We start from the raw sequence: 44,499 nt of genomic DNA, 5'->3' as shown, positions 1-44,499 counted from the left end.
CTTCTGCACGCAAGGCCGGGTCGGTCAGCGCATCGGCCAGCACGACCTCCGCCGCCCGCAGCCGGTTCAGGCCGCGCACGGTGATCAGGTCGGCCGAGCCGGGTCCGGCGCCGATGAAGACGACGCGGACCTCTGCGGTGTCCATGCGCTGCGCCACCGGTTCAGGCGCCGACCAGCAGCGCACCGCTGGTGCGGTTGGTGGTCGGATCGACGACGATCAGCGCGCCGCCGACGCGGTTGTCCGCATAGGCTTCGACTGGCAGGGCTTGCTGCGTCTGGATCTGCACGCGGCCGATCTCGTTGACCGCCAGCTCGTGCGCGTCCACCTTGTCGAGCGTGTTGATGTCGAGCCGGTGGTCGATCGCGGTGATGCGCGCCTGCACCCAGCGGTTGCCGTGGCGCACCCAGTATTTGCGGCCGAGCACGGCGGGTTCGGTGTCGAGCCAGGCCAGCGTGCCGCTGAAGGTCTGCTGCGTCGGGGCGCTGCCGGGCGTGAACACCCAGTCGCCGCGGGACACATCGACCTGACGATCGAGCACGATGCCGGCGGATTGTCCTGCGGTGCAGACATCCACCACGCTGCCGGCGTGGCGCACCGACGCGACGATGGCGGTCTCGCCACTCGGGAAGATCTGCACGGTGTCGCCGGCCTTCACCGAGCCGTGGGCGATGCGGCCCCACATGACGCGGTGCTGGTGGCCGGTGCCGTGGCCTTCGTCGCGGGCGACGTACTGGACCGGCACGAGCAGGTTGCCGTCGTGCGCCTCGTCGGCGACGGGCAGCGTTTCGAGCAGTTGCAGCAGCGTCGGGCCGGTGTACCAGTCCCAGTTCGCCGACGGCGTGGCCACGTTGTCGCCGCGCAGGGCGGACACCGGCACGATGCCGCGCACGGTGATGCCGGCTTCCTCGGCGAACTTGGTCAGCGCCTTCGACACGGCGTCATAGGCGGCTTGCGTGCCGACCTCGATCGCGTCGAGCTTGTTGATCGCGAACACGATGCTCGGCACGCGCAGCAGGCGGGCCAGCAGGCTGTGGCGGCGGGTCTGCGGCAGCAGCACCACGTCGTCCACCGCCGTGTCGAGCTTGGTGATGTCCACCAGCACGACTGCGGCGTCGGAACCAGCGGCGGCCGTCACCATGTTGCGGGTGTACTGCTCGTGGCCGGGGGCATCGGCGATGATGAACTTGCGCGTCTTGGTGGTGAAGTATTGGTACGCCACGTCGATCGTGATGCCCTGTTCGCGCTCGGCCTCCAGGCCGTCGGTCAGCAGCGACAGGTCGATCGGCGCACCGGCAGCGCGCTTTTCCAGCGCGTCGAGCTTGTCGGCCAGGATGCCGCGGCTGTCGAACAGCAGGCGCCCGATCAGCGTGCTCTTGCCGTCGTCCACGCTGCCGGCGGTCAGGAAACGCAGGGCCTTGTGCGCCAGTTCTTCCCCGGCGTCGATGTGTTCCACGGTGCTCATCAGAAATACCCTTCCTTCTTGCGGCGTTCCATCGACGCCTCGGAGGTGCGGTCGTCCATGCGGGTCGCGCCACGCTCGGAGACCGTCACCTGCAGCGTCTCGGCCACGATGTCGGCGTTGGTGGCGGCGTCGCTCTCCACCGGGCAGGTGCAGGTCATGTCGCCCACGGTGCGGAAGCGCACGTCCACCGTCTCGATCGTGTCGCTCGCGTCCGGCGGCGTCACGTCCGTCACCGGCACCAGCAGGCCCTTGCGGCGGTAGATCTCGCGCTTGTGGGTGTAGTAGATGTGCGGCAACGGGATCTTCTCGCGCTCGATGTAGAGCCAGACGTCGAGTTCGGTCCAGTTGCTGATCGGGAAGGCGCGGAAGTGCTCGCCCGGCTTGATGCGGGTGTTGAACAGGTTCCAGAGTTCCGGGCGCTGCTCCTTGGGCTGCCACTGGCCGAAGCTGTCGCGGTGCGAAAAGATGCGTTCCTTGGCGCGCGCCTTCTCCTCGTCACGCCGGGCGCCGCCGATCATGCAGTCGAAGCGGTGCTCCTCGATCGTCTCCAGCAGCGTCACCGTCTGGTGGCCGTTGCGCGACTCCAGCGGGTGGGCCAGCCGGATCGTGCCGCGCTTCATCGAGTCTTCGAGGTGCCCGACGATCAGCCGCTCGCCCATTTCCTGGATGCGGGCGTCACGGAACTCGATGACCTCGGGGAAGTTGTGGCCGGTATCGACATGCACCAGCGGGAAGGGCAGCTTGCCGGCGAACACCGGGCGCTCGCCGGGCTTCGACAGCTTCTGCTTGAAGGCTTTTTCGGCGAGGTGCAGCACCACGCAGGAGTCCTTGCCGCTGGAGAACAGCAGGCCGGGCCGCTCGAAGGCGCCGGCCACTTCGCGCAGGATGAAGATCGCTTCTTCTTCCAGCGCGTCGAGGTGGCGGTGGTCCACGTCGGGGAGCAGTTGGGTCATGGTGGTCGGGGCGTTCATTCGGGTCGGGTCGGCAGGGGGTTCACACGGTGGACGACTTGACGTGCAGGCCACATTCCTTGGCCGATTCGTCTTCCCACCACCAGCGGCCAGCGCGGAACTCCTGCCCGACCGCGATGGCGCGGGTGCAAGGGGCGCAGCCGATGCTGGGCATGAACTGGTCGTGCAGCGGGTTGTACGGCACATCGTTGGTCGCGATGAAATGCCACACGTCGTTCCAGCTCCAATCGACCAAAGGGTTGATTTTCGCACGCCCCTGGTCATCGGCCTCGACCGCCAGAACTTCACCGCGCGCATTCGACTGCTCGCGGCGCAGCCCCGTCACCCATGCGGTGCGCCCGGCGAGCATCCGGCCGAGCGGTTCCATCTTGCGGATGCCGCAGCACGCCTTGCGCAGCGCGAGGCTCTCGTACATCGCCTTCTCGCCGTTGGTGCGCACGAACTGCACCACCGATTCCTCCACCGGCCGGTACACCTCGACCGCCAGACCATAGCGTTCGGTGATGCGCGGGATCAGGGCGACGGTTTCGGGGTGCAGCGCGCCGGTTTCCAGCGTCGCAAGCTGGATCGGCAGGCCGAGCTTGGCGATCAGGTCGGTGACGACCATGTCCTCGGCGCCGAGGCTGGTGGACTGGAGGACCGTGCCGGGGTGGTTGGCGGCGGCGTCCTTCAGGATCTGGACCGTCGCGGCCAGCCGCTCGTCGAAGCCGGCGGTCTTGCGGCCGTACAGGGCGATGGCGCTCATATCGCGGCTCCGGCGTTCAGGTATTCGCGCTGACCGGCCTCGTCGGCAGGGCGGGCGAAGACGGGGCGGCGCTCGTTCACATCACCCTGGTAGTGGCCGGGGAAGAAGGTCAGCGCCCGGTCGGCCGCGTCGAGCGACTGGTCGCGGCGCAGCACCACGGCGTTGAAGCCGGTGCGCTGCAGCAGCGACATCATGTCCACCAGCACATCGCCCGTGGCGCGGATCTCGCCGGCAAAGCGGTAGCGCGAACGCAGCAGCCGTGCCTGCGTGTAGGCCCGGCCATCGACCCACTTGGGGAAGTGCAGCACGACCAGCGACAGGCGCGGCAGGTCGGTCTCCAGCGTCTCGATGTCCACGTTGTTGGGCACGATCACGCCAGTCAGCAGCCCGGCCGGCCACGTTTCGCGCACGGCGTGCCACTGCGCCAGGGTCAGCAACTGGTGGTCGCGGGCGACGGGGTGCGGCGAGGGGCCGTCTTCACCGCCGACGGTGTGCCAAGCGTCGTGAGGGGTGTCGATGAATTTCATGGTGAATCTCTTCCGTCTCAGGCTCAGGCGGGGGTGTGGTCGCGGGCGGTGGCGATGCGCTGGGCGTTGGCGGCGGCCTTGAACGGGTCGAGTCCCAGGCGGTGCAGTGCGTCGATGAACTTCTCGCCGGCCTCGCGGTGGCTGCGGTAGGTCTCCAGGATGGCTTCCACGGCGTCGGTGATCTCGCTGGCCGCGAACGACGGGCCGATCACCTTGCCGGGCACGGCCAGCGGCGCGTGGGCCGAGCCGTCCGAGCCGCCGAGGGTGACCTGGTACCACTCGCTGCCGTCCTTGTCCACGCCGAGGATGCCGATGTGGCCGCTGTGGTGGTGGCCGCAGGAGTTGATGCAGCCGCTGATGTGCAGGTCGATCTCGCCGAGGTCGAACACGTCGTCGAGGTCGGCGAACCGCTCGGTCAGCTCCGCCGCGACCGGGATGGAGCGGGCGTTGGCGAGATCGCAGAAATCGCCGCCGGGGCAGGCAATCATGTCGGTGACGAGGCCGATGTTCGGCGTGGCGTAACCGGCGGCCTTGGCGGCGGCGTAGACCTCCGGCAGGTCGCTCGCCTTGACCCATGGCAGCAACAGGTTCTGGTCATGCGTCACGCGCAGCTCGCCGTGGCTGTAGCGGTCGGCGAGGTCGGCGGCCTGGTCCATCTGCACGTCGGTCACGTCGCCCGGTGCCTGACCCGCCCGCTTGACCGACAGCGTGACACCGCGCCAGCCCGGCACGAGGTGCGCATGCACATTGCGCTGAATCCAGCGTTGGTACGCCAGCGGCAGATCGGCCGGCAGCCCGACTTCTGGCAGCGGCGCCACCTCGGCCGGCCGCGTGAAGCTGGCGGCGACACGGTCGAACTCGGCCTGCGTGATCAGGTGGGCGCTGCCGTCGAGGTCGCGGCTCAGGATGTTGGCGAACTCGGCGTTCACGGCGTCGAAGAACTTCTGGCCTTCCGCCTTGACCAGGATCTTGATGCGCGCCTTGTAGGCGTTGTCGCGGCGGCCGTAGCGGTTGTAGACCCGCACGATGGCCTCGATGTAGACGAGGATCTGCTGCCACGGCACGAACTCGCTGATGACCGAACCGATGATCGGCGTGCGGCCCATGCCCCCGCCGACCTGGACCCGGAAACCGATCTCGCCCGCGGCGTTCTTCTTCAGTTGCAGGCCCACGTCATGCCAGCCGATCGCGGCCCGGTCTTCCACGGCGCCCGAGACGGCGATCTTGAACTTGCGCGGCAGGAAGGCGAACTCGGGGTGCAGCGTGGTCCACTGGCGCAGGATCTCGCAGTAGGGCCGCGGATCGACGATCTGGTCATGGGCGACACCGGCCAGCCCGTCGGTGGTCGTGTTGCGGATGCAGTTGCCGCTGGTCTGGATGCCGTGCATGTCCACCGCTGCCAGCTTGTCCATCACGTCGGCCGCCTGCGTCAGCGGAATCCAGTTGTACTGGACGTTCTGGCGGGTCGTGAAGTGGGTGTAGCCGCGGTCGTGGACGCGGGCGATCTCGGCCAGCGCCCGGATCTGGCGGCTGCTGATCGAGCCGTAGGGCACGGCGACGCGCAGCATCGGGGCGTGGCGCTGGATGTACCAGCCGTTCTGCAGGCGCAGGGCCTTGAAGTCGTCGCCGTCGAGCTGGCCGGCGAAGTGGCGGTCGAGCTGGTCGCGGAACTGGGCCGCGCGGGCGTGGACGAACTGGCGGTCGAAGTCGGTGTATTGGTACATGGCGGGCAGTCTGTCAGTCAGGCGTTCAGGCAGTCAGCAGGATTTTCTTGGCGGCGAACAGCAGCGACGCGCACAGCGCGAGGCGGGTGTACTTGTCGGGCAGCATCTTGGTCAGGTGGGCGCCGAGCCAGATGGCGGGCAGCGAACCCATCAGCAGCTCGATCAGCAATATCCAGTGGACATTGCCCAGCGTGGCGTGGCCGATGCCCGCCACCAGCGTCAGCGGCACGGCGTGGGCGATGTCGGTGCCCACCAGCCGGCGCATCTCCATGCGCGGGTACATCAGCAGGATCAGCGTGGCGCCCACCGCGCCCGCGCCGATCGAACTCAGCGACACCAGCACGCCCAGCACCAGACCGCACAGCACCGTGAGCCAGGGCTGGCGGGCCGGCGTGATCCAGCGTTCGAGCCACAGCCCGACGCGGAACCACACGGGGCGCATCATCACCGTGATGGCCGTCAGCACCAGCGCCAGGCCAAGCGCGAAGGTCAGCGCGCTGTCGGCCTTCTTGGTCAGGCCGACCATGTGCATGTAGGCGACGGTGGCGATGGAGGCAGGGATGCTGCCGGCCAGCAGCAGGCCGGTGATCTTGTAGTCCACATGGCCGTGGCGGTGGTGCGCAACCGAACCCGATACCTTGGTCAGGCAGGCGAACCACAGGTCGGTGCCGATGGCAATGGCCTTTTCCAGATTGAACACCGAGATCAGCAGCGGCGTCATCAGCGAGCCGCCACCGACACCGGTCAACCCGACGATCAGCCCGATGCCGAAGCCTGCAGCGACGGCCAGCCAGTCGATCGTGAAACCCAGGGTGTCGAGCATGAATAGGTACCTTGCAGTGCAGCAAAATCAGGATGTGCGACTCTAGTGGCTGCAGTCATGCCGACAAACAACATTTTCAGATGATGCTTATATGAATCCAGACATTAAAACAGGGCGCCGTCGCCTGTTGACCGTGCTCGGGACCGTGGCCGTGCTGGCGCTGGCCGGTTGTGGCACGACCGGACCGGTGCAGACCGGCGCACCCGCCGCGCCCGAACCAGCGACCGCCCCACGCCCGGCGCCGCGTCTGCCGCGCATTGGCCTGGCGCTCGGCGGTGGCGCGGCGCGTGGCTTCGCGCACATCGGCGTGATCCAGGTGCTGGAAGAAAACGGCATCCGGCCGGATCTGGTCGTCGGCACGTCGGCGGGCAGCGTCGTGGCTGCGCTCTACGCCGCGGGCAACACCGGCGCACAACTGGCGACACTGGCCGACGGCATGGATGAATCGTCCATCACCGACTGGGCCTTCCCGCTGCGGGGTGCGATCCGTGGCGAGGCGCTGGCGGCCTACATCCGCAAGAACACGGGCGGCAAGCCCATCGAGCAGATGAAGATCCCGCTGGGCGTCGTCGCCACTGATTTGGCCGACGGGCAGCCCATCCTGTTCCAGCGCGGCGACACGGGCACGGCGGTGCGGGCGTCCAGTTCGGTGCCGGCCGTGTTCCAGCCGGTGAAGATCGGCGAGCGCGAGTACGTGGACGGCGGGCTGGTGGCGCCGGTGCCGGTGCGCTACGCCAAGCAGATGGGCGCCGAGTTCGTCATCGCGGTCGATATCTCGTCGCCGCCGGACGGTGCGGCCACGGGCGATGCGATGCGCATGCTGCTGCAGACGTTTTCCATCATGGGCCGCAGCATCAACAACTTCGAGCTGAAGGAGGCGGACATCGTGCTGCGGCCCAAGCTCACCGGCATCTCCAGCGCAGATTTTGCAGCGCGCAAACGCTCGATCGCGGCGGGGCGGGAGATGGCGCTGGCGATGCTGGCGGAGCTGAAGATGAAAATAGCCGCAAAAACGCATTGATATTTCAGTTGACTTTTTCTTGAGAATCAATTTCTTGACTGAAAAAGGAGGGTTGGTCGGGGTGTTTTTTCACCCTTGAGGTGCAAAGGGGGCCTGTCAGCATGAGGACATATTCCCTGATGGCCTCCCATGAACCACGCCAACCGCTCCCAGCCGCCAACCCCCGCTTCCCCGCAGGCGGGCCGCACTGACCGCGTGCGCAACCACCTGCTCGCGCTGGAGGCGCGGATGATGTTCGACGGCGCCGCGCTGGCCGCGGCGGTCGATGCACTCGATTTGACGCACGATGGCACGCCACACGGCGACCATTTCGCAGAGGAGACCCAGGCCGTGATCGATCTGGCCGAGGCCATGTCGGGGCTGGCAGTCGCCGGGCGTACCTTGCTGGCGCCGATCTCGCGCGAGATCGCGTTTGTCGATGGTGGCTTGCGTGAAGCTTCGCGGTTGATTGCGGAGCTGGACCACTCGGTGGAGGTGGTGCTGCTCGATGCTGGCCGCGACGGCGTGGACCAGATTGCCCGCACGCTCGCTGCACGCCACGGTCTCGATGCCGTTCATATCCTTTCGCATGGCGGTGCTGGTGCGCTGTACCTGGGGACGGCCGTGCTGAACCAGGCCACGCTGCAGGGGCGGTATGCCGCGGACTTCCGGGTGATCCAGGCTGCGCTGTCCGAACAGTGTGACGTACTCCTGCATGGCTGTGACGTGGGGGCCGGGCCGACCGGTGCAGCATTCCTGGAGGCCCTGTCCCTGTCCACCGGCGCCGGCGCCTCGGCCTCGCTCCGGTTGCCCTTCCGCCAAGGGCCGGTGCAGGAATCCTTCCGGTTCGAGACCGAAGTCCTGCACGAAACATTGCATCTGTCGGTCCGGCCAAGGCAAGGGCGTGCCACCTCGATGGACGGCCGGGTGGCCGAGTACCAATTCCTCACCGCCGAGGGGCGGCCATTGCCTGCACAGATGCGGGCAGATTCGCATGGTCACGTCACCATCAACCGTGTGCCGGGCCTGGAGCGGGTCGGCTTGATGGTGCGTGCATTGCATGCCAACGGTGCCATGACCGAAGCACGGCTGGAACTCGACGTCTCTTCTGGCGCGGTGCGCCTGCTGACCGCGCCTGATCCCGTGGTGCAGGCGCCGACCTCTCGCCAGTCCAGTGCCGCATGGAAGTTGAGCAAGGAGCTGGAGCACCGCACCACCGCGCGCAGTGCCGAACGCCAGGCGCCCGCCATGGCCGCGAACTGAGTTCAGCCTACATCCGATCCAAACCATGACCGCAAGTGTCACCCCCACCATGACCATCCCCCTGTTTCCCCGCCTGCACCGGACGGCACTGGCCGCCTCTCTCGCCTTCCTGGGCGGCTGCGCGTCCGTGACGCCAGTGCCGCTGGCCGATGCCGAGCTGCAAACCGCCGTGAAAAGCTCGGTCGATCGTGTGGCGTCCAAACAGGAACCGATCACCGCGTCCATCAGCTTGTACGAGGCGATGGCGCGCGCGCTCAAGTACAACCTCGATTACCGCGTCGAGCTGATGTCGCAGGCGCTGCGGCTCAGCGAGTTCGAGCTGACACGCTACGACATGCTGCCCCAGCTCGTGGCCAACGCCGGCTACAACAGCCGCAACAAGGAAGCCGGCTCCAGCAGCCGCTCCCTGATCAGCGGCCGGGAGTCGCTGGAGCCTTCGACCTCGACCGAAAAGAGCATCTTCAACTCCGACCTGACGCTGTCGTGGGACATCCTCGATTTCGGCCTGTCGTATGTGCGCGCCCAGCAGAAAGCCGACGAGGCGCTCGGGGCCATGGAGCAACGGCGCAAGATCGCCAACCGCATCGTCGAAGACGTGCGGACGGCGTATTGGCGTGCGGTCAGCGCCGAGCGGCTGCTGGGCAAGATGCAGGAGCTGGAGACGACCGTACAGGTGGCGCTGGAAGAATCGCGTCAACTGGAGCGGCGCGGCACGACCTCGCCGCTGGCGGCGCTGACCTTCCAGCGCGAGCTGATCCAGATCCGCGCCGAGCTGCAGCGCCTGCAGCGCGATCTGGTGGTGTCCAAGCGGCAGCTCGGTGCGCTGATGAACGTTCCGCCGGACCAGGAGTTCTCGCTGGTGCTGCCGGCCCGACAGTCCACGGCACAGAGCCTCGACATGGAGCCGGGCGACATGCTCACCAGCGCGCTCTACTATCGACCCGAGCTGCGCGAGGTGCGCTACCGCGCCCGCATCAATCGGCGTGAACTGGACGCTGCGTTGCTCAAGGCGATGCCCAATCTGCGGCTGTTCGCCGGGCTGAACTACGACTCGAATGCCTACCTGTACAAGCAGGACTGGGTCGGTGTGGGCACCCGCGCCAGTTGGAACCTGATCAGTGCCTTCCGCTACCCATTGGCCAAAAAGGCGGTCGAGAACCAGCAGGCGCTGCTCGACCAGCGCGAGCTGGCGCTGACCATGGCCGTGATGACCGAGGTGTATGTGAGCCGCACACGCTTCAACCACCTTGGCGCCGAGCTGCAGACTGCGGGTGAGCGTCTGGATGTCCAGTCCCGCATCCTGGAGAAGATTCGCGCTGGCAGCCAAGCCGGTTCGGTCAGCAAGCAGACGCTGATCCGCGAGGAGATGAATACGCTGGCCGAGGAGGTCCGCCACGACATCGTGTTCGCCGATTTGCAGAACGCCCGCGCCAACACCTATGCCGCCATGGGCATGGACACCTTCGGGCCGGATGTGACGGGTGCGGAGAGCGTTTCGGCACTGGCCTCCTCGCTGGAACAGTTGTGGACACGCCGCGACCAGCCCCGCAGCGATGCGACAGGGAGCGCCCGGTGAGCGCCCGGCGCGTAGGCTCCGGCGCCGCTCTGGCAGGGCTGCTGTTGTCGCTGGTGGCTTTGCCGGGTCAGGCAGACGCACCGGTGCGGGGGGTGGTGCGGGCGCGGCAGGTGGCGGTGCTGTCGTCACGGCTGTCGGCCCAGATCACCCAGATGCCCTTCCGCGAGGGGCAGAGTTTCCGCAAGGGCGAGCTGCTGGTGGCGTTCGACTGCGAGCGCCAGCGTGCCCAGTCCAAGGCCGCCGCCGCCGCCCTCCGGGCGCACCAGAAAACCTTCGAGGTCCAGCGCGAGCTGCTCCAGAGCAGCGCCATCGGGAAGATGGAGGTGGATGTCACCCAGGCCCAGATGGAGAAGGCCGCCGCCGAGGTGCAGGCGCTGGAGGTGGAGCTGCGCGAGTGCCAGGTGTTCGCACCGTATGCCGGCCGCGTGGTCGAGGCCGTGGCGCAGGCCCACGAAACCGCGGGGCAAGGTCAGCCGCTGCTGCGCATCCAGGGCGCCGATGACCTGGAGCTGCAACTCATCGTGCCCTCGGCGTGGATGTCGTGGCTGCGCAGCGGCACCCAGTTCACGTTCCGCATCGACGAGACGGGCGAGTCGGTGACGGCGGCGGTGCTGCGGGTGGGGGCGTCGGTGGACCCGGTCAGCCAGACGGTCAAGATCGTGGCCAAGCTGCCGACCGGGCGTGCCAGCGTGCTGCCGGGCATGAGCGGAACGGCTGAATTCAAGCGTTCCTGAGTCAGAAAGGACTGTTTTCCATGACTGCTGCCGCTGCTGATGCGTCGATTGAACAACAGGGCCAGCCAGTGCCGGCGCCGGTGCCAGTGCCCTCGGGGGCGCTGGCGCTGCTGCAATTCGAGTCGGAGATCCGCCGTCAGGCCACGCTGGTGGAACTGCGGTTTCACCTGGCCAACGAGATGCGGCGGGTGCTGGCGTTCCGTCAGGCCTTTGTGCTGGATGTGCCACCCGCCACAAGCGGCGGGGCGCCGCAGGTGCGGGCGGTGTCGAGTCTGGCGACGGTGGAGTCCGAATCCCCCCTGGTCGGCTGGGCACAGGCTACCGCGGCCGGGTTGCGTGCCGATGCGGGGTTGGCTCAGATCGTCCGGCTGGATGCAAGGGCCTACGCTGCACTGGACGATTACCCCTTCGAACACGGGCTGTGGCTGCCGCTGGCCGATCGGGCGGGCGCGGTGTTCGCCGGCGCGCTGCTGATGGCGTCGCATCCCTGGCGGCAGGCCGACGAGGTGATCGCGCAGCGGCTCGGCGCCACGTATGCCCATGCCTGGCTGGCGCTGCAACCGCGGGCGGCACGGGGGTGGTTGCCGCAGGGGCGCTTGCGGTGGTGGTGGTGTACGGGGGGGGTGGCGGTGGGCCTCGGGGTGCTGGCGCTGCCGGTACGGCTGAGTGCGCTGGCACCGGTGGAGGTGGTGCCGCTGCGCCCGGCGGTGCTGGCCGCGCCGATCCAGGGCGTGATCGAGCGTGTTCACCCGGCGCCCAGCACGGCGGTGAAGACGGGTGACCCGGTCATCAGCTTCGACGACACCCGGTTGCGCAACGAGCTGGCGCTGGCCGGACAGCGGCTGGAGGTGGCGCGCGCGCGCAGCCTGCGCTCCAGCCAGGCGGCGTTTGGTTCGGCCGAGGCCAGCCACGATGTGTCGATCAACAAGTCCGAGCTGGACCTGGCGCAGGCCGAGGTCGAGTACGCCACCGATGCGCTGGCCCGTACCCGGATGAAGGCACCGATGGACGGCGTGGTGGTCTACAGCGACCGGCGTGACCTCGAAGGCCATCCGGTCGAGATCGGCCAGCAGCTCGTGCAGATCGCCGACCCCGGCAAGGTCGAGTTCCGCATCGAGCTGCCGGTGCGCGACAACCTTGTCATCCGCGAGGGTGCCGAGGTGACGGTCTACCTCGACAGCGCGCCGCTGCACCCCATCACCGCCCGGCTGGTGCGCGCGGGCTACCAGGCCCGGCCAACCGCCGAGAAGGTGCTCGCGTTCACGCTGGTGGCGCAGCCACTGGAGGCAGTCGGCCTGCGCATCGGCTCCCGTGGCACGGCGCAGGTCTACGGCGAATCGGTGCCGCTGGTCTACAAGATCTTGCGGCGGCCGCTGGCGGTGCTGCGGCAGTGGACGGGGGTGTGATGGCGAAGACTGCTCCCACGGCCGCGACCCCGCTGCCGCGTCTGCGCGACGACCTGCGCATCGAACCCGCCGCGCCGCTGCTCGACGGCGCACCGTGCTGGACGCTGACCGATCCGCTGGCGCAGCGTTACTTCCAGCTCGGTGCCCGCGAGGTGCAACTCCTGTCGCACTGGAAGCGCGGCACCCAGGAGTCGCTGGCTGGCGCGCTGCAGCGGCGTGGCGTGGCGCTGACCGAGGGGGAGCTGGAGCGTTTGCTGACGTTCCTGCTGGACAACGGGCTGGTGGAAATCGACTCCGCCCGCACCGCCGAGCGCCTGGCCGCCCGCCGAGAAGCCAGCCGCGCCACCGGGCTGACCTGGCTGCTCCACCACTACCTGTTCTTCAAGTTCCCGCTGCTGCGGCCGGAGGCGTTCCTGCAGCGCACGCTGCCGCTGGTGCGCCGGCTGTGGTCGCGGCCCGCGCGGGTGGGGCTGGCCCTGGTCGGGTTGGCCGGTGTCTACCTCGTCAGCCGGCAGTGGGACGCCTACCTGTCCACCTTCGCCGAATTCCTGTCCTGGCAGGGCGTGCTGGCCTACCTGACCTGCGCGGTGCTGGTGAAGACGGCCCACGAGTTCGGCCATGCCTACGCCGCCACCCACTTCGGCTGCCGCGTGCCGACCATGGGCGTGGCGGTGATGATGGGCTTGCCGATGCTGTACTCCGACACCAGCGCGTCCTGGCGGCTGACACAGCGCGGACCCCGCCTGTGGATCGACGCGGCGGGGATGCTGGCCGAGCTGGGGGTGGCGGTGCTGGCGACCTTTCTGTGGGCGTTTCTACCCGATGGCGGGGTGCGGGGTGCGGTGTTCGTGCTGGCCACGTCGAGCTGGTTGATGTCGCTGGCGGTCAACCTCAACCCGTTCATGCGCTTCGATGGCTACTACCTGCTGTCGGACGCGGTGGGCCTGCCCAACCTGCAGCCGCGCGCGTTTGCCCTGGCGCGCTGGGCCCTGCGGGAAAGCCTGCTGCGGCTGGGCGAGGCGCCGCCCGAGCCGCTGTCGGCGCGGGTGCAGCGTGGCATGGTGGTCTATGCCTGGGCGGTGTGGATCTACCGGCTGGGGCTGTACACCGGCATCGCGCTGGCGGTCTACCACTGGTTCTTCAAGACCATGGGCGTGGCGATGTTCCTGGTCGAAGCCGGCTGGTTCATCGTGCGGCCGGTGGTGGCGGAGCTGCGACAGTGGTGGGCGCGGCGGCAGGTGCTGCGCCATTCGCCGCGGGCCTGGGTGTCGTTGGCGGCACTCGGCGGGGTGCTGCTGCTGGGGGTGCTGCCGCTGGACCGGGGGGTGCGCCTGCCGGCCTGGCTGGCGCCGACGCTGGATGTGCCGCTGTACGCCGACGTGGCGGCCCGCATCGACGAGGTGCTGGTACACGAGGGACAGGCCGTGCGCAGCGGACAACTGCTGTTGCGGCTGTCGGCGCCGACCCTGGCGCAGGAGCGCGCGCAAGCCCAGACCCGGCTGGCCGCGGCCCGCGCACGCCTGGACCGCATGGCCGGCACGCCGCGGGATCTGGCGCAATCGATGGTGCTGGTGCGCGAGTGGCAGGTGCAGCAGCGCACGCTCCAGTCGCTCGACGAGCAGCAGGCGCGGCTGGAGGTGCGCGCACCCTTCGATGGCCGTGTCGTCGAGGTGGACGCCGACCTGCAGCCAGGGCGCTGGGTCGATCGGCACCTGGCGCTGGGCCGGGTGGTGTCGGGCGACCGCTACGACGTGCGTGCCTACGTGCCGGAAACCGAGGTGTGGCGCTTGCGGGCGGGACAGGTCGGGCAGTTCATCCCCGACGACGCCCGGCGCGAGCGGGTGTCGGCGCGGCTGAGCGAGATCGGGCAGCAGGCGGTGGATGCCATCGAGATGGTGGCGCTGAGCGCGGCCTACGACGGGCCGATCGCCACACGCGACGACTCCACGCACGGGCTGCGTCCGGTGCAGGCGCAGTACCACGTCCGCTTGCAGCCCGAGGCGGGTGGGACCGGGTTGCCGCGGGCGGACCATCCGGAGCAGATCAAGGGCGAGATCCGCCTGAGCGCCCAGCCGCAGAGTCTGCTGTCGATGGCGGCGGCGCAGGTGCTGCGGGTGCTGGCGCGCGAGGCCGATCTGTGACGTGGCGCCGTGTCAGGCCGGGCGCGGCTGCCGCTGCCGCATCCACCACAGGAGGGCTGCTGCCGTCAGTGCCACGGGCACCAGCGAGCCGAGGTTCAGCAGCGTCCACCCCTGCGTCGTCACCAGCAGCCCCGACGCGAACGACGTCACCGCTAGCGTGGCGAACACGCAGAAGTTCAACGCCCCCTGCGCCCGGTCCTTCTCCTCGGGCGCATACGCCTGCAGCGACAGCGTGGTCGCCCCCGTGAACAGGAAGTTCCAGCCCACGCCCAGCAGGAACAGGGCGACCAGGAACCGGTGCAGGTCCACGCCGGTCAGCGCCACCGCGATGCACAGCGCGTTCAGCGCCACGCCGACCGCCATGATCTGCAACACACCGAACCGCTTGATGAGCTGCCCGGTGAAAAAGCCCGGCGCGAACATGCCGATGACGTGCCACTCCAGCACCAGCGCGGTGTCCGAGAACGGCAGCCCACACTGGTCCATCGCGATCGGCGTGGACGCCATCAACAGGTTCATCACGCCGTAGCCCAGCGAGCTGCACAGCGCCGCGACGACGAACACCGGCTGCCGCACGATCTCGGCCAGCGAGCGACCCCCGGCCACCGCCTTCTTCGCGGGCGGCGGCGGAAAGTCGATTGCCGCCAGCACCAGCATCGAGAGCAGCGCCACCCCGGCCAGCGCGAGGTAGGCGCCGACGAAGGGGACGGCGGTCAGCGCACGGGTCTGCGCCGCGAGGTTCGGCCCGGCGATGGCACCGATCAACCCGCCCGCCATGACCATCGACACCGCCTTCTCCGGCCCGGTGCTGCCCGCCAGTTCGGCGGCGGCGAAGCGGTAGAGCTGCGCATTGGCGTTGAAGTAGCCGGCCACCACCGTGGCCAGGCACAGCAGCTCGAAATGCCGCCCCACCGCCGCCCACGCGCACAGCAGCGCCGAGCCGAACGCCACCGCCGCGCCCATCTGGAACGAGGTCTTGCGGCCGAAGCGGGCCTGCGTGCGGGCCACGAGGGACGTGGACATCGCCCCACCCAGCACGTAGCCCATCACCGGCAGCGTCGCCATCCAGCCCAGCGGCGCGAGCGCCAGCCCGACCAGCCCGTTGATCGCGATGAAGGCGACGTTGTTGGTGAGGAACAGCCCTTGCGCGGCGGCGAGTAGCCAGAGGTTGCGGTTCATGGCGGGCGGCGCTTCAGCGGGCCGGCTTGAACAAGGCGCCACCGAGCACGCTGTCCGCCTTCAGCCCGCGCTTGTCGAACCACCCCTTGTTCATCTCCAGCACGAACCGCACCGGCTTCTTCGAGCAGTGCGAGTCGTCCGTCTGCGGCTTCATGTCCTCGATGTTGACGATGGTGCCGGTGTCGTCGATGAAGGCGGCCGACAGCGGAATCAGCGTGTTGTGCATCCAGAAGCACTGAACACCGGGTTGCTGGAACACGAAGACCATCCCGTCGTTGGCGGCCATGCTCGGGCGGTGCATGAGGCCGATCTCGCGCTCTCGGTCGTCGTCGGCGACCTCGGCGCGGATCAGGTGCAGGCCGGCGGTGAGCTGCGTGGTGGGCAGTTTCTGCGGGCGGTCCTGGGCGTGGCTGCCGAGCGACAGGACGAGCAGGGTCGCCACGGGCATGAACCGGGTGGCGGCGCGGAGGCGGTTGAACTTGATGTGGATCATGTTGGGTGCAGCGTTGAACTTCAAGAATAGCGCAAGCCATGCCCACCCCGTCCGCTCTCGCACCCGCCCTCAGTCCGACCCAGGCCGCCGCCGTCAATGACCCCCAGCAGCAGACTGCCTTCACCCGGTGGATCGACGATGGCCAGGGTGGCGAACTCGGCCAGTCGCGGCTGCTGCTCAGCGGCTTGCACTGCGCGGCCTGCGCCGGCCTGATCGAGGACGCGCTGTGCCGGGTCGAGGGCGTGCAGCGGGCGGAGGTGAGCGGCGCGGCCCAGCGGGCGGTCGTCACCTGGAACCCGCAGCGCACGCAGGTCTCGGCGCTGATCGAGGCGGTGCGCGCGGCGGGCTATGGCGCTTTTCCCGACACGGGTGCGCAGGCGGTGGCACTGGCGACCCGCGAGACGCGCCAGTCGATCTGGCGGCTGTTCGTGGCTGCGTTCTGCATGATGCAGGTGATGATGTACGCCACTCCCGCCTACGTGGCCGCGGCCGGCGACATCACGCCCGACATGGTGCAACTGCTGCGCTGGGCGAGCTGGGTGCTGACGCTGCCGGTGATGGTGTTCGCGGCGGGGCCGTTCTTCAGCGGCGCGTGGCGCGGGCTGCGGCAGGGGCGCATCAGCATGGACCTGCCCGTGGCGCTGGGCGTGGGCGTGACCTTCATCGCCAGCTCGGCGGCCACCTTCGACACCCGCGGCCCCTTCGGCCCGGAGGTGTATTTCGACTCGCTGACCATGTTCGTCAGCTTCCTGTTCGCCGCCCGCTGGCTGGAGGCGCGTGCCCGGCAGCGGGCGGCGCAGTCGCTCGACAGCGTGGTGCGCCGGCTGCCCGATGCGGTGGAACGGCTGGATGCGCAGGGGCAGGGCACCTTGGTGGCCGCGTCCGCGCTGGTGGTGGGCGACAGGGTGCGGGTGCATGCCGGACAGGCGTTTGCCGCCGATGGCCGCGTGGTCGAAGGGGCCACGCAGGTCGATGAGGCGATGCTGTCGGGCGAGTCGCGGCCGGTGGAACGGACGCTGGGGGACGAGGTGTCCGCGGGCTGCCTCAACCTGGGGGCGCCGGTGGTGGTCGAGGTGCTCCAGCTCGGCGCGCACACGCGTTACCAGCGCATCGTCGCCCTGGTGGAGCGGGCCTTGACCGAGCGGCCGGATTTCCTGCTCGCCACCGACCGCATCGCCGCGCCGTTCCTCTGGGGCGTGCTGGCGCTGGCCGCGGGGGCGTGGGGCGCGTGGCAGTTCATCGACCCGAGCCGGGCGCTGTGGGTGGCCGTGTCGGTGCTGATCGTGACCTGTCCGTGTGCGCTGTCGCTGGGGGCGCCGGTGGCCTTGCTGGCGTCGGCCGGCGAGCTGGCACGGCGTGGCATCCTGGTGCAGCGGCTGGACGCGCTGGAGATCCTGACCCGCGTGCAGGATGTCGTGTTCGACAAGACCGGCACCGTGACCGAGGACCGCCTGACCCTGGTGGAGTCCCGCGTGCTCCACCGCACGCCGGACATCGCGGGCGAGCACCTGCACACCCTCATGGCGCTGCTGACCCGGCGCTCGCAGCATCCCCTGGCGCGCGCGATGGCGCAGTCCTATGCGCCGCTGGCGGGGCCTGCGGGAGGGACGTTGGTGCTCGACGACGTGGCCGAACACGCCGGACTCGGCCTGGAGGCGACCGCGCGCTTCGCGGGGCGGGCGCTGCGGGTGCGGATGGGGGCGCCGGGCTGGTGCGGGCTGCCCGAGGGGGTGGAATTGCCGCCGCGACCGACGGTCTGGCTGGGCATGGAACTCGACGGGTGGCTGCAGCCGGTGGCGTGCTTCGAGTTCGACGAGGTGCTGCGCGCCGACGCCGTATCGGGCGTTGCCGGCCTGGCCCAGGCCGGCTTGGCGCTGCACCTGTTCTCCGGCGACCAGACCGCCAGCGTCGAGGCCATGGCCCGCCGCCTGGGCATCGCCGACGCCCGCGCCCGCTGCACCCCGCAAGACAAGCTCGCCGCGGTCGAGGCGCTGCAGGCTGCGGGCCGCGTCGTGGCGATGGTCGGCGACGGCATCAACGACGCCCCCGTGCTGGCGCGGGCCGACGTGTCGGTTGCACTCGGCACGGCCGCGGCGCTGGCGCAGGCGCGGGCGGATGTGATCGTGCTGTCCGACCGCCTCGACGACCTGCCCGCCCTGTTCGCCACGGCGCGCCGCACGCTGGCCGTCGTGCGGCAGAACCTGGGCTGGGCGCTGTTCTACAACGTGGCCTCGGTGCCGCTGGCGCTGGCAGGCTGGCTGCCGCCGTGGCTGGCGGGGCTGGGCATGGCGCTCAGCTCGCTGGTGGTCGTGCTCAACGCGCTGCGATTGGCTTGAACCATGGACATCCTGTTCCTGCTGATTCCGCTGTCGGTGGTCCTCGTCTTCCTGGTTCTCGCGGTCTTCGCCTGGGCCTTGAAGAGCGGCCAGTTCGACGACCTCGACCGCGAAGGCGAGCGCATCTTGCGGCTGGACCGCAACGGGCTTGATGTCGATCAATCCAGTGCGGTTCCTGCTACCGAAGAATCCGGGCCAAGGATCGAAAGCGTCGAGTTTCCAGGAGCAAGCAACCATGGCCACATTGGCAATCAGCACACCGCCGGCTAACCCCGTCTACACCGACACCGTCGTGCGGCAGTTCGCCCTCGCCGCGGTGGTCTGGGGCATCGTGGGGATGCTGGTCGGGGTCGTGATCGCGGCCCAACTGGCATTCCCCGAACTGACCGACGGCATCGCCTGGCTCAGCTACGGCCGCCTGCGCCCGCTGCACACCAATGCGGTCATCTTCGCGTTCGGCGGCTGCGCGCTGTTCGCCACCAGCTACCACGTCGTGCAGCGCACCTGCCAGACCCGCCTGTTCGCGCCCGCGCTGGCCCAGTTCACGTTCTGGGGTTGGCAGGTGGTCATCCTGGCCGCGGCGATCACGCTGCCGCTGGGCATGACGCAGGGCAAGGAATACGCCGAACTGGAGTGGCCGATCGACCTGCTGATCGCCGTCGTGTGGGTCAGCTACGCGGTCGTGTTCTTCGGCACGGTCGGCATCCGCAAGGTCAGCCACATCTACGTCGCCAACTGGTTCTTCGGCGCCTTCATCCTGGCGGTGGCGCTGCTGCACATCGTCAACAGCGCGGCGGTGCCGGTGTCGGTCTGGCCGATGAAGTCCTACTCGGCCTACGCGGGCGTGCAGGACGCGATGGTGCAGTGGTGGTACGGCCACAACGCGGTGGGTTTCTTCCTGACCGCGGGCTTCCTGGGGATGATGTATTACTACATCCCGAAGCAGGCCGGCCGGCCGGTCTACTCGTACCGGCTGTCGATCGTCCACTTCTGGGCGCTGATCTTCACCTACATGTGGGCGGGTCCGCACCACCTGCACTACACCGCGCTGCCGGACTGGACGCAGTCGGTGGGCATGGTGTTCTCGCTGGTGCTGCTGGCGCCGAGCTGGGGCGGCATGATCAACGGCATCATGACCCTGTCGGGCGCGTGGCACAAACTGCGCGATGACCCGATCCTGAAGTTCCTGATCGTCTCGCTGTCGTTCTACGGCATGAGCACGTTCGAGGGTCCGATGATGTCCATCAAGACCGTCAACGCGCTGTCGCACTACACCGACTGGACCATCGGCCACGTCCACTCCGGCGCCCTCGGCTGGGTCGGCATGGTGACGATCGGCTCGCTGTACCACCTGATCCCGCGCATGTTCGGCCGCACGCAGATGTTCAGCGTCCGGGCGATGGAGCTGCATTTCTGGGTCGCCACCATCGGCATCGTGCTGTACATCGCCGCGATGTGGATTGCCGGCGTGATGCAGGGCCTGATGTGGCGCGCCGTGAACCCGGACGGCACGCTGGTCTACAGCTTCGTCGAGAGCGTCAAGGCGACCTACCCGTTCTACGTCATCCGCCTCGGCGGTGGCGTGATGTACCTGTCGGGCATGTTCATCATGGCCTGGAACGTGGTCAAGACGGTGCAGGCCGGCCAGGTCGAACCCCTCGCCATCCCGGCTGTCGTCGCCCACGCCTGAACCGGAGCACCCCACACCATGGCCCAAGCCAACGCCAACCGCCCCGTGTCCGGTCACGAGAAGATCGAGACCAGCAACTTCCTGATGATCGTCCTGACCCTGGTCACCATCCTGTTCGGTGGTCTGGTCGAGATCGTCCCCCTGTTCTTCCAGACCTCCACGACCCAGCCGGTCGCGGGACTGCTGCCGTACACGCCGCTGCAGCTCGCCGGGCGCGATGTCTACCTGCGCGAGGGTTGCTACAACTGCCACTCGCAGATGATCCGCCCCTTCCGCTCCGAGACGCTGCGCTACGGCGATGCGTCCAAGGCCGGCGAGTTCGTCTATGACCACCCTTTCCAGTGGGGGTCCAAGCGCACCGGTCCGGACCTGCACCGCGTCGGCGGCAAGTACAGCGACCAGTGGCACCGCATCCACCTGAACAACCCGCGCGACGTGGTGCCCGAGTCCAACATGCCGTCGTATGCGTGGCTCGACAAGGCGCCCGCCAACGCCGGCATCGGCGCCAACATGGCTGCGCTGCGCAAGGTCGGCGTTCCTTACACCGACGACGAGATCGCCAAGGCCGCCGACGGTGTCAAGGACAAGACCGAACTCGACGCCGTCATCGCCTACCTGCAGGTGCTCGGTACGGCGGGCAAGGGTCCGGCCGCCGCAGCCGCGACAGTCAAGTGAGCGGGAGGCGACATGGACATCGTCAATGACCTGCGCAGTTTCGCGACTGTGGGTTTCTTCCTCCTGTTCCTGGGCATCGTCGCCTGGGCCTATGCCAGCCGCAACCGCTCCGGGTTCGAGGAAGCCGCTGCGCTTCCGTTCCTGGACGACGACCAACACAAGGCATCCAACGCATCCAACGCATCCAACGGAGGCACCCATGAGTGACTTCACATCCAGCTTCTGGTCGTGGTACGTGATCGCGATCACCGTGGGCGGACTCGCGTTCTGCCTGTTCATCCTGCTGGTGGCGAGCAAGCGCACCGCCATGGCCGACGACAACTCCACCGGCCACACCTGGGACGTGGACCTGCGCGAGATGAACAACCCGCTGCCGCGCTGGTGGGTGGGCCTGTTCGTGCTGACCGTCGTGTTCGCGGCGGTCTACCTGGCGCTGTATCCCGGACTCGGCACCGCCAAGGGCACGCTGAACTGGTCCTCCGCCGGTCAGTTGGCGTCCGAGCACGCCAAGGCCCGCCAGACCATGGCGCCGCTGTACGCCCGCTTCGCCACGATGGCTCCGGAGGCACTGGCCCAGGACCAGCAGGCCATGGGCATCGGCGAGCGGCTGTTCCTCAACCACTGTGCCGGCTGCCACGGCTCGGACGCCAAGGGCAGCAAGGGCTTTCCCAACCTGACCGATGACGACTGGCTGGGCGGCACGGGCGTGGACTACATCGCCAGGACCATCGCGGAAGGGCGCCAGGGCATGATGCCGCCGATGGCCGCGGCGGTCGGCTCGGCCGAGGATGTCAAGAACGTCGCGCAGTACGTGCTGAGCCTGTCGGGCAGCCCGCACAACTCGATCGCCGCCCAGTTGGGCAAGACCAGGTTCGGTGTGTGCGCAGCCTGCCACGGCGCGGACGGCAAGGGCACGCAAGCCCTGGGCGCGCCCAACCTGACCGACAAGGTCTGGCTGCATGGCTGGGGTGAGGCGGCGATCACCGCGATGGTCAACGGTGGCAAGACCAACGCCATGCCGGCGCATGCGGCGCGGCTCTCGCCCGAGCAGATCCAGGTGCTGGCGGCCTATGTCTGGAGCCTGTCGCACAAGGGTGCGCAGCCATGACGACCCCGGCCGCCGGCGAGCCGGTGGTGAAGACCATCTCGCTGTACCAGAAGACGCAGAAAATCTACCCGCGGTCGGTGCAGGGGGTCTTTGCCCGCTGGCGCTGGGCGATGGTCTGGACCACGCAGATCGTCTTCTACGGCACGCCCTGGCTGTTGTGGAACGACCGGCAGGCGCTGCTGTTCGACCTGCTCGCGCGGCGGTTCTACATTGGCGGCCTGGTGCTCTACCCGCAGGACTTCATCTACCTGACGGGGTTGCTGATCGTCTCGGCCTATGCGCTGTTCCTGTTCACGGCGGTGGCCGGGCGGCTGTGGTGCGGCTATGCCTGCCCGCAGACGGTCTACACCGAGATTTTCCTGTGGATCGAGCACCACTTCGAGGGCGACCGCGCCCAGCGCATGCGCCTCGACGCCGGGCCGTGGACAACGGACAAGGTCTTGCGCAAGGGCGGCAAACAGGGCGTGTGGTTCCTGTTCTCGCTGTGGACGGGCTTCACCTTCGTCGGCTACTTCACGCCGATCCGCACGCTCGCGGGTCTGGTGCTCGGGCTGGGGCTGGGTCCATGGGAAGCCTTCTGGGTGCTGTTCTACGCCCTGGCCACCTACGGCAACGCCGGTTTCCTGCGCGAGCAGGTGTGCAAGTACATGTGCCCCTACGCGCGTTTCCAGAGCGCCATGTTCGACAAGGACACGCTCATCATCAGCTACGACGCCGAGCGCGGTGATCCGCGTGGGGCGCGCAGCAAGCAGGTCGATGCCAAATCGAAGGGGCTGGGCGACTGCGTGGACTGCGGCCTGTGCGTGCAGGTCTGCCCGACCGGCATCGACATCCGCAAGGGCCTGCAGTACGAGTGCATCGGCTGCTCGGCCTGCATCGACGCCTGCGACCACATCATGGACAAGATGGACTACGCGCCCGGCCTGATCCGCTACGCCACCCAGAACAGCCTGCAGCAGCACCTCACGCGCGGGCAGATGTGGCGCCGGGCGCTGCGCCCGCGGGTGCTGGGCTACACGGCGGTGCTGGTGCTGATCGTCGGGGCGGTGGGGGCGAGCCTGTGGCTGCGTGTGCCGTTCCGGGTCGATGTCGTGCGGGACCGGGCGACGCTGGCCCGCCAGGCCGAGGACGGGCGCATCGAAAACCTCTACCGCCTGCAGATCATGAACGCCACCGAGCAGCCGCAGCGTTTCCGCCTCGCCGCCACCGGTCTGCCGGGCCTGGTGGTGACGCCGGGCGAGGCGGTCGCGGTCGGGCCGGCCGAGGCGCGCTGGGTGACGGTGGCGGTCCAGGCGGGGTTCGAGACCGCCAGCCAGGCCGGCCCCGGCCCGCACGCCATCCAGTTCGAGGTCGAGCGCGCCGAGGTCGGACATGCGCCGGCCGTGGTGCGCGAAAAGTCCACCTTCATCGTGCCGCGCTGAGCGCACAGGAGTCTCCATGACGATACGCATACGCCATCCCGCTTCGACTGCGATCCCGACCCCCGCCACGGGCGCCGAGACCCCGCCCTGGTGGCGTTACAAGATGGTCTGGCTGGTGATCAGCGGGCCGCTGGTGGTGGTGGTGGCGAGCTTCGTCACGCTGGGGCTGGCGATCCGGCACCCCGACCCCGTGCTGGACACCACGACCACCGCCACCGACGCCGCCCACCTGCCAGCGATGCAGGGCCGCAACCACGCCGCCACCGGGGGCGTGAAGTGACGGTGCTGCGGCTCAGCAGTTGGCAGCGTTCACGACCTGCTGCAGCGCGCCCTGGTCGAGGATGCGGATGTCGCGCTGCTTGACGTCGAGGAGTCCGTCGTCCTGGAATTTGGAGAAGGTGCGGCTGACCGTTTCCAGCTTCAGGCCCAGGTAGCTGCCGATCTCCTCGCGGGTCATGCGCAGCACCAGCGCCGAGTGCGAGAAGCCGCGCGCCTGCAGCCGCTGTGTCAGGTTGAGCAGGAAGGCCGCCAGCCGCTCCTCCGCCCGCATCGACCCCAGCAGCAGCATCACCCCGTGGTCCCGCACGATCTCGCGGCTCATGATCTTGTGGAACTGGTGCTGCAGCAGCGTGAACTCGCGCGAGAGCGTCTCCAGTTGGCCGTAGGGGATCATGCAGACCTGCGAGTCCTCCAGCGCGGTGGCGTCGCAGGCGTGGTGGTCGGTGCTGATGCCGTCGAGTCCGAGCAGCTCGCCGGCCATCTGGAATCCCGTCACCTGCTCGCGCCCGTCCTCGGCGGCCACGGTGGTCTTGAAGAATCCGGTGCGCACGGCGTAGAGCGCGGTGAACGCCTCGCCCGCATGGAACAGCCGCTCGCCCCGGCGCACCGCCCGGCGCGCGCCGATCATGTGGTCCAGCGACACCAGCTCCTCGTCCGACAGCCCCACGGGCAGGCACAGCTCACGCAGGTTGCAGGCCGAGCAGGCCACCTTCAGGGGTTCGAGGCGGGGTGGGGTCGTGGTGTCGTGCATGGTGGAAACCCTGATGGTCAAGAAAGGGCGATTCTTGTGCCGGCGCCGTACAGCAGACTTGCGCTGCGTCAAGGTCGGCGGCCGACCGGGTCGGCACAGTCCCTGCCATGGAACATACGACACTTTCCCGTGACACGCCATGGACCGAGGCGCTGCTGGCCCGCATGGACATGCCCGGGCCGCGCTACACCTCCTACCCGACGGCCGACCGGTTTGTCGAAGCCTTCACCGCCGGGCACCTGGCGCAGGCCCTGTCCCAGCGCGGCGAGCTGGGCGGTGTGGGCGGGGCGGGGGCGCCGATGTCGGTGTACGTGCATGTGCCGTTCTGCGCATCGGTCTGCTACTACTGCGCCTGCAACAAGATCGTCACCCGCGACCACAGCCATGTGGCCCGCTACCTGAAGGCGCTGGAGCACGAGCTGGACCTCGTCTGCCAGGCGCTGGGCGAGGCGCCGCCAGTGTCGCAGTTGCACCTCGGCGGCGGCACCCCCACCTACCTCGGCGACGACGAGCTGCGCGCCCTGGTGGCGATGATCGCGGCGCGGGTGCGGCTGCTGCCCCAGGGCGAGCACTCCATCGAGATCGATCCACGCACCGTGACGCGGGAGCGGCTGGTGGTGCTGAAGTCGCTCGGCTTCAACCGCCTCTCCTTTGGCGTGCAGGACTTCGATCCCGCCGTGCAGCAGGCGGTCCACCGCACCCAGCCCCATGCGCAGGTCGAGGCGCTGGTGCATGGCGCCCGTGACCTCGGGTTCGATTCGGTCAACGTGGACTTGATCTACGGCCTGCCGCGCCAGACGCCCGAGAGCTTCGCGCGCACCGTCGCCCAAGTGGCCCGCCTGCGCCCCGACCGCATCGCCGTCTACGGCTACGCCCACCTGCCGGCGCGCTTCAAGCCGCAGCGGCGCATCGTCCCGGCCGAGTTGCCCAGTGCGGCGGATCGGCTGGGGATGCTGGGACAGGCGCTGGCGGGCTTCGTCGGCCACGGCTACCAGTACATCGGCATGGACCACTTCGCCTTGCCCGAGGACAGCCTCGCCCAGGCCAAGCGCCAGGGCCGCCTGCACCGCAACTTCCAGGGCTACAGCACCCAGCCGGACTGCGACCTGATCGGGCTGGGCGTGTCTGCCATTTCGCGGATTGGCGCCATCTACAGCCAGAACGCCAAGACGCTGGACGAGTACCACGACCTGCTGCGGGGGAACACGCTGCCGGTGGTGCGCGGGCTGGCGCTGACACGGGATGATCTCGTGCGCCGGGCGGTGATCCTGTCGATCATGTGCCACGGGCGGCTGAGCCACGAGTCGGTGGCGCTGGCGCACCTGATCGACGTGCGGCAGTACTTCACGCAGGAGCTTGCGTCGCTGCAGGCACTGGCGCGCGATGGTCTTGTCACGCTCCACGATGACGGGCTGGAGGTCACGCCGCTGGGCTGGTATTTCGTGCGCTCGGTGGCGATGGTGTTCGACCGGTATCTGCGTGCAGACCGCAGCCGGGAGCGGTTTTCCCAGGTGATCTGATGACGGGTGCCTTGCTCTTGACGGCGGCGTTGATGGGTCTGGCGGGTACGCCGCACTGTGCGGCGATGTGCGGCACGGGCTGTGCGGCGGTGGCGCGGCGCTGCAAGCCGGATCGACCGGGTGGCGCGGTGGCGGGGGTGTTGAGCGGGCGGCTGCTGGCGTATGCGGCGGCGGGTGCGCTGGCGGCGGCGCTGGTGGGCGGGGTGCGCTGGCTGGCGGTGTCGGCGGCGTGGCTGCGGCCGGTGTGGAGCGGCTTGCAGGCGGTGCTGTTCCTGCTGGGCGTGTGGATGCTGCTCAAGGGGGCGTTGCCGGCCAGCCTGTCGGCGTGGCTGGAGCGGACGCAGCGCGGGTCGCCCGCCATGCCCGATGGTGTGGCCCGCATCCGGCTGCCGGGCGAGGTCCGGGCGGCGGCGTGGGGCTTGTTGTGGCCGGCCTTGCCGTGCGGGCTGCTGCACGCGGCGCTGCTGCTGGCGGCGGTGGCTTCGACGCCGGCCGAAGGGGCGGCGGTGATGGCGGTGTTCGCGCTGACCAGCTCGCTCGGGTTGCTGGCCGGGCCGCTGCTGTGGCTGCGCTGGGTGCCGGCGGCCGGGACGGCGCTGTCGCTGCGGATGGCGGGGGCGGTGCTGGTGGCGCTGGGGGGGTGGGCATTCGGCCATGCGCTCTGGACGAATACCTGGGCGGCGTGGTGCGCCTGAGGTGGTGAAGCCCGCTTGCGCGGGCTTTGGGGTTTCAGGGTTCAGCGTCCACGGTGAAGGACGCCGTGCTGTCGTGCAGTGGTGGGCCTCAGGTGTTGGGGTTGTCGGCTTGTGCCAGGGGCGCCGTCCGTGGTGAAGAGGGCTGCTGCAGCGCGCAGATGTTCTGTGCCAGCTTGCCCTTGGGTCCGTCGATCAGGTCGTAGCTCACCTGCGAACCTTGCTTGAGGGTGCGAAATCCCTCCATCTGGATCGCGGAGAAATGTGCGAACACATCCTCGCCGCCACCTTCGGGTTCGATGAAGCCGAAACCCTTCACATCGTTGAACCATTTGACCATTCCAATAGCCATCGTTTTGTTCTCCAGTTTCCCAACGAAAATCCCAATAATTTTGTCAAGATTTTGAGGATCGTTAGAAATGCTGTCAAGAATCTGAAGATGGTGCCAAGGGCATGGCCGTGACGCTGTTGGGGCTGCACGCGCCGGTGTGGAACCCTCTCGACCCACACCGGCTTGTCCAAGGCCCGCGCGCGGAATCCGGACGGCCGATAGAATGCATCCATGGCCAGCCACCCGCCGGAAATACCGAAATCCCCCAACCCGCCTGCCGATGGGCAGGGTGCTGTCGTCGAAGAGCGACAGCAACAACGGGTTGAACCCCCACGCGCCTATCAAGTCGTGATGCTCAACGACGATTACACACCGATGGAGTTCGTGGTGATGGTGCTGCAGGAGCACTTCCACCACGGCATCGATGCTGCGACCCAGATCATGTTGAAGATCCACCATGAGGGCAGGGCAGTCTGCGGGGTCTACACCCGGGATGTCGCAGCGACAAAGGTCGAATTGGTTCTGGCAGCGGCACGGCGAGCGGCGCACCCGCTGCAGTGCACTATGGAGGTCGCATGATTGCGCAAGAGTTGGAAGTCAGTCTGCACATGGCGTTTGTCGAGGCGCGCCAGCAGCGCCACGAGTTCATCACGGTCGAGCACCTGCTGCTGGCCCTGCTGGACAACCCGTCGGCATCCGAAGTCCTGCGTGCCTGCGCAGCCAATCTGGACGATCTGCGCAAGAGTCTCACGCAGTTCATCAAGGAAAACACGCCCACGGTCGGCGGCGCGGACGAGGTGGACACCCAGCCCACGCTCGGTTTCCAGCGCGTGATCCAGCGGGCGATCATGCATGTGCAGTCCACGGGCAGCGGCAAGAAGGAAGTCACCGGCGCCAACGTGCTGGTGGCGATCTTCGGCGAGAAGGATTCGCACGCCGTCTACTACCTGCACCAGCAGGGGGTGACGCGGCTGGACGTGGTGAACTTCATCGCCCACGGCATCCGCAAGTCCGATCCGCCCGAGCCGACCAAGGCGCCGGGCGAGTCCGCGTCGGCGTCGTCGGAAGGCGAGAAGGACGACGGCGACAGCGGCAAGGGTTCGCCCCTCGACCAGTACACCCAGAACCTCAACCAGGCCGCCCGTGATGGCCGCATCGATCCGCTGATCGGCCGCGAGCACGAGGTCGAGCGCGTGGTCCAGATCCTGTGCCGCCGGCGCAAGAACAACCCGCTGCTGGTCGGCGAGGCCGGCGTGGGCAAGACGGCGATCGCCGAGGGGCTGGCCTGGCGCATCACGCAGGGCGAAGTGCCGGACGTGCTCGCCGAATCGACGGTCTACTCGCTCGACATGGGCGCGCTGCTGGCGGGCACCAAGTACCGCGGTGACTTCGAGCAGCGCCTGAAGGGCGTGCTCAAGCAGTTGAAGGACCAGCCGCATGCGGTGCTGTTCATCGACGAGATCCACACGCTGATCGGTGCGGGTGCGGCGTCCGGCGGCACGCTCGACGCCAGCAACCTCCTCAAGCCGGCGCTGAGTTCCGGCCAGATCAAGTGCATCGGTGCGACCACGTTCACCGAGTACCGCGGCATCTTCGAGAAGGACGCCGCGCTGTCCCGCCGCTTCCAGAAGGTCGATGTGGCCGAGCCGACGGTCGAGCAGACGGTGGAGATCCTCAAGGGGCTGAAGTCGCGGTTTGAAGAGCACCATGGCGTCAAGTACGACCTGGGTGCCCTGCAGGCAGCAGCCGAACTCTCTGCCAAGTACATCAACGATCGCCACCTGCCCGACAAGGCCATCGACGTGATCGATGAAGTGGGTGCGGCGCAGCGCGTGTTGCCGAAGGGCAAGGCGAAAAAACGCATCACCCGCACCGAAGTCGAGGACATCGTCGCCAAGATCGCGCGCATCCCGCCCGCCAGCGTCACCACCGACGACCGCAGCAAGCTCAAGACGCTCGACCGCGACCTCAAGAGCGTCGTGTTCGGTCAGGACGCTGCGATCGACGCGCTGGCCGGCGCGATCAAGATGGCGCGTTCGGGTCTGGGCAAGCCGGACAAGCCGATCGGTGCCTTCCTGTTCAGCGGCCCGACCGGCGTGGGCAAGACCGAAGTGGCCAAGCAGATGGCCTACATCCTCGGCATCGACCTGCTGCGCTTCGACATGTCCGAGTACATGGAGCGCCACGCCGTCAGCCGCCTGATCGGCGCACCTCCGGGCTACGTTGGCTTCGACCAGGGCGGTCTGCTGACCGAGGCGGTCACGAAGAAGCCGCACTGCGTGCTGCTGCTGGACGAGATCGAGAAGGCGCACCCGGATGTCTTCAACGTGCTGCTGCAGGTCATGGACCACGGCACGCTGACCGACAACAACGGGCGCAAGGCCGACTTCCGCAATGTCATCATCATCATGACGACCAACGCGGGCGCCGAGAACCTGCAGAAGTCCACCATCGGCTTCACGAACTCGCGCGAGGTCGGCGACGAGATGGGCGACCTCAAGCGCATGTTCACGCCCGAGTTCCGCAACCGGCTGGACGCGATCGTCAGCTTCCGCTCGCTCGACGAGGACATCATCCTGCGCGTGGTGGACAAGTTCCTGCTGCAGCTCGAAGGCCAGCTCAGCGAGAAGAAGGTCGAAGTCACCTTCACCGATGCGCTGCGCCAGCACCTGGGCAAGAAGGGCTTCGATCCGCTGATGGGCGCCCGCCCGATGCAGCGCCTGATCCAGGACACGATCCGCCGCGCACTGGCCGACGAGTTGCTGTTCGGCAGCCTGACGGACGGTGGGCGTCTGACGGTGGACGTGAACGAGGCGGGTGAAGTGCAGCTCGACATCGAGCCGCGCGACAAGAGCGACAAGCCGAAGGCGGAGCCGGCGACGGCTTGATGCCCGATCGGATGTTGTCTCCCGAAGGGCCGCAAGGCCCTTTTTTCATGCGCTCATGCCTTGAAGCGCACCGGATCCTGGCCGAAGTACGCGCTCAGCAGCGTGTAGACCTCCGGAAACTCGGCCCGCAAACCGTCTGGCGCGACGAAGAATGCTTCTGCAGTGACGGGAAAAAACTCTTCCGGCCCCTGCGCGGCGTAGGGGTCGAGCCAGGTGGGTTGTCCGCTGTCCACTTCGGTGGTGTGCTGCACCAGGGCGCGGGCCATCACGTCGCGCCAGCGTGTCCGCATCGCCCGGTCGGGCAGCGCGGGGCAGCCATCGACGCTGCCGTGGTGCATGTCGAGCACATGGGCAAACTCGTGGATCACGACGTTGTAGCCGTCCTCGGACCGGTCGCGCTCGCCGGCCATCTGCACGTCCTGCCACGACAGCATGACCGGGCCGCCGTCCATGGCCTCGCCCGCCAGCACCTCGTCGCCGCTGTGGACGACGCCGGCTTCATCGCTCCACTGACGTTGCACGACGACCTCGTGCGGGTGCAGCACGATGCCGACAAATCCGCCGTACAGATCGAGTCCGCCCGGCAGGTGCAGCACGGGCACGCAGGCCTGTGCCGCCACGGCAACCGCCATCGCGTCCGTGAGGCTCAGCCCCTCCGCGGTGCTGAACTCCTTCTGCGCCAGGAACAGCGTTGCCAGTTCGCGCAGCCGCAGCAGGTCGGGCAGGGGGCGCCGGGTCAGGAAGGGATAGGCCCGCAGCGTGTCAAGCCACAGGTCATCCGGAATGGCGCGTTGCGTCAGCACGCGCTGCGTGCGCCGCTGTTGCCATGCGTCCAGCCAGCGCCTCAGCATGCCTGCGACAAGGGCACACGCTGCACGCCACCCGCTGTCAGGCGAAGCACTTCGGCGCGGGGGGCGGCTGAGCCGTGGTCCAGATCCCAGTCGGTGAGCACATGGCGCACCAGCCCGTCGCCCAGCGCCTCGTCGCCCGGGCGGTGGGTGTGGCCGTGGATCAGCGCCGTGGCTTGGTGCTGGCGCAGGAGATCGCGCATGGCGTCACGGTCCAGATCGGGGTAGGCGGCCATGCCCAGCGTGCGCTTGCGGTGTTCGCTGCTGTCGCGCAGTCCGCGCGCGAAGTCACGGCGGCGTTCCAGCGGCTGGGCGAGGAACTGCTGCTGCCACGCCGGGTCACGCGCTTGTCGGCGGAACCGCTGGTAGTCCACGTCCGCCAGACACTGCGCGTCGCCATGGACCAGCACTGTGCGCCGACCGAAGGCGTCGAGCATGCAGACCTCGTCCAGCACCTGCCAGCCCGCGAGCGCCGCAGCACGCGGGCCGAGCAGGAAATCGCGGTTGCCGACCAGCATCGCTACCGTGCAGTGTGCGGCGCAGTCGGCGAACTGGCGCAGCACGCGGGACTCGAAGCCATCCGCGCTGTCCAGCACATCGTCCCCGACCCAGACCTCGAAGAGGTCGCCGAGCACCAGCACGGCGTCGGCGTCGGTGGTGTGCAGGTAGCCGGACAGCGCCGCGGCGGTGCGCGGCGTGTCCAGACTGAGGTGCAGGTCGGAGACGATGTCCACGCAGCGCCAGTGCGGCGCGGCATGGAGCACCTGGACCGGCACCGTCAGGCTCACTCCACGACCACGGCGCGGGTGAGGACGACATCCTCGACCGGCACGTCGTCGTGGAAGCCACGCTTGCCGGTGCGGACCTTCTCGATCTGGTCCACCACCGCGGTGCCATCGACCACGCGGCCGAACACGGCGTAGCCCCAGCCCGATCCGTTTTCGGCGGTGAAGTTCAGGAAGTCGTTCTTGGCGACGTTGATGAAGAACTGCGAGGTGGCCGAGTGCGGCGCGTTGGTGCGCGCCATCGCCAGCGTGTACTTCTCGTTCTTCACGCCGTTGTTGGCTTCGTTCTTGATCTCGCCTTGCGTGGGCTTCTGCTTCAGACCGGCTTCCATGCCGCCGCCCTGGACCATGAAGCCCTTGATGACGCGGTGGAAGACGGTGCCGTCGTAGTGGCCGCTGTTGACGTAGCTGAGGAAGTTGGCGGCCGACAGGGGCGCCTTCGCGTCATCGAGTTCGATGCGGATGGTGCCGAGGGTGGTGTGCAGATCGACTTGGGGGGCTGCCATGACAGTGTTCCTGTTACTTTTCCAGAGAGGCTTTTTTGATGAGGACCGGCTCGACGGGGACGTTCTGGTGCCGTCCGGCGTTGCCGGTGGGCACGGCGCGGATCTTGTCCACGATGTCCATGCCTTCGACCACGCGCCCGAACACCGCGTAACCGTTGCCGTCCTGCGAGTTGGGCTGGTCGAGGAAGGGATTGTCCTTCACGTTGATGAAGAACTGCGACGTGGCCGAGTCCGGCACCATCGTGCGCGCCATCGCCAGCGTGCCGCGGGTGTTGCTCAGGCCGTTGCGGCTTTCCAGCGGGATCGGGGCACGGGTGGGCTTTTCCTTCATGCCCGGCTCCATGCCGCCGCCCTGCACCATGAAGTTGCTGATCACGCGGTGGAAGATGGTGCCGTCGTAGTGGCCGGCCTTGACGTACTCGACGAAGTTGGCCACCGACTTGGGGGCCTTGGCGGCGTCCAGGTCCACGACGATGTCGCCCATCGACGTGGTCAGGCGCACCTTCTCGGCGCTGGCGCCACCGCTGAGGGCCAGACCGAGGGCCAGGGCCGCCGCAGCGCGCACGAGCTGAGATGAACTCATTCCAACACTCCTTCAGAAAAGATCTTCCATTGTCCACGCTCGCGGGCCCAGTACTGCCGGCGCAGGCTTCCGGAGGCACTGCCGCGCAGCACTTCGCGGAAGGTGATGAACAGCGCGTCGCTGCCGTCCGCGTTGTCCAGGATGGTGAGGTCGAGCAACTCGCGCTCCCGGCCGGAGCCGCTGGCGGTGTCTTTCGCGAGCTGGCGCTGCCACTCGGCCCAGCCCTGCAGCCCGTTGTCGAAGGACCGCGCGTACAGCCCGAGCAACCGGGACGGGTCGGCCTGCATGCGCGCCTGGCGCCACGACTCGGCCAGCGCCACCGCGGCGTTGCGGGTGTCCGCCAGTGACTTGGGGTGTATCCACTCCAGTCGCTCCGCGATGACCACCGGGGTGCGGCGCGGGACGAGGTCGCGCAGCAGCCGCTCCATGTCGGGGTTGGACAGGACGATGCAGCCGTTGCTGGAGAAGGGGGCCTCGGCGTGGCGGTCGGCGCGGGTGCCGTGGAGCCAGATGTTGGCGCCGGTGCGGTGCAGGCGCCGGTCGTGTTCGTTGGGATAGCTCAGCGGCAGGGCGCCCGCACCGTAGAAATCGCCCACCTGCTGGCTGCCGAGCCGGCCCGTGATGTCATAGACACCCAGCGGTGTGCGCTGATCGCCTTCGTCTTGCTTGCCGACGCCGAGTCGGCCGATGGCGGCGTAGAGGCTGGCGGTCGGCACGAGCTGCCCGGCCCGGTGCTCCAGCACGAACAGCCGTGAGCGCAGCCCGTCCACCACCACCACCTGCCGCACCGACGCCGGCAGCAGCAGCACGCCGCGCGGCACCATGCCCGGCGGCGGTGGCGCTTGCCAGGCGGCCAGGCGCTGGCGGGCTTCGAGCTGCAGCGGTGCGATCTGGGTGGCGCCGCCACCGGGGGCCTGTGCCGTGCCACGCCCGAAACCGCGCAGGACGCCGCTGTGGGCCAGCAACAGATCGCCGTAGACGAGTTGCGCCAGCGTGAAGCGTGGCTGGTCGCGCACGAGTGCCTCTGCCGCCTCCAGTGCCCGTGCCCAGTGCCCTTGCCCGATCAGGCGGTAGACCTGGATCAGCCGCTCCTCGGGCACGGCGCGCTCGTGTTCGGGGACGGCGACCGTGGCCGGCGGCGAGGCGGTGGCGGCCGGTGGTGGGGTGGCGTCCACGACTGCGGGCAGGCGCCGGTTCACGGCCCAGGCGGTGGCGCCCAGGGTCAGCAGGGCCAGCGAGGCCAGCAGCGGGCGCAGCCAGGCCATGGGGTCGAGCCGTGCGGTCCACAGCACGGCCGCACCCATGGCCGGCGGGGCCGAGGCCAGCAGCGCCTCGGCGGCCAGGGTCGGCGCCAGCGGTGTCGGATCGGGACTCCATTGCAGGCCGCTGTCGGCGGCGGGCAGCGGATCGCTGGCGTGCAGGGCGGCGGCGTAGGCGTGGCGGGCCATGTTGAGCTGGAGTTGCACGAGGTTGTCGTGGGCCAGGGCGTGCAGCGGGCTGGTGCGCAGGGCCTCGTCGAAACGCTGGCGTGCCTCGGGCAGCCGCCCCAGCCGCGCCAGCACCACCCCCAGGTCGATCAGCGCCTGCGCCTGACCGGGCTGGCGCTGCACACGGGCTTCGAACAGGGCCAGCGCCTGGGCGTCCTGCTGCTGCGCGACCAATGCCATGGCCTGCGTGCGCAGGGGGTCGGGCGCCTGCGGGGGCGGCTCGGTGGCACCGGCGGCGTGCAGCCAACCGGCAGCCAGCGTGGCCGCCAGCAGCCGGTTGAACCGTGGCGTCTGGTGTGAGGACATGGCTGAATTGTGCATTTTTTGAAACCGGAGCCGCCCTTGGGACGCGGGCGAACCCACCATCCCGGCCCCGATGGGGCGCAGCTATACTGCCCCGCCCACCCCGCACTCCTGACAGAAGCGATGACCCTGCGTATCCACAACAGCCTCACGCGTTCGCTTGAAGACTTCCAGTCGATCGACCCTGGCCATGTGCGCATGTACGTGTGCGGCATGACCATCTACGACTTTTGCCACATCGGCCACGCCCGCATGATGATGGCCTTCGATGTGGTGCAACGCTGGCTGCGGGCGAGCGGCTGGCAAGTCACCTATGTGCGCAACATCACGGACATCGACGACAAGATCATCCGCCGTGCCGTCGAGCGCGGCATCACCATCCGCCAGCTCACGGACGAGATGACCGCGGCCATGCACGCCGACATCGGCGCACTCGGCATCGAGCGCCCGACCCACGAGCCGCGTGCCACCGAGTACGTGCCGCAGATGCTGGCGATGATCCGCACGCTGCAGGACAAGGGGCTGGCCTACCAGTCGGGCCATGGCGACGTGAACTACGCCGTGCGCCGCTTCCCCGGCTACGGCAAGCTCTCGGGCAAGTCGCTCGACGACCTGCGCGCCGGCGAGCGTGTGGCGGTGGCCGATGGCAAGGACGATCCGCTCGATTTCGTGCTGTGGAAATCCGCCAAGCCGGAGGAGCCGGCGGATGCCAAGTACGCCTCGCCCTACGGCGCGGGGCGGCCCGGCTGGCACATCGAATGCTCGGCCATGGGCTGCGCGCTGCTGGGCGAGACCTTCGACATCCACGGTGGCGGGCTGGACCTGCAGTTCCCGCACCACGAGAACGAGATCGCCCAGAGCGAAGGCGCCAACGGCAAGCCCTTCGCGAAGACCTGGATGCACAACGGCTTCCTCAATGTGGACAACGAGAAGATGTCCAAGTCGCTGGGCAACTTCTTCACCATCCGCGATGTGCTGAAGTCCTACGACGGCGAGACGCTGCGGTTTTTCATGCTGCGCGTCCACTACCGCAGCCCGTTCAATTTCAGCGACGCCGGTCTCGACGATGCCCGCAGCGCACTGCGCCGGCTCTACACCGCGCTCGATGCCGTGGCCCCCGACACGGCACCCGCCGAGATCGACTGGACCCACCCCGCCGCCGCCCGCTTCCAGGCGGCGATGGACGACGACTTCAACACGCCGATCGCCGTGGCGGTGCTGTTCGAGCTGGCCGGCGAGGTCAACCGCAGCCGCTCGGCCGAGACCGCTGCGCTGCTGTGGCGCCTGGGCGGCGTGCTGGGCGTGTTGCAGCAGCCGGCGCGGCAGTTCCTGCAGTCTGGCGCCGGCCCGGCCACGGTGGACGAGTCCGACATCGAGGCCCGGATCGCGGCCCGTGCTGCCGCCAAGGCCGCGCGCAATTTCGCCGAGGCCGACCGCATCCGTGCGGCACTGGCGGCGCAGGGCATCGTCCTGAAGGACAACCCCCAAGGCACGACCTGGGTGCTGGCCTGAGTCCCGAAGCCGAGCTGCCCCCATGCGCAATCCGCACGATGCCTTGCCTTCGACCCCCGACGCCGGCGATCCCCCCCTGGTCACGCCAGCCTACTGGGACGACGCCTGTGCCCACCTGGCCCGCCGTGACCGCGTGATGAACAAGCTCACCGAGTGCTTCGGCGCGGTGCGTCTGCAGAGCCGTGGCGACGCCTTCACCACGCTGGCCCGCTCCATCGTCGGCCAGCAGATCTCGGTCAAGGCCGCGCAGTCGGTGTGGACCCGCTTCGTCGGCCTCGGGGTCGGCACGCGCTACCTTGTGGCGCCGCAGGCGGTGCTGGCGCTGCCGGTGCCGGTGCTGCGCAGTGCGGGACTGTCGGCGCGCAAGGCCGAGTACCTGTCCGATCTGGCACGCCATTTCACCGAGGGCGGCCTGCAGCAGACCTGCTGGGACGCCATGCCGGACGAGTCCATCATCGACGAGCTGGTGACCATCCGTGGCATCGGCCGCTGGACGGCCGAGATGTTCCTGATCTTCTACCTGATGCGCCCGAACGTGCTGCCGCTCGACGATGTCGGCCTGATCAAGGGCATCAGCCTGAACTACTTCAGTGGCGAGCCGGTCTCGCGTGCCGAAGCACGCGAAGTCGCCGACGCGTGGGCGCCGTACCGCTCGGTGGCCACCTGGTACCTCTGGCGAAGTCTCGACCCAGTGCCCGTCACGTACTAAACTTAAGTACTGACCCAGACGGATCAATGAGGATCAATGCATATGAGCAAAAAACATTTCCTCGAATTCGAGCAGCCGATCGCCGAACTCGAAACCAAGATCGAGGAACTGCGCTACGTGCAAAACGAGTCGGCGGTGGACATCTCCGAAGAGATTGATCGCCTGTCCAAGAAGAGCCAGCAGCTCGCCAAGGACATCTACTCCAGCTTGTCGCCGTGGCAGGTCACGCAGATCGCCCGCCACGCCCAGCGTCCCTACACGCTGGACTATGTGCATGAGATCTTCACCGAATTCCAGGAACTGCACGGCGACCGCTCGTTCGCGGATGACCAGTCGATCGTCGGCGGCTTGGCCCGTTTCAACGGCCGCGCCTGCATGGTGCTCGGCCACCAGAAGGGCCGCGACACCAAGGAGCGCGCCGCCCGCAACTTCGGCATGGCGCGCCCCGAGGGGTATCGCAAGGCGCTGCGCCTGATGAAGGTCGCCGAGAAGTTCGGCCTGCCGGTGTTCACCTTCGTGGACACACCCGGCGCCTACCCTGGCATTGGCGCCGAAGAGCGCGGCCAGTCCGAAGCGATCGGCCGCAACATTTTCGAGATGGCGCAGCTCGAAGTGCCGATCATCACGACCATCATCGGCGAAGGCGGCTCCGGTGGCGCGCTCGCCATCAGCGTGGCCGACCAGGTGCTGATGCTGCAGTTTTCGGTCTACTCGGTCATCTCGCCGGAAGGCTGCGCGTCGATCCTGTGGAAGACGGCCGAACGCGCCAGCGACGCCGCCGACGCGCTGGGCATCACGGCGCACCGGCTGAAGGCACTCGGCCTGATCGACAAGATCGTCAGCGAGCCGGTCGGTGGGGCGCACCGCGACCACAAGCAGATGGCAGCCTTCCTCAAGCGGGCGCTCAACGACGCGCTGCGGCAGGTGGTCGATCTGCCGACCAAGGAGCTGCTGGACCACCGCTACAACCGCCTGCGCAGCTACGGCCGCTACACCGACACCAAGGCTTGAGTCCTGGCCTGGTTTGCCCGTGACGCCCCGCCCGCTGGCCGTGGCCTGCAGTGGCGGGCGTGACTCGGTGGCCCTGCTGCACGCGACGTGGCGTGCGGCCCGGCAGGTGGCCGAAGCGACGGGACAGCCGGCGCCTGTGCATGCGCTCCACGTCCACCACGGACTGAGCCGCCACGCCGACGATTGGCTCGCCCACTGTGCCGCGCAATGCGACCGCTGGCGTGCCGAGGGCGCCGATCTCCATTTCCACGCACGCCATCTGCACCTGAAACCCGCTCTGGGCGACAGCGTGGAAGCACTCGCTCGACAAGGGCGCTACGCCGCGCTGGCGGACATGGCGCATGCGGCCGGCTGTGACACGGTGCTGCTGGCCCACCACCGCGAAGACCAGGCCGAGACCTTTCTGCTGCAGGCCCTGCGGGGGGCGGGGGCGGCCGGGCTGGCGTCGATGCCGGCTTCGGTCGTGCGCGAGGGGGTGACGTGGCGGCGGCCCTGGCTGGCGCATGCCCGTGCCGCCATTGACGCCTACGTCGCGCACCACGGCCTGCAGCACATCGAGGACGACAGCAACGCCGACCCGCGCTACGCCCGCAACCGGCTGCGGCTGGAGGTCTGGCCTGCGCTGACCGCCGCGTTTCCGCAGGCGCCGCAGGTGCTCGGGCGCGCGGCACAGCATGCCCAGGACGCGGCGGAATGCCTGCAGGCGCTGGCCGAGATGGACCTGGCGCGGGTGGCGGTGGGTGATGAGGGGCTGGATGCGGTGGCGGCCGTGGCCTTGGGGGGCGCCCGGTTGCGCAACCTGCTGCACCTGTGGTGGCGGCGCACGACGGGCGTGGCGCTGCGGGCGAGCTGGCTGGACCGGCTGTCGCGGGAGCTGCCCGTGTGTGTCGAGGCCCGCTGGCCGGTGCTGGGGGCGGGTGAGCTTCACCTGCAGTGGGGCGTGTTGCGCTGGAACCCGCTAAAATCGTGAGCTTTTCGACTCTCCAGCTCCTCCCCAGCGAGCCACAACCCCATGGCTTTGATCGTTCACAAGTACGGCGGCACGTCGATGGGCTCGCCCGAGCGCATCCGCAACGTCGCCAAGCGCGTGGCCAAGTGGGCCCGCGCCGGTCACCAGATGGTGGTCGTGCCCTCCGCGATGAGCGGCGAGACCAACCGCCTGCTCGGCCTGGCCCGCGAAGTCTCTCCGGCCGTCCAGACCGCGTCCGTCACCCGCGAACTCGACATGATCGCCTGCACCGGCGAGCAGGTGTCGGTCGGTCTGTTGTCGCTCGCGCTCCAGGCCGAGGGCATGGACGCCGTCAGCTACTCCGGCTGGCAAGTCCCGATCCGCACCGACTCGGCCTACACCAAGGCGCGCATCCAGAGCATCGACGACGCCCGCGTGCGCGCCGACCTGGACGCCGGCCGCGTGGTCGTGATCACCGGCTTCCAGGGCGTGGACGAGGACATGAACATCACCACGCTCGGCCGTGGGGGTTCGGACACCTCGGCGGTGGCGGTGGCGGCGGCGATGAAAGCGGCCGAGTGCCTGATCTACACCGACGTGGACGGCGTCTACACCACCGACCCGCGGGTCGTGCCGGAAGCCAAGCGGCTGGCCACCGTCTCCTTCGAGGAGATGCTGGAGATGGCCTCGCTCGGCTCCAAGATCCTGCAGATCCGCTCGGTCGAGTTTGCGGGCAAGTACCGCGTGCCGCTGCGCGTGCTGTCGAGCTTCACCCCGTGGGACATCGCCATCGAGGAAGAAGCCCAGTCGGGCACCCTGATCACTTTCGAGGAAGACGAGAAGATGGAACAAGCCGTTGTGTCGGGCATCGCGTTCAACCGCGACGAAGCCAAGCTGACCGTGTTGGGCGTGCCGGACAAGCCCGGCATCGCCTATGGCATCCTGGGCAAGGTCGCCGAGGCCAACATCGACGTGGACGTCATCATCCAGAACGTCTCGCACGACGGCAAGACTGATTTTTCGTTCACCGTCCACCGCAGCGACTACCAGCGGGCGTTCGACCTGCTGAAGTCCGAAGTGGTGCCGGCGCTCGGTGCGGCTGCCGTGGTGGGGGACACCAAGATCTGCAAGGTCTCGATCGTCGGCATCGGCATGCGCTCGCACGCGGGCGTGGCCTCGACGATGTTCCGGGCACTGAGCGACGAGAGCATCAACATCCAGATGATCACCACCAGCGAGATCAAGACCTCGGTCGTGATCGATGAGAAGTACATGGAACTGGCGGTGCGTGCGCTGCACAAGGCTTTTGGCCTGGACGCTTGAGTTCTGGCGTCGTTGTTTGCAAATGAGGAAGAACTAGGCTATAGTCGATCCTCTTCGCCGGAGACGTGACCGAGTGGCCGAAGGTGCTCCCCTGCTAAGGGAGTATGTACCAAAAGTGCATCGAGGGTTCGAATCCCTCCGTCTCCGCCAAGACATGTTTGTCTGCAAATCACCCCTGACATCGTCCGATGTCAGGGGTTTTTGTTTTTCGCTTGCCTTGTGCGCACCTTTTGGCAGAGTTGCAGTTGCCTTAAGTTCACCGATGGGCAATGGCGCGGCGCGGGTGCGTTGCTAGGCTCGGTGCATGAGCCAAGATCGCCAGCACGAAATCGATGTTCTGCGTGGGATTGCCTGCACGACTGTGGTCGCCTTCCACTACCTTTACCGGGGCCAGCAGGACGACTGGATCACCGATTCGGCACCCCCCATGCTGGCCGAGATCGCCCGTTACGGCTACCTGGGCGTGTCCCTGTTCTTTCTCATCAGCGGGTACGTGATCTTCCACTCGGCCCAGGGCGCCACGGTGCGTGCCTTTGCCGCCTCGCGGGTGGCGCGGCTGTACCCGGCCTACTGGGTCAGCGTGTGCCTGACGGCGGGTGTCGTCTGGGCGCTGGCGTCTTCGACGTTTGCGGTGGGGCTGCGTGACGATCTGCTCAATCTGACGATGGTGATGCACTGGCTGCCGGACGCGCTCGGGGTGGCGCTGGTCGATGGTGCCTACTGGTCGCTGGCGGTCGAGTTCCAGTTTTATCTGTTGATGGGCGCCGTGCTGTGGGTGGGGGCGTTGGCGCGCATCGAGGCATTGCTGGTGGTCTGGCTGCTGCTGTCGATCGCGGATTTTGTCCGGCGCGTCTACCTGCCGGAGGTGTGGCTGGCGCTGCAGTGGGCCCCGCTGTTCTCGGCCGGGATCCTGTTCCACCGTATCCGCCATGCCGGATGGACGCGCCAGCGGTACCTGCTGCTGTGGTGCTGCTTCCTGGTGACACTGGCCCGCGCGACGGCGCCGGACGAACTTGCCAAAGGCGCCGCCGATGGCTCGGTGCGCAGTGGCTGGGTGGTGGCCGCGGTGCTGACGCTGTGCTTTGCGGTGTTTGCGTGGATCGCGGCGGGGCGCTGGCGGCTGCGTGGTTCGTGGGTGACGCGGTGGATCGGCGCGCTGACCTACCCGGTGTACCTGGTGCATCAGAACATCGGCTACCTGTTGCTGGAGGCGTGGAAGCCGTCCGGACTGGGGCTGGGGCTGCGGCTGGCGGGCGTGGTGGTGGTGGTGCTGGGGGTGTCGGTGCTGATCCACCGCGGAGTCGAGCGCCCGCTGGGTCCGCGGCTGCGGCGGTGGATCCATCCCGTGGTGGTGGCGCCGGCATGAGCCTTCGTGTCCAGCGAAGGCTTCCTCGTTGATTGCCGACCACCGGCCGCGCCGGCTTGGGGCAAGATGGCGCTCCCATGCGCTTCGACCTCGTCACGCTCAACCTCGTCCTCGCCATCGCCGAGACACGCAGCATCACGCGCGGTGCCGAGCGCGAGCACCTGGCGCTGGCCGCGGCAAGCAAGCGACTGAGTGACCTGGAAACCCGGCTCGGTGTGCAGCTCTTTGCGCGCCGTGCCCGCGGTGTGGAGCTGACGGCCGCTGGCCACGCGCTGGTGCGCCACGTCCGCCGCCTGCACGCCGCGCTGCACGCCATGGAAGACGAGGTGGCCGAATATGCCCATGGCATCCGCGGCCACCTGCGCGTGGTCGCCAACGCGTCGGCGATCGCCGAATGCCTGCCGCCCGATCTGGCCGCCTTCGCGCGCGCGCACCCCGACATCCGCATCACGCTCGAAGACCAGACCAGCACGGAGCTGCAACGTTCGGTGGCCGAGGGCACGGCCGACGTGGGCATCTTTGTGCCGCCGCTGCTGGAGTCGCGGCTGCAGACCTGGCATTACCGCGAAGGCCGGTTGGTGCTGATCACGCCGGCCGCACATGGGCTGGCGCCGCGGGTGTCGGTGCGCTTCGCCGAGCTGCTCGACTTCGATTTCGTCGGCCAGCACACTGGTGCCGCACTGCAGCAGATGATCCTCGCCCAGGCCACCGAGCAGGGCCGCCCGCTGCGCACGCGCATGCAGGTGCGCGGCTTCGATGCCATCGCGCAACTCGTCGAGGCGGGTCTGGGGATCGCGCTGATGCCATCCGCCGTCGCCGAGCGGCTGGCGCGGCTGTTCCGGTTGAAACTGATCACGCTGGACGAACCCTGGGCGCAGCGCGAGTACCTCGTCGGCGTGCGTGAGCAGGAGGTTCAGCCTGCCGTGGTGCGCCGTTTCGTCGAATTCCTTTGCCCGCCCGTCCCGCCCACCATCCCGCCCACCATTCCACCGCACGAGAACCTCCCATGACCGGACGCACCCTCTACGACAAGCTCTGGGACGAACACGTCGTCCACACCGAAGAAGACGGCACCTCGGTGCTCTACATCGACCGCCACCTGGTGCATGAAGTCACCAGCCCGCAGGCGTTCGAGGGCCTGCGCCTGGCCAACCGCCCGGTCTGGCGCACGAGTTCCATCGTCGCCACCGCCGACCACAACACGCCCACCACCGGCTGGGAACTCGGCTACGAAGGGATCAAGGATCCGATCTCCCGCCAGCAGATCACCACGCTCGACACCAACATCAAGGCGTTCGGCGCAGCGGCCTACTTCCCGTTCATGGACGGTCGCCAGGGCATCGTCCACGTCATCGGCCCGGAGCAGGGCGCGACGCTGCCCGGCATGACCGTCGTCTGCGGCGACAGCCACACCTCGACGCACGGCGCGTTCGGCGCACTCGCGCACGGCATCGGCACCAGCGAGGTCGAGCATGTGCTGGCCACGCAGACGCTGCTGGCCAAGAAGGCGAAGAACCTGCTGGTCAAGGTGGACGGCGTGCTGCCCTTCGGCTGCGGTGCCAAGGATCTGGTGCTGGCCATCATCGGCAAGATCGGCACGGCGGGTGGCACGGGCTACACCATCGAGTTCGGCGGCGCGGCGATCCGGGCGCTGAGCATGGAAGGCCGCATGACGGTGTGCAACATGGCGATCGAGGCGGGCGCACGCGCCGGGCTGGTCGCCGTGGACGAGAAGACGATCGAGTACGTCAAGGGCCGGCCGTTCGCGCCGAGCGGTGTCGAGTGGGCGCAGGCGGTGGCGTACTGGTCCACGCTGCAATCGGACGCGGACGCGGTGTTCGACGCCGTGGTCGAACTGGACGCTGCGCAGATCCTCCCGCAAGTCACCTGGGGCACCTCGCCCGAGATGGTGCTGGCGATCGACCAGCGCGTGCCCGATCCCGACAAGGAACGCGACCCGGTCAAGCGCGACGCGATCGAGCGGGCGCTGAAGTACATGGGCCTCGCACCGAACAAGGCGCTGGCCGACCTGTACGTGGACAAGGTCTTCATCGGTTCCTGCACCAACAGCCGCATCGAGGACATGCGCGAGGCCGCGGCCGTCGTGCGCAAGCTGGGCAAGCGGGTGGCGGCGAACATCAAGGTCGCGATGGTCGTGCCCGGTTCGGGCCTCGTGAAGGCGCAGGCCGAGCGGGAAGGGCTGGACAAGGTGTTCAAGGCCGCGGGGTTCGAGTGGCGCGAGCCGGGTTGCTCGATGTGCCTGGCGATGAACGCGGATCGGCTGGAGCCGGGCGAACGCTGTGCCTCGACCAGCAACCGCAACTTCGAAGGTCGCCAAGGCGCCGGCGGCCGCACCCACCTCGTCAGCCCGGCGATGGCCGCGGCTGCCGCGCTGGAAGGCCACTTCGTCGATGTCCGCCGCCTCGGCTGACCTGACCGATCAGCTCGCCCAGATTCAAGGAATTTCGCCATGCAAGCCTTCACCGTTCACCAAGGTCTCGTCGCGCCGATGGACCGCGACAACGTCGATACCGACGCCATCATCCCCAAGCAGTTCCTCAAGTCGATCCAGCGCAGCGGCTTCGGCCCGAACCTGTTCGACGAGTGGCGCTACCTCGACGTGGGCCAGCCCGGCCAGGAACACGTCGTGCGCAAGCCGAACCCGGACTTCGTACTGAACCAAGCGCGTTACCAGGGCGCCTCGGTGCTGCTGGCGCGCAAGAACTTCGGCTGTGGTTCGAGCCGCGAGCACGCGCCGTGGGCTTTGGACCAGTACGGCTTCCGCGCCATCCTCGCGCCGAGCTTCGCCGACATCTTCTTCAACAACTGTTTCAAGAATGGGCTGCTGCCGATCGTGCTGCCCGATAGCGTGATCGCGAAACTGTTCGACGAGGTCCACGCCTTCCCCGGCTACCGGCTGACGATCGACCTGCCGCGCCAGGTGGTGGTCAAGGGCGACGGCGAGGAGATCCCGTTCGAGGTCCAGGCGTTCCGCAAGTTCTGCCTGACCAACGGCTTCGACGACATCGGCCTGACGCTGCGCCACGCCGACAAGATCCGCGCCTTCGAGTCCGAGCGGCTGGCCGCCAAGCCGTGGCTGAACCACCGGCTGGTCGGCTGAACCTGCACCGAACCTGTTCACGAAAGACGTTCCCATGACCATGAAAATCGCAGTCCTCCCCGGTGACGGCATCGGCACCGAGATCGTCGCCGAAGCCGTCCGCGTGCTGAACGTGCTCGACCTGCCCTTCGAGATGGAAGAGGCCAAGGTCGGCGGCGCGGCGTATGAGGCCCACGGCCACCCGCTGCCGGAATCGACTTTGAGCCTCGCCAAGGCGTCCGACGCGATCCTGTTCGGCGCCGTCGGCGACTGGAAGTACG

At 68.2% G+C, this 44,499-nt stretch carries 44 protein-coding genes and 1 tRNA gene; 29 read left to right on the top strand and 16 right to left on the bottom strand.

Annotation, left to right across the window (positions count from 1 at the left end):
- The 7 genes from QZW52_RS05660 to QZW52_RS05630 all read right to left on the bottom strand — a co-directional run.
- The coding region (locus QZW52_RS05660) for an SAM-dependent methyltransferase (protein WP_293996192.1) at positions 1-145 on the bottom strand (145 nt) is incomplete at its 3' end.
- A 16-nt stretch (positions 146-161) separates the two neighbouring features.
- Positions 162-1,463, bottom strand: a complete 1,302-nt coding sequence (locus tag QZW52_RS05655) for a sulfate adenylyltransferase subunit 1 (protein ID WP_293996186.1) — start codon at positions 1,461-1,463, stop codon at positions 162-164.
- Positions 1,463-2,434 (bottom strand): sulfate adenylyltransferase subunit CysD, encoded by a 972-nt coding sequence (gene cysD / locus QZW52_RS05650; RefSeq protein WP_293996184.1) that lies wholly within the window; start codon positions 2,432-2,434, stop codon positions 1,463-1,465. The genes QZW52_RS05655 and cysD overlap by 1 nt, the downstream gene beginning before the upstream one ends.
- A 22-nt stretch (positions 2,435-2,456) precedes the next feature.
- Entirely contained in the window at positions 2,457-3,179 is a 723-nt protein-coding gene (locus tag QZW52_RS05645; RefSeq protein ID WP_293996182.1) for a phosphoadenylyl-sulfate reductase, read from the bottom strand.
- The gene (locus tag QZW52_RS05640) at positions 3,176-3,706 is read right to left on the bottom strand and encodes a DUF934 domain-containing protein (RefSeq protein ID WP_293996180.1); all 531 of its coding nucleotides are present in this window, start codon (positions 3,704-3,706) and stop codon (positions 3,176-3,178) included. The genes QZW52_RS05645 and QZW52_RS05640 overlap by 4 nt, the downstream gene beginning before the upstream one ends.
- A gap of 23 nt (positions 3,707-3,729) precedes the next feature.
- Entirely contained in the window at positions 3,730-5,430 is a 1,701-nt protein-coding gene (locus tag QZW52_RS05635; protein ID WP_293996178.1) for a nitrite/sulfite reductase, read from the bottom strand.
- A gap of 25 nt (positions 5,431-5,455) precedes the next feature.
- Entirely contained in the window at positions 5,456-6,253 is a 798-nt protein-coding gene (locus QZW52_RS05630; RefSeq protein ID WP_293996176.1) for a sulfite exporter TauE/SafE family protein, read from the bottom strand.
- 91 nt (positions 6,254-6,344) lie between these two features.
- On the opposite strand from QZW52_RS05630, the gene QZW52_RS05625 reads away from it, so the two are divergent.
- The 6 genes from QZW52_RS05625 (at position 6,345) to QZW52_RS05600 (ending at position 14,373) form a co-directional block, all read left to right on the top strand.
- Positions 6,345-7,274 carry a patatin-like phospholipase family protein gene (locus QZW52_RS05625; RefSeq protein ID WP_434738278.1) on the top strand — a complete coding sequence of 310 codons (930 nt, stop codon included), beginning with the start codon at positions 6,345-6,347 and terminating at the stop codon, positions 7,272-7,274.
- 129 nt (positions 7,275-7,403) lie between these two features.
- Positions 7,404-8,516, top strand: coding sequence for a DUF4347 domain-containing protein (locus QZW52_RS05620; protein WP_293996174.1), 1,113 nt, complete (start codon positions 7,404-7,406; stop codon positions 8,514-8,516).
- Between the two features lie 49 nt (positions 8,517-8,565).
- On the top strand, positions 8,566-10,092 hold the full coding sequence (locus QZW52_RS05615) for a TolC family protein (RefSeq protein WP_293996172.1): 1,527 nt from the start codon (positions 8,566-8,568) through the stop codon (positions 10,090-10,092).
- Complete coding sequence (locus QZW52_RS05610) at positions 10,089-10,826, top strand: efflux RND transporter periplasmic adaptor subunit (RefSeq protein ID WP_293996170.1); 738 nt, start codon at positions 10,089-10,091, stop codon at positions 10,824-10,826. Before QZW52_RS05615 ends, QZW52_RS05610 begins: the two co-directional genes overlap by 4 nt.
- A gap of 20 nt (positions 10,827-10,846) precedes the next feature.
- Positions 10,847-12,232: an efflux RND transporter periplasmic adaptor subunit gene (locus QZW52_RS05605; protein WP_293996169.1), complete on the top strand. Its 1,386-nt coding sequence runs from the start codon at positions 10,847-10,849 to the stop codon at positions 12,230-12,232.
- Positions 12,232-14,373: an HlyD family efflux transporter periplasmic adaptor subunit gene (locus tag QZW52_RS05600; RefSeq protein WP_293996168.1), complete on the top strand. Its 2,142-nt coding sequence runs from the start codon at positions 12,232-12,234 to the stop codon at positions 14,371-14,373. Before QZW52_RS05605 ends, QZW52_RS05600 begins: the two co-directional genes overlap by 1 nt.
- A gap of 12 nt (positions 14,374-14,385) precedes the next feature.
- On the opposite strand, the gene QZW52_RS05595 is transcribed toward QZW52_RS05600, so the two are convergent.
- A complete protein-coding gene (locus QZW52_RS05595; RefSeq protein ID WP_293996167.1) occupies positions 14,386-15,552 on the bottom strand; it encodes an MFS transporter in 1,167 nt (388 codons plus the stop codon).
- Between the two features lie 13 nt (positions 15,553-15,565).
- Positions 15,566-16,045 carry a DUF192 domain-containing protein gene (locus tag QZW52_RS05590; RefSeq protein WP_293996165.1) on the bottom strand — a complete coding sequence of 160 codons (480 nt, stop codon included), beginning with the start codon at positions 16,043-16,045 and terminating at the stop codon, positions 15,566-15,568.
- 38 nt (positions 16,046-16,083) lie between these two features.
- Between QZW52_RS05590 and QZW52_RS05585 the strand changes: the two genes are divergently transcribed.
- From QZW52_RS05585 to QZW52_RS05550, 8 genes are read left to right on the top strand one after another with little or no spacing between them, the layout of a single operon-like run.
- A complete protein-coding gene (locus QZW52_RS05585; protein WP_293996163.1) occupies positions 16,084-18,381 on the top strand; it encodes a heavy metal translocating P-type ATPase in 2,298 nt (765 codons plus the stop codon).
- Between the two features lie 3 nt (positions 18,382-18,384).
- The gene (gene ccoS / locus QZW52_RS05580; protein ID WP_293996161.1) at positions 18,385-18,651 is read left to right on the top strand and encodes a cbb3-type cytochrome oxidase assembly protein CcoS; all 267 of its coding nucleotides are present in this window, start codon (positions 18,385-18,387) and stop codon (positions 18,649-18,651) included.
- Positions 18,617-20,071, top strand: coding sequence for a cytochrome-c oxidase, cbb3-type subunit I (gene ccoN / locus QZW52_RS05575; protein WP_293996160.1), 1,455 nt, complete (start codon positions 18,617-18,619; stop codon positions 20,069-20,071). The genes ccoS and ccoN overlap by 35 nt, the downstream gene beginning before the upstream one ends.
- 18 nt (positions 20,072-20,089) lie before the next feature.
- Complete coding sequence (gene ccoO / locus QZW52_RS05570) at positions 20,090-20,746, top strand: cytochrome-c oxidase, cbb3-type subunit II (RefSeq protein ID WP_293996158.1); 657 nt, start codon at positions 20,090-20,092, stop codon at positions 20,744-20,746.
- 12 nt (positions 20,747-20,758) lie between these two features.
- The gene (locus QZW52_RS05565; RefSeq protein ID WP_293996156.1) at positions 20,759-20,953 is read left to right on the top strand and encodes a cbb3-type cytochrome oxidase subunit 3; all 195 of its coding nucleotides are present in this window, start codon (positions 20,759-20,761) and stop codon (positions 20,951-20,953) included.
- Positions 20,946-21,854 (top strand): cytochrome-c oxidase, cbb3-type subunit III, encoded by a 909-nt coding sequence (gene ccoP / locus QZW52_RS05560; RefSeq protein ID WP_293996154.1) that lies wholly within the window; start codon positions 20,946-20,948, stop codon positions 21,852-21,854. Before QZW52_RS05565 ends, ccoP begins: the two co-directional genes overlap by 8 nt.
- Positions 21,851-23,275: a cytochrome c oxidase accessory protein CcoG gene (ccoG, locus tag QZW52_RS05555; RefSeq protein ID WP_293996152.1), complete on the top strand. Its 1,425-nt coding sequence runs from the start codon at positions 21,851-21,853 to the stop codon at positions 23,273-23,275. Before ccoP ends, ccoG begins: the two co-directional genes overlap by 4 nt.
- Positions 23,276-23,291: 16 nt before the next feature.
- Positions 23,292-23,555 (top strand): hypothetical protein, encoded by a 264-nt coding sequence (locus tag QZW52_RS05550; RefSeq protein WP_293996194.1) that lies wholly within the window; start codon positions 23,292-23,294, stop codon positions 23,553-23,555.
- Positions 23,556-23,567: 12 nt separating this feature from the next.
- Here the strand turns inward: QZW52_RS05550 and fnr are convergent, their stop codons facing one another.
- Positions 23,568-24,305, bottom strand: coding sequence for a fumarate/nitrate reduction transcriptional regulator Fnr (fnr, locus tag QZW52_RS05545; protein WP_293996150.1), 738 nt, complete (start codon positions 24,303-24,305; stop codon positions 23,568-23,570).
- Between the two features lie 107 nt (positions 24,306-24,412).
- On the opposite strand from fnr, the gene hemN reads away from it, so the two are divergent.
- Both hemN and QZW52_RS05535 read left to right on the top strand, forming a co-directional pair.
- The gene (hemN, locus tag QZW52_RS05540; protein WP_293996148.1) at positions 24,413-25,825 is read left to right on the top strand and encodes an oxygen-independent coproporphyrinogen III oxidase; all 1,413 of its coding nucleotides are present in this window, start codon (positions 24,413-24,415) and stop codon (positions 25,823-25,825) included.
- Entirely contained in the window at positions 25,825-26,520 is a 696-nt protein-coding gene (locus tag QZW52_RS05535) for a sulfite exporter TauE/SafE family protein (protein WP_293996146.1), read from the top strand. The genes hemN and QZW52_RS05535 overlap by 1 nt, the downstream gene beginning before the upstream one ends.
- Positions 26,521-26,608: 88 nt before the next feature.
- On the opposite strand, the gene QZW52_RS05530 is transcribed toward QZW52_RS05535, so the two are convergent.
- A complete protein-coding gene (locus QZW52_RS05530) occupies positions 26,609-26,869 on the bottom strand; it encodes a cold-shock protein (protein ID WP_293996144.1) in 261 nt (86 codons plus the stop codon).
- Between the two features lie 210 nt (positions 26,870-27,079).
- Here QZW52_RS05530 and clpS point away from each other — a divergent pair, with 210 nt between their 5' ends.
- Complete coding sequence (gene clpS, locus QZW52_RS05525; RefSeq protein ID WP_293996142.1) at positions 27,080-27,427, top strand: ATP-dependent Clp protease adapter ClpS; 348 nt, start codon at positions 27,080-27,082, stop codon at positions 27,425-27,427.
- The gene (gene clpA / locus QZW52_RS05520; protein WP_293996140.1) at positions 27,424-29,736 is read left to right on the top strand and encodes an ATP-dependent Clp protease ATP-binding subunit ClpA; all 2,313 of its coding nucleotides are present in this window, start codon (positions 27,424-27,426) and stop codon (positions 29,734-29,736) included. Before clpS ends, clpA begins: the two co-directional genes overlap by 4 nt.
- A gap of 53 nt (positions 29,737-29,789) precedes the next feature.
- Here the strand turns inward: clpA and QZW52_RS05515 are convergent, their stop codons facing one another.
- From QZW52_RS05515 to QZW52_RS05495, 5 genes are read right to left on the bottom strand one after another with little or no spacing between them, the layout of a single operon-like run.
- Positions 29,790-30,587, bottom strand: a complete 798-nt coding sequence (locus tag QZW52_RS05515) for a M90 family metallopeptidase (protein WP_293996139.1) — start codon at positions 30,585-30,587, stop codon at positions 29,790-29,792.
- Positions 30,581-31,372 (bottom strand): UDP-2,3-diacylglucosamine diphosphatase, encoded by a 792-nt coding sequence (locus QZW52_RS05510; RefSeq protein ID WP_293996137.1) that lies wholly within the window; start codon positions 31,370-31,372, stop codon positions 30,581-30,583. The genes QZW52_RS05515 and QZW52_RS05510 overlap by 7 nt, the downstream gene beginning before the upstream one ends.
- Positions 31,369-31,875 carry a peptidylprolyl isomerase gene (locus QZW52_RS05505; RefSeq protein ID WP_293996135.1) on the bottom strand — a complete coding sequence of 169 codons (507 nt, stop codon included), beginning with the start codon at positions 31,873-31,875 and terminating at the stop codon, positions 31,369-31,371. The genes QZW52_RS05510 and QZW52_RS05505 overlap by 4 nt, the downstream gene beginning before the upstream one ends.
- A 13-nt stretch (positions 31,876-31,888) precedes the next feature.
- Entirely contained in the window at positions 31,889-32,458 is a 570-nt protein-coding gene (locus QZW52_RS05500; RefSeq protein ID WP_293996133.1) for a peptidylprolyl isomerase, read from the bottom strand.
- Positions 32,455-34,251 carry a L,D-transpeptidase family protein gene (locus tag QZW52_RS05495; RefSeq protein WP_293996131.1) on the bottom strand — a complete coding sequence of 599 codons (1,797 nt, stop codon included), beginning with the start codon at positions 34,249-34,251 and terminating at the stop codon, positions 32,455-32,457. The genes QZW52_RS05500 and QZW52_RS05495 overlap by 4 nt, the downstream gene beginning before the upstream one ends.
- Before the next feature lie 120 nt (positions 34,252-34,371).
- Here QZW52_RS05495 and cysS point away from each other — a divergent pair, with 120 nt between their 5' ends.
- The 11 genes from cysS to QZW52_RS05440 all read left to right on the top strand — a co-directional run.
- Entirely contained in the window at positions 34,372-35,760 is a 1,389-nt protein-coding gene (gene cysS, locus QZW52_RS05490) for a cysteine--tRNA ligase (protein WP_293996129.1), read from the top strand.
- A 22-nt stretch (positions 35,761-35,782) separates the two neighbouring features.
- The gene (locus tag QZW52_RS05485) at positions 35,783-36,469 is read left to right on the top strand and encodes a DNA-3-methyladenine glycosylase family protein (RefSeq protein WP_293996127.1); all 687 of its coding nucleotides are present in this window, start codon (positions 35,783-35,785) and stop codon (positions 36,467-36,469) included.
- 42 nt (positions 36,470-36,511) lie between these two features.
- A complete protein-coding gene (locus tag QZW52_RS05480) occupies positions 36,512-37,480 on the top strand; it encodes an acetyl-CoA carboxylase carboxyltransferase subunit alpha (RefSeq protein WP_293996125.1) in 969 nt (322 codons plus the stop codon).
- A gap of 19 nt (positions 37,481-37,499) precedes the next feature.
- The gene (gene tilS / locus QZW52_RS05475; RefSeq protein ID WP_293996123.1) at positions 37,500-38,450 is read left to right on the top strand and encodes a tRNA lysidine(34) synthetase TilS; all 951 of its coding nucleotides are present in this window, start codon (positions 37,500-37,502) and stop codon (positions 38,448-38,450) included.
- Between the two features lie 42 nt (positions 38,451-38,492).
- Positions 38,493-39,752, top strand: a complete 1,260-nt coding sequence (locus QZW52_RS05470) for an aspartate kinase (protein ID WP_293996121.1) — start codon at positions 38,493-38,495, stop codon at positions 39,750-39,752.
- A 59-nt stretch (positions 39,753-39,811) separates the two neighbouring features.
- Positions 39,812-39,902: transfer RNA gene (locus QZW52_RS05465), tRNA-Ser, on the top strand.
- A 154-nt stretch (positions 39,903-40,056) separates the two neighbouring features.
- On the top strand, positions 40,057-41,118 hold the full coding sequence (locus tag QZW52_RS05460) for an acyltransferase family protein (protein ID WP_293996117.1): 1,062 nt from the start codon (positions 40,057-40,059) through the stop codon (positions 41,116-41,118).
- A gap of 77 nt (positions 41,119-41,195) precedes the next feature.
- Complete coding sequence (locus QZW52_RS05455; protein ID WP_293996115.1) at positions 41,196-42,128, top strand: LysR substrate-binding domain-containing protein; 933 nt, start codon at positions 41,196-41,198, stop codon at positions 42,126-42,128.
- On the top strand, positions 42,125-43,549 hold the full coding sequence (gene leuC / locus QZW52_RS05450) for a 3-isopropylmalate dehydratase large subunit (RefSeq protein WP_293996113.1): 1,425 nt from the start codon (positions 42,125-42,127) through the stop codon (positions 43,547-43,549). The genes QZW52_RS05455 and leuC overlap by 4 nt, the downstream gene beginning before the upstream one ends.
- A 39-nt stretch (positions 43,550-43,588) precedes the next feature.
- Complete coding sequence (gene leuD, locus QZW52_RS05445; RefSeq protein WP_293996111.1) at positions 43,589-44,239, top strand: 3-isopropylmalate dehydratase small subunit; 651 nt, start codon at positions 43,589-43,591, stop codon at positions 44,237-44,239.
- Between the two features lie 40 nt (positions 44,240-44,279).
- Positions 44,280-44,499, top strand: a 220-nt coding sequence (locus tag QZW52_RS05440) for an isocitrate/isopropylmalate family dehydrogenase (protein WP_293996188.1), incomplete at its 3' end; no start/stop codon positions are given.

This window comes from Sphaerotilus sp. (assembly GCF_013299175.1).
GTDB lineage: Bacteria > Pseudomonadota > Gammaproteobacteria > Burkholderiales > Burkholderiaceae_C > Sphaerotilus.
This window is presented reverse-complemented; position numbering and strand designations above follow the sequence as displayed.

Excerpts from the sequence above, each read along its gene's own strand:
- QZW52_RS05655 (WP_293996186.1), bottom strand. The coding sequence starts at position 1,463 with ATGAGCACCGTGGAACACATCGACGCCGGGGAAGAACTGGCGCACAAG.
- cysD (WP_293996184.1), bottom strand. The coding sequence starts at position 2,434 with ATGAACGCCCCGACCACCATGACCCAACTGCTCCCCGACGTGGACCAC.
- QZW52_RS05645 (WP_293996182.1), bottom strand. The coding sequence starts at position 3,179 with ATGAGCGCCATCGCCCTGTACGGCCGCAAGACCGCCGGCTTCGACGAG.
- QZW52_RS05640 (WP_293996180.1), bottom strand. The coding sequence starts at position 3,706 with ATGAAATTCATCGACACCCCTCACGACGCTTGGCACACCGTCGGCGGT.
- QZW52_RS05635 (WP_293996178.1), bottom strand. The coding sequence starts at position 5,430 with ATGTACCAATACACCGACTTCGACCGCCAGTTCGTCCACGCCCGCGCG.
- QZW52_RS05630 (WP_293996176.1), bottom strand. The coding sequence starts at position 6,253 with ATGCTCGACACCCTGGGTTTCACGATCGACTGGCTGGCCGTCGCTGCA.
- QZW52_RS05625 (WP_434738278.1), top strand. The coding sequence starts at position 6,345 with ATGAATCCAGACATTAAAACAGGGCGCCGTCGCCTGTTGACCGTGCTC.
- QZW52_RS05620 (WP_293996174.1), top strand. The coding sequence starts at position 7,404 with ATGAACCACGCCAACCGCTCCCAGCCGCCAACCCCCGCTTCCCCGCAG.
- QZW52_RS05615 (WP_293996172.1), top strand. The coding sequence starts at position 8,566 with ATGACCATCCCCCTGTTTCCCCGCCTGCACCGGACGGCACTGGCCGCC.
- QZW52_RS05605 (WP_293996169.1), top strand. The coding sequence starts at position 10,847 with ATGACTGCTGCCGCTGCTGATGCGTCGATTGAACAACAGGGCCAGCCA.
- QZW52_RS05600 (WP_293996168.1), top strand. The coding sequence starts at position 12,232 with ATGGCGAAGACTGCTCCCACGGCCGCGACCCCGCTGCCGCGTCTGCGC.
- QZW52_RS05595 (WP_293996167.1), bottom strand. The coding sequence starts at position 15,552 with ATGAACCGCAACCTCTGGCTACTCGCCGCCGCGCAAGGGCTGTTCCTC.
- QZW52_RS05590 (WP_293996165.1), bottom strand. The coding sequence starts at position 16,045 with ATGATCCACATCAAGTTCAACCGCCTCCGCGCCGCCACCCGGTTCATG.
- QZW52_RS05585 (WP_293996163.1), top strand. The coding sequence starts at position 16,084 with ATGCCCACCCCGTCCGCTCTCGCACCCGCCCTCAGTCCGACCCAGGCC.
- ccoS (WP_293996161.1), top strand. The coding sequence starts at position 18,385 with ATGGACATCCTGTTCCTGCTGATTCCGCTGTCGGTGGTCCTCGTCTTC.
- ccoN (WP_293996160.1), top strand. The coding sequence starts at position 18,617 with ATGGCCACATTGGCAATCAGCACACCGCCGGCTAACCCCGTCTACACC.
- ccoO (WP_293996158.1), top strand. The coding sequence starts at position 20,090 with ATGGCCCAAGCCAACGCCAACCGCCCCGTGTCCGGTCACGAGAAGATC.
- QZW52_RS05565 (WP_293996156.1), top strand. The coding sequence starts at position 20,759 with ATGGACATCGTCAATGACCTGCGCAGTTTCGCGACTGTGGGTTTCTTC.
- ccoP (WP_293996154.1), top strand. The coding sequence starts at position 20,946 with ATGAGTGACTTCACATCCAGCTTCTGGTCGTGGTACGTGATCGCGATC.
- ccoG (WP_293996152.1), top strand. The coding sequence starts at position 21,851 with ATGACGACCCCGGCCGCCGGCGAGCCGGTGGTGAAGACCATCTCGCTG.
- QZW52_RS05550 (WP_293996194.1), top strand. The coding sequence starts at position 23,292 with ATGACGATACGCATACGCCATCCCGCTTCGACTGCGATCCCGACCCCC.
- fnr (WP_293996150.1), bottom strand. The coding sequence starts at position 24,305 with ATGCACGACACCACGACCCCACCCCGCCTCGAACCCCTGAAGGTGGCC.
- hemN (WP_293996148.1), top strand. The coding sequence starts at position 24,413 with ATGGAACATACGACACTTTCCCGTGACACGCCATGGACCGAGGCGCTG.
- QZW52_RS05535 (WP_293996146.1), top strand. The coding sequence starts at position 25,825 with ATGACGGGTGCCTTGCTCTTGACGGCGGCGTTGATGGGTCTGGCGGGT.
- QZW52_RS05530 (WP_293996144.1), bottom strand. The coding sequence starts at position 26,869 with ATGGCTATTGGAATGGTCAAATGGTTCAACGATGTGAAGGGTTTCGGC.
- clpS (WP_293996142.1), top strand. The coding sequence starts at position 27,080 with ATGGCCAGCCACCCGCCGGAAATACCGAAATCCCCCAACCCGCCTGCC.
- clpA (WP_293996140.1), top strand. The coding sequence starts at position 27,424 with ATGATTGCGCAAGAGTTGGAAGTCAGTCTGCACATGGCGTTTGTCGAG.
- QZW52_RS05515 (WP_293996139.1), bottom strand. The coding sequence starts at position 30,587 with ATGCTGAGGCGCTGGCTGGACGCATGGCAACAGCGGCGCACGCAGCGC.
- QZW52_RS05505 (WP_293996135.1), bottom strand. The coding sequence starts at position 31,875 with ATGGCAGCCCCCCAAGTCGATCTGCACACCACCCTCGGCACCATCCGC.
- QZW52_RS05500 (WP_293996133.1), bottom strand. The coding sequence starts at position 32,458 with ATGAGTTCATCTCAGCTCGTGCGCGCTGCGGCGGCCCTGGCCCTCGGT.
- QZW52_RS05495 (WP_293996131.1), bottom strand. The coding sequence starts at position 34,251 with ATGTCCTCACACCAGACGCCACGGTTCAACCGGCTGCTGGCGGCCACG.
- cysS (WP_293996129.1), top strand. The coding sequence starts at position 34,372 with ATGACCCTGCGTATCCACAACAGCCTCACGCGTTCGCTTGAAGACTTC.
- QZW52_RS05485 (WP_293996127.1), top strand. The coding sequence starts at position 35,783 with ATGCGCAATCCGCACGATGCCTTGCCTTCGACCCCCGACGCCGGCGAT.
- QZW52_RS05480 (WP_293996125.1), top strand. The coding sequence starts at position 36,512 with ATGAGCAAAAAACATTTCCTCGAATTCGAGCAGCCGATCGCCGAACTC.
- QZW52_RS05470 (WP_293996121.1), top strand. The coding sequence starts at position 38,493 with ATGGCTTTGATCGTTCACAAGTACGGCGGCACGTCGATGGGCTCGCCC.
- QZW52_RS05460 (WP_293996117.1), top strand. The coding sequence starts at position 40,057 with ATGAGCCAAGATCGCCAGCACGAAATCGATGTTCTGCGTGGGATTGCC.
- QZW52_RS05455 (WP_293996115.1), top strand. The coding sequence starts at position 41,196 with ATGCGCTTCGACCTCGTCACGCTCAACCTCGTCCTCGCCATCGCCGAG.
- leuC (WP_293996113.1), top strand. The coding sequence starts at position 42,125 with ATGACCGGACGCACCCTCTACGACAAGCTCTGGGACGAACACGTCGTC.
- leuD (WP_293996111.1), top strand. The coding sequence starts at position 43,589 with ATGCAAGCCTTCACCGTTCACCAAGGTCTCGTCGCGCCGATGGACCGC.